The 57,671-nt window shown below is 71.6% G+C and carries 46 protein-coding genes, 2 tRNA genes and 1 pseudogene (1 of these 49 running past the window's edge); 15 read left to right on the plus strand and 34 right to left on the minus strand.

The window, feature by feature from the left end; genetic code table 11:
• Nucleotides 1–333: 333 nt before the first annotated feature.
• From KK097_RS05870 to KK097_RS05895, 6 genes are all read right to left on the minus strand, one after another.
• Nucleotides 334–1,854 (minus strand): inositol monophosphatase family protein, encoded by a 1,521-nt coding sequence (locus KK097_RS05870; protein ID WP_214544028.1) that lies wholly within the window; start codon nucleotides 1,852–1,854, stop codon nucleotides 334–336.
• Nucleotides 1,855–1,955: 101 nt separating this feature from the next.
• A complete protein-coding gene (locus KK097_RS05875) occupies nucleotides 1,956–3,032 on the minus strand; it encodes an ABC transporter ATP-binding protein (protein ID WP_214544029.1) in 1,077 nt (358 codons plus the stop codon).
• A gap of 69 nt (nucleotides 3,033–3,101) precedes the next feature.
• A complete protein-coding gene (locus KK097_RS05880) occupies nucleotides 3,102–3,914 on the minus strand; it encodes an ABC transporter permease (RefSeq protein WP_214544030.1) in 813 nt (270 codons plus the stop codon).
• Nucleotides 3,911–4,945: an ABC transporter permease gene (locus KK097_RS05885; RefSeq protein WP_214544031.1), complete on the minus strand. Its 1,035-nt coding sequence runs from the start codon at nucleotides 4,943–4,945 to the stop codon at nucleotides 3,911–3,913. The genes KK097_RS05880 and KK097_RS05885 overlap by 4 nt, the downstream gene beginning before the upstream one ends.
• Entirely contained in the window at nucleotides 4,942–6,096 is a 1,155-nt protein-coding gene (locus KK097_RS05890; protein ID WP_214544032.1) for an extracellular solute-binding protein, read from the minus strand. The genes KK097_RS05885 and KK097_RS05890 overlap by 4 nt, the downstream gene beginning before the upstream one ends.
• 449 nt (nucleotides 6,097–6,545) lie before the next feature.
• Nucleotides 6,546–7,496 (minus strand): hypothetical protein, encoded by a 951-nt coding sequence (locus tag KK097_RS05895; protein WP_214531729.1) that lies wholly within the window; start codon nucleotides 7,494–7,496, stop codon nucleotides 6,546–6,548.
• A 125-nt stretch (nucleotides 7,497–7,621) separates the two neighbouring features.
• Between KK097_RS05895 and KK097_RS05900 the strand changes: the two genes are divergently transcribed.
• Together KK097_RS05900 and KK097_RS05905 are read left to right on the plus strand one after the other, a co-directional pair.
• Nucleotides 7,622–8,044, plus strand: coding sequence for a DUF3054 domain-containing protein (locus tag KK097_RS05900; RefSeq protein ID WP_307858424.1), 423 nt, complete (start codon nucleotides 7,622–7,624; stop codon nucleotides 8,042–8,044).
• Nucleotides 8,041–9,054 (plus strand): LacI family DNA-binding transcriptional regulator, encoded by a 1,014-nt coding sequence (locus KK097_RS05905; RefSeq protein WP_214544034.1) that lies wholly within the window; start codon nucleotides 8,041–8,043, stop codon nucleotides 9,052–9,054. Before KK097_RS05900 ends, KK097_RS05905 begins: the two co-directional genes overlap by 4 nt.
• Nucleotides 9,055–9,445: 391 nt before the next feature.
• Here the strand turns inward: KK097_RS05905 and KK097_RS05910 are convergent, their stop codons facing one another.
• Nucleotides 9,446–10,099, minus strand: coding sequence for a spermidine/putrescine ABC transporter substrate-binding protein (locus tag KK097_RS05910; RefSeq protein WP_214544035.1), 654 nt, complete (start codon nucleotides 10,097–10,099; stop codon nucleotides 9,446–9,448).
• Nucleotides 10,100–10,169: 70 nt separating this feature from the next.
• Complete coding sequence (locus KK097_RS05915) at nucleotides 10,170–11,144, minus strand: DUF3097 domain-containing protein (RefSeq protein ID WP_214544036.1); 975 nt, start codon at nucleotides 11,142–11,144, stop codon at nucleotides 10,170–10,172.
• Between the two features lie 80 nt (nucleotides 11,145–11,224).
• On the opposite strand from KK097_RS05915, the gene KK097_RS05920 reads away from it, so the two are divergent.
• Nucleotides 11,225–12,274, plus strand: coding sequence for a zinc-dependent alcohol dehydrogenase family protein (locus KK097_RS05920; protein WP_214544037.1), 1,050 nt, complete (start codon nucleotides 11,225–11,227; stop codon nucleotides 12,272–12,274).
• Between the two features lie 199 nt (nucleotides 12,275–12,473).
• Here KK097_RS05920 and KK097_RS05925 read toward each other — a convergent pair whose 3' ends face one another.
• The 9 genes from KK097_RS05925 to mnmA all read right to left on the minus strand — a co-directional run bounded on the left by KK097_RS05925 (nucleotide 12,474) and on the right by mnmA (nucleotide 25,650).
• The gene (locus KK097_RS05925) at nucleotides 12,474–13,196 is read right to left on the minus strand and encodes a methyltransferase domain-containing protein (RefSeq protein ID WP_214544038.1); all 723 of its coding nucleotides are present in this window, start codon (nucleotides 13,194–13,196) and stop codon (nucleotides 12,474–12,476) included.
• Nucleotides 13,193–14,356 carry a type III polyketide synthase gene (locus KK097_RS18625; protein WP_214544039.1) on the minus strand — a complete coding sequence of 388 codons (1,164 nt, stop codon included), beginning with the start codon at nucleotides 14,354–14,356 and terminating at the stop codon, nucleotides 13,193–13,195. Before KK097_RS18625 ends, KK097_RS05925 begins: the two co-directional genes overlap by 4 nt.
• 96 nt (nucleotides 14,357–14,452) lie before the next feature.
• Nucleotides 14,453–15,958, minus strand: coding sequence for an Asp-tRNA(Asn)/Glu-tRNA(Gln) amidotransferase subunit GatB (gene gatB, locus KK097_RS05935; protein WP_214531638.1), 1,506 nt, complete (start codon nucleotides 15,956–15,958; stop codon nucleotides 14,453–14,455).
• Complete coding sequence (gene gatA / locus KK097_RS05940) at nucleotides 15,958–17,505, minus strand: Asp-tRNA(Asn)/Glu-tRNA(Gln) amidotransferase subunit GatA (protein WP_214531639.1); 1,548 nt, start codon at nucleotides 17,503–17,505, stop codon at nucleotides 15,958–15,960. Before gatA ends, gatB begins: the two co-directional genes overlap by 1 nt.
• A gap of 11 nt (nucleotides 17,506–17,516) precedes the next feature.
• On the minus strand, nucleotides 17,517–17,816 hold the full coding sequence (gene gatC, locus KK097_RS05945) for an Asp-tRNA(Asn)/Glu-tRNA(Gln) amidotransferase subunit GatC (RefSeq protein ID WP_214531640.1): 300 nt from the start codon (nucleotides 17,814–17,816) through the stop codon (nucleotides 17,517–17,519).
• A gap of 130 nt (nucleotides 17,817–17,946) precedes the next feature.
• On the minus strand, nucleotides 17,947–20,280 hold the full coding sequence (locus tag KK097_RS05950; protein ID WP_214544040.1) for a transglycosylase domain-containing protein: 2,334 nt from the start codon (nucleotides 20,278–20,280) through the stop codon (nucleotides 17,947–17,949).
• Between the two features lie 294 nt (nucleotides 20,281–20,574).
• Nucleotides 20,575–21,966, minus strand: a complete 1,392-nt coding sequence (locus tag KK097_RS05955) for an alpha/beta hydrolase (protein ID WP_214544041.1) — start codon at nucleotides 21,964–21,966, stop codon at nucleotides 20,575–20,577.
• A gap of 180 nt (nucleotides 21,967–22,146) precedes the next feature.
• A complete protein-coding gene (gene ligA, locus KK097_RS05960; RefSeq protein WP_214544042.1) occupies nucleotides 22,147–24,477 on the minus strand; it encodes an NAD-dependent DNA ligase LigA in 2,331 nt (776 codons plus the stop codon).
• A gap of 66 nt (nucleotides 24,478–24,543) precedes the next feature.
• On the minus strand, nucleotides 24,544–25,650 hold the full coding sequence (gene mnmA / locus KK097_RS05965) for a tRNA 2-thiouridine(34) synthase MnmA (protein WP_214544043.1): 1,107 nt from the start codon (nucleotides 25,648–25,650) through the stop codon (nucleotides 24,544–24,546).
• Between the two features lie 56 nt (nucleotides 25,651–25,706).
• On the opposite strand from mnmA, the gene KK097_RS05970 reads away from it, so the two are divergent.
• From KK097_RS05970 to KK097_RS05980, 3 genes are all read left to right on the plus strand, one after another.
• Nucleotides 25,707–27,014, plus strand: coding sequence for an MFS transporter (locus KK097_RS05970; protein ID WP_214544044.1), 1,308 nt, complete (start codon nucleotides 25,707–25,709; stop codon nucleotides 27,012–27,014).
• A gap of 380 nt (nucleotides 27,015–27,394) precedes the next feature.
• A tRNA-Leu gene (locus KK097_RS05975) sits at nucleotides 27,395–27,475 on the plus strand.
• Between the two features lie 145 nt (nucleotides 27,476–27,620).
• The gene (locus KK097_RS05980) at nucleotides 27,621–28,337 is read left to right on the plus strand and encodes a DedA family protein (protein ID WP_214544045.1); all 717 of its coding nucleotides are present in this window, start codon (nucleotides 27,621–27,623) and stop codon (nucleotides 28,335–28,337) included.
• 132 nt (nucleotides 28,338–28,469) lie between these two features.
• On the opposite strand, the gene rdgB is transcribed toward KK097_RS05980, so the two are convergent.
• The 3 genes from rdgB to murI are packed head-to-tail and all read right to left on the minus strand — an operon-like array spanning nucleotide 28,470 to nucleotide 30,639.
• Nucleotides 28,470–29,063 (minus strand): RdgB/HAM1 family non-canonical purine NTP pyrophosphatase, encoded by a 594-nt coding sequence (gene rdgB / locus KK097_RS05985; RefSeq protein ID WP_214544046.1) that lies wholly within the window; start codon nucleotides 29,061–29,063, stop codon nucleotides 28,470–28,472.
• Entirely contained in the window at nucleotides 29,060–29,797 is a 738-nt protein-coding gene (rph, locus tag KK097_RS05990) for a ribonuclease PH (RefSeq protein ID WP_111223806.1), read from the minus strand. Before rph ends, rdgB begins: the two co-directional genes overlap by 4 nt.
• Complete coding sequence (murI, locus tag KK097_RS05995) at nucleotides 29,794–30,639, minus strand: glutamate racemase (protein ID WP_214531671.1); 846 nt, start codon at nucleotides 30,637–30,639, stop codon at nucleotides 29,794–29,796. The genes rph and murI overlap by 4 nt, the downstream gene beginning before the upstream one ends.
• A 191-nt stretch (nucleotides 30,640–30,830) precedes the next feature.
• Between murI and KK097_RS06000 the strand changes: the two are divergent.
• Nucleotides 30,831–32,123, plus strand: a pseudogene (locus tag KK097_RS06000) (nicotinate phosphoribosyltransferase); the annotation flags it as partial.
• Nucleotides 32,124–32,314: 191 nt separating this feature from the next.
• Here KK097_RS06000 and KK097_RS06005 read toward each other — a convergent pair.
• Genes KK097_RS06005 through KK097_RS06015 form a run of 3 tightly spaced genes read right to left on the minus strand, consistent with a single transcriptional unit; the run spans nucleotide 32,315 to nucleotide 35,416 of the window.
• Complete coding sequence (locus KK097_RS06005; RefSeq protein ID WP_099051947.1) at nucleotides 32,315–32,575, minus strand: DUF3039 domain-containing protein; 261 nt, start codon at nucleotides 32,573–32,575, stop codon at nucleotides 32,315–32,317.
• A gap of 52 nt (nucleotides 32,576–32,627) precedes the next feature.
• Nucleotides 32,628–34,199, minus strand: a complete 1,572-nt coding sequence (locus KK097_RS06010) for an ABC transporter permease (protein WP_214544048.1) — start codon at nucleotides 34,197–34,199, stop codon at nucleotides 32,628–32,630.
• Complete coding sequence (locus KK097_RS06015) at nucleotides 34,175–35,416, minus strand: ABC transporter ATP-binding protein (RefSeq protein ID WP_250896497.1); 1,242 nt, start codon at nucleotides 35,414–35,416, stop codon at nucleotides 34,175–34,177. Before KK097_RS06015 ends, KK097_RS06010 begins: the two co-directional genes overlap by 25 nt.
• A 298-nt stretch (nucleotides 35,417–35,714) precedes the next feature.
• Between KK097_RS06015 and KK097_RS06020 the strand changes: the two genes are divergently transcribed.
• The 4 genes from KK097_RS06020 (at nucleotide 35,715) to KK097_RS06035 (ending at nucleotide 38,468) form a co-directional block, all read left to right on the plus strand.
• Nucleotides 35,715–36,410 carry a phosphocholine cytidylyltransferase family protein gene (locus KK097_RS06020; RefSeq protein ID WP_110862735.1) on the plus strand — a complete coding sequence of 232 codons (696 nt, stop codon included), beginning with the start codon at nucleotides 35,715–35,717 and terminating at the stop codon, nucleotides 36,408–36,410.
• Nucleotides 36,411–36,453: 43 nt separating this feature from the next.
• Nucleotides 36,454–37,278: an ABC transporter permease gene (locus tag KK097_RS06025; RefSeq protein ID WP_214531674.1), complete on the plus strand. Its 825-nt coding sequence runs from the start codon at nucleotides 36,454–36,456 to the stop codon at nucleotides 37,276–37,278.
• Entirely contained in the window at nucleotides 37,278–38,048 is a 771-nt protein-coding gene (locus KK097_RS06030; protein WP_214531675.1) for an ABC transporter ATP-binding protein, read from the plus strand. Before KK097_RS06025 ends, KK097_RS06030 begins: the two co-directional genes overlap by 1 nt.
• A 117-nt stretch (nucleotides 38,049–38,165) precedes the next feature.
• Nucleotides 38,166–38,468, plus strand: coding sequence for a hypothetical protein (locus KK097_RS06035; RefSeq protein WP_214529054.1), 303 nt, complete (start codon nucleotides 38,166–38,168; stop codon nucleotides 38,466–38,468).
• Between the two features lie 47 nt (nucleotides 38,469–38,515).
• Here KK097_RS06035 and KK097_RS06040 read toward each other — a convergent pair whose 3' ends face one another.
• The 5 genes from KK097_RS06040 to KK097_RS06060 all read right to left on the minus strand — a co-directional run bounded on the left by KK097_RS06040 (nucleotide 38,516) and on the right by KK097_RS06060 (nucleotide 44,678).
• Nucleotides 38,516–39,748, minus strand: coding sequence for a CDP-glycerol glycerophosphotransferase family protein (locus tag KK097_RS06040; RefSeq protein ID WP_214544049.1), 1,233 nt, complete (start codon nucleotides 39,746–39,748; stop codon nucleotides 38,516–38,518).
• A 43-nt stretch (nucleotides 39,749–39,791) separates the two neighbouring features.
• Entirely contained in the window at nucleotides 39,792–40,715 is a 924-nt protein-coding gene (locus KK097_RS06045; protein WP_439647646.1) for a glycosyltransferase family 2 protein, read from the minus strand.
• The gene (locus KK097_RS06050) at nucleotides 40,712–41,533 is read right to left on the minus strand and encodes a CDP-alcohol phosphatidyltransferase family protein (RefSeq protein ID WP_214544050.1); all 822 of its coding nucleotides are present in this window, start codon (nucleotides 41,531–41,533) and stop codon (nucleotides 40,712–40,714) included. Before KK097_RS06050 ends, KK097_RS06045 begins: the two co-directional genes overlap by 4 nt.
• Before the next feature lie 4 nt (nucleotides 41,534–41,537).
• Nucleotides 41,538–42,581 (minus strand): glycosyltransferase family 2 protein, encoded by a 1,044-nt coding sequence (locus KK097_RS06055; RefSeq protein ID WP_214544051.1) that lies wholly within the window; start codon nucleotides 42,579–42,581, stop codon nucleotides 41,538–41,540.
• A 183-nt stretch (nucleotides 42,582–42,764) separates the two neighbouring features.
• On the minus strand, nucleotides 42,765–44,678 hold the full coding sequence (locus tag KK097_RS06060; protein WP_250896498.1) for a trypsin-like peptidase domain-containing protein: 1,914 nt from the start codon (nucleotides 44,676–44,678) through the stop codon (nucleotides 42,765–42,767).
• A gap of 193 nt (nucleotides 44,679–44,871) precedes the next feature.
• On the opposite strand from KK097_RS06060, the gene KK097_RS06065 reads away from it, so the two are divergent.
• A complete protein-coding gene (locus KK097_RS06065; protein WP_214544052.1) occupies nucleotides 44,872–46,080 on the plus strand; it encodes an aminotransferase class I/II-fold pyridoxal phosphate-dependent enzyme in 1,209 nt (402 codons plus the stop codon).
• Nucleotides 46,081–46,111: 31 nt separating this feature from the next.
• On the opposite strand, the gene KK097_RS06070 is transcribed toward KK097_RS06065, so the two are convergent.
• From KK097_RS06070 to KK097_RS06085, 4 genes are all read right to left on the minus strand, one after another.
• Nucleotides 46,112–46,951 (minus strand): carbon-nitrogen hydrolase family protein, encoded by an 840-nt coding sequence (locus KK097_RS06070; protein WP_214544053.1) that lies wholly within the window; start codon nucleotides 46,949–46,951, stop codon nucleotides 46,112–46,114.
• Nucleotides 46,952–47,074: 123 nt separating this feature from the next.
• Nucleotides 47,075–47,151: transfer RNA gene (locus tag KK097_RS06075), tRNA-Met, on the minus strand.
• Nucleotides 47,152–47,216: 65 nt separating this feature from the next.
• Nucleotides 47,217–50,204 (minus strand): UPF0182 family membrane protein, encoded by a 2,988-nt coding sequence (locus KK097_RS06080; protein ID WP_214544054.1) that lies wholly within the window; start codon nucleotides 50,202–50,204, stop codon nucleotides 47,217–47,219.
• Between the two features lie 165 nt (nucleotides 50,205–50,369).
• Nucleotides 50,370–51,479 (minus strand): YlbL family protein, encoded by a 1,110-nt coding sequence (locus KK097_RS06085; RefSeq protein ID WP_214565383.1) that lies wholly within the window; start codon nucleotides 51,477–51,479, stop codon nucleotides 50,370–50,372.
• Between the two features lie 152 nt (nucleotides 51,480–51,631).
• On the opposite strand from KK097_RS06085, the gene KK097_RS06090 reads away from it, so the two are divergent.
• Nucleotides 51,632–53,098, plus strand: a complete 1,467-nt coding sequence (locus KK097_RS06090) for a zinc-dependent metalloprotease (RefSeq protein ID WP_250896499.1) — start codon at nucleotides 51,632–51,634, stop codon at nucleotides 53,096–53,098.
• 60 nt (nucleotides 53,099–53,158) lie between these two features.
• The gene (locus tag KK097_RS06095; protein ID WP_214544055.1) at nucleotides 53,159–54,016 is read left to right on the plus strand and encodes a TOMM precursor leader peptide-binding protein; all 858 of its coding nucleotides are present in this window, start codon (nucleotides 53,159–53,161) and stop codon (nucleotides 54,014–54,016) included.
• On the opposite strand, the gene KK097_RS06100 is transcribed toward KK097_RS06095, so the two are convergent.
• Nucleotides 53,907–55,682 carry an ATP-dependent helicase gene (locus KK097_RS06100; RefSeq protein ID WP_214544056.1) on the minus strand — a complete coding sequence of 592 codons (1,776 nt, stop codon included), beginning with the start codon at nucleotides 55,680–55,682 and terminating at the stop codon, nucleotides 53,907–53,909. The two genes, KK097_RS06095 and KK097_RS06100, sit on opposite strands and share 110 nt — an antisense overlap.
• On the minus strand, nucleotides 55,679–56,614 hold the full coding sequence (gene nudC / locus KK097_RS06105; RefSeq protein WP_214544057.1) for an NAD(+) diphosphatase: 936 nt from the start codon (nucleotides 56,612–56,614) through the stop codon (nucleotides 55,679–55,681). The genes KK097_RS06100 and nudC overlap by 4 nt, the downstream gene beginning before the upstream one ends.
• 116 nt (nucleotides 56,615–56,730) lie before the next feature.
• Here nudC and KK097_RS06110 point away from each other — a divergent pair, with 116 nt between their 5' ends.
• A protein-coding gene (locus KK097_RS06110; protein WP_214529043.1) for a phosphotransferase crosses the window boundary here: on the plus strand, nucleotides 56,731–57,671 show its 5' portion. It continues 58 nt past the right edge of the window; 941 of the gene's 999 nt are visible here — the first part of the coding sequence; it begins with the start codon at nucleotides 56,731–56,733; its stop codon lies beyond the right edge, outside the window.

The following is a 57,671-nucleotide window of genomic DNA, read 5'->3' on the forward strand; positions in this document are numbered from 1 at the left end:
CGGCCCCGTGCGCGCTTGCAGCGCCGCACCCAGCAGCCAACCCCGCACCGGATCGCAGACCCCGCACCGTGCGCACCTCCGCAACCCGTGCCCGCTTCGCGGCCCCGTGCCCGCTTGCAGCGCCGCACCCAGCAGCCAACCCCGCACCGGATCGCAGACCCCGCACCGTGCGGACCCCGCACCGGACGGGAGGCGCGTGCCGACCCCGCCCCGCGCCTCCAGTCCGCACCGTGCGCACTTGCGCAACCCGTGGCGGCTTGGCGGCCCCGTGCGCGCTTGCAGCGCCGCACCCGGCAGTCAACCCCGCACCGAATCGCAGAACCCGCACCGTGCTCACCCCGCGGCGAGCGCCGCCGTCCACACCGCGTGCAGCTCGTCCGCGGCCCCCGGGTGCGCCACGAGGAACGGCTCCCCCACGGGTGGGAAGCCCTCGACGGGGCCGGAGCGGGTCAGCACGACACCCCCGGCCTCGTGCACGAGCAGCACCGCGGCCCCGTGGTCGACCGGGTTGAACGCCGAGACGCAGCCGCCGATCCCCCGCCCGGCCGCGACCTGCGCGATCGTCAGCGTCCCCGATCCCTGCACCCGGAGCGTGCAGGACCGGTCGGCCAGTGCGTCGAGGAACGCCCCGAAGCCCGGCCACGGCCGGTGTCCGTCGAGCTCGGTTCCGACGACGGCTCCGGCGAGCGGCCGGGGTGCGTCGTCGAGCCGGAGTTGCCGGTCGCGCAGGGTGGCACCGCGGCCGCGCCGGGCCTCGAGGACCTCGCCGCGCCACGGGTCAGCCACGACGCCGACGAGCGGGCGTCCGCCACGGGTCAGGCAGAGCGACATCGAGGTCCACGGGACCCCGTTGGCCAGGTTCGTGGTGCCGTCGACGGGGTCGAGGAACCAGCGGTGCCGGTCGCCCGGGGCCTCGCCGTACTCCTCGCCGGTGAAGCCGTGCGTCGGGAACACCATCCGCACGCGGGAGCGCACGTGCTGCTCCACCAGGCGGTCGACGTCGGTGACGAGGTCGGCGGGGTTGGCCTTCGTGTGCACCTCGCTGACGGGGTGCTCCCGGGTGTAGGCGATGACCTCGTGGGCGATGCGGTGGGCCAGGGCCTGGGCGCGCGAGGCGACCTCGGTCTCGGTGGGCTCGCGGTCCCGCTCGGGCCAGCCGTCCCGCTCCGCGGCGGACAGCGCGGCGCCGATGGAGCCGACGTCGTTCGTGGTGATCGAGTCGACACCGAGCCGGGCCGCCCAGATCGCGGGGTCGACGTCGTCGATGGTCCAGACCGCGACGCGCAGGCCCAGGGCGTGTGCCACCTCGACGGTGCGCGGGGTGAGGAAGGCGACGTCGAGGTTGAGCGTCGACGGTGCCAGCGCCTCGAGGTCTGCGGGGACCGGTGGGTCGAGGGACTCCCATGCGAGCCAGACGTCGGCGTCGGGCAGCACGGACCGGACGGCCGCCATCGCCGTGGGGGCTCCGCACCAGGCCACCTCGGTGGAGCCGCTGAACCCCGCGACGGTTCGGGCGGCGACCAGGGCGTCCTCGGCGTCGGTCAGGTCGATCAGCAGTGTCGACCGGCAGCCGTCGAGCCGTTCGAGCGCACCGTGGAGCCGCGGGATCCGGTCGAGGCCGTTGCCGAGCCGGGCGACGTCGCACCAGGCGACGTCGGACACCCGGCGGGCGTCGCCCCACATCCGGCCGAGGGTCTCGTCGTGCAGCAGGACGGCGACACCGTCGGCGGTGCGACGGACGTCGACCTCGATCACCTCGGCGCCGAGCGCCTCGGCGACCGCGATGGCGGGCAGGGTGTTCTCACGCCGGACGCGCGGCGCACCGCGGTGGGCGACGAGGCGTGGCGGACGCACGCCGGGCCTCCCGTCCGGGCTGGTGGCGACCACCTGGTCGACCGCAGACGCAGACGCAACCGAAGCCGACACGGCCGCAACCGACGTCGGGACCCCGGCGCTCATCGGGCGACCTCGAGCAGCACGCCGTCGCGGTGCACGAGCACCTCGCCGAGGCGGACCCCGGTCTCGGTGCCGACCGCCGGCGGCGGCCCGGTGACGAACGCGCGGAGTTCCGCGCCGTCCGTGGCGAGCACGACCTCGGCGAAGTGGCCGCGCATGAGCACCCGCGCGACCGTCGCCCGGATCGGCGAGTCGTCGGTGAGTGCGACCTGCTCGGGGCGGATCAGCACGGTGTCGGCGGCGGTCGGGCTGACGGACGTGCCGGCGAGGAACCGACCGGTGACGACGCTCGTCGACCCGATGAAGGACGCCACGAAGCTCGTTCCAGGGCGGGCGTAGAGGTCGGTCGGGGTGGCGATCTGCTCGATGCGCCCGTCGTGCATGACGGCGATCCGGTCGGAGATGCTGAGCGCTTCGTCCTGGTCGTGCGTCACGATCACGGTCGTGATGCCGAGACGCTGCTGGATGCGCCGGATCTCGTCGCGGACGCTCACGCGGAGCTTCGCGTCGAGGTTCGACAGCGGCTCGTCGAGGAGCAGGACGTCCGGCTCCTGCACGATGGCACGGGCCAGGGCGACGCGCTGCTGCTCGCCACCGGAGATCGCGGTCGGCTTCGAACCGGCGTGGTGGCTCAGCCCGACGAGCTCGAGCGCGTCCCGCACCCGCTCGGCGATCCGCTGCTTCGGCACCCGTCGGGTCCGCAGCGGGAACGCGACGTTCTGCGTCACCGTCATGTGCGGCCACAGGGCGTAGTTCTGGAACACCATCGCGCTCGGTCGGCGCTCCGGGCCGAGCGACGTGACGTCGCGGTCCCCCATGGTGACCACGCCGCCGTCGGCGGGCAGGAACCCCGCCACCATGCGGAGCGTCGTGGTCTTGCCGCAGCCGGACGGCCCGAGGAGCGAGACGAGCTCGCCCTTCGCGACGTCGAGGTCGATGCCGGCGACGACGTCGCGTCCGCCGAGCGTCTTGCGCAGTCCGCGGATGGTGAGTCCGCCGGTGCGGGCCCGGTCCGTCGTGCTGCCGTCGGCCTGGAGGCCCTGCGCGCGTTCCGTGACGAGCGTTGCGTCCGTCATGTGGTCGCCTTTCGTGCTGGTGTGGTCATCGGGATCTGCGTCATGTGGGGCTGCGTCATCGGGGCTGCGTCATCGGATCTGGAAGCCGTCCGCCAGTCGGCCGCCCATGATGTGCTTCCGGGCGAGCAGCAGCAGGACCACGGACGGGATGCTCAGCGCGATCGCGAACACCGCCGACACCTGGCGTGGGGAGTTCAGGACGAGCGAGTACATCGCCGTCGGCATCGTCATGTACGTCGGGGCGCCGACCAGGTACGTGCCCTGCGCCTCGTCGAAGGACGCCAGGAACGACATCACCATCGCGACGAGGATCCCGGGCCAGGCGATCGGGAACGTCACCTTCCAGAAGGTGCGCCAGCGGCTGGCCCCGGCGTCGCGGGCGGCCTCTTCGAGGGACCGCGGCACGGCCGAGAACGCGGCGGCCGGCAGCCACGTCATGAACACGACGCACCCCAGGACGTGGACGATCAGGATGCCGGTCACCGTGTTCATGAGGTCCAGCGCGGTGAACATCGCCGACATCGTGACGAAGAGGCCCATCTTCGGGAATGCGTTCGTGGCGAACAGCCCGACCAGGACGAGCCGTCGCCCCGGGAACTCGATGCGGCTGATCGCCCACGCGGCGGGCAAGCAGACCACGGCGGCGATGAGGACCGTGAGCGGGGCGAGGACGAGCGAGTTCTGCACCGCGACGGCCAGGCTGCGGTCCTCGAACACCGTGCCCCACCACTGCAGGGTCCAGCCGTCGGGCAGCAGGTTCGGGTACGTCCACGTCGTGGCGAAGGCCCGCGCAGCCAGCCAGACGAGCGGCCCGAGGATGAAGACGGCCAGCACGATCGCGGTCGCCCAGACGAGGGCGGTGCCGGTCAGACGCTTGATCACTGCTGCTCCTGACGCTTCTTGTCGAGCTCGCCCGCGTTCGAGCGGACCGTCGAGCGGAGGTAGAAGATGCTCGCGGCCGCGGCGAACGCGAACACGATGAACGCCATCGCGGTCGACTGCTGCGGACGGTTGTAGGCCTGGAAGTACTTCGAGATGTCGACGCCGAGCATCGTCGGGGCGTTCGGACCGGTGAAGTACGGCACGGTGAACGAACCGAGGACCCCGATCACCGTGAACGTCGTCGCGATGACGAGCGGGGTGGCCGCCATCGGCAGGAGCACCTGCCAGACGACGCGCCAGGTGCTCGCACCGGCGTCCTTCGCAGCCTCGACCAGGGCGTCCGGGGTGCCCTGCAGCGCCCCGGCGATCATGAGCACCGCGAACGGCAGGCTGGTCCAGACGCTGCCGAACACCACGGCGACGAGGGTGTACCCCCACACCGGGACGTCGAGCCCGAACTGTGCGCCGAGGCTCCGGAGGAAGCCCTGCGCATCCGTGAAGGTCAGGATCGACCAGCTCGCGATGACCACCGGCACGAAGATCGGCACCACGGCGAGGACACTGAGGGTCTTGCCGAGGAAGCCCCCGCGGAGCCGCAGGATCACGGCGACGACGACCGCGAGGCCCACGGTCAGGCCGGTCGACAGCGCGGTGACCCCGAGCGTCGCGACCAGGTCGCGCAGGAACGTGGCGTTGCCGAGCAGGGTGGTGTAGACCGCGAACGAGAAGCCGCGCACGGTGTCGCCGCCGATGTCGGCGAGCGCCTGGTTCAGGCCGCCGGTGAAGCCGAGGCTGAACAGGGCGGCGTTCACCACCGGGACGCCGACGAACAGGACGACCACGAGCACCGGGGCAGCGACGAGGGCGAGGCCCTGCCACCGCCGGCGGCGGGCCAGTCGCTCCTGCGCCGTGCGCCCGCTGGCGGGGTGCGCCGGGCCCTGGGCCTGGGGCGGGACGGGCGGGAGGCCCGTGGCGGAGTCGCCACGGGCCTCCCGGCCGGTTGCCGGGCCGTCCTGGACGGTCTGGGTCACTGCGGGACCTTCGCGTCCCACGCCGCGTTCATGTCGGCGGCGAAGTCGCTCTGGAACCCGAGGCGGAGCTGCGAGGGGTTCGCGTCCGCGAACTGCTCGGCGACGGACTTCGGCAGGCTGTCGAGCGGGATCACCGGGTAGCCGGAGACGGCGCTCGCGACGAGCTGCTGCCCCTTCGAGCTGAGCACGAAGTCGGCGAGCTTCTCGGCTGCCGCCTTCTTGGCCTCCGGCTCGGTCTTGGGGATGCCGAGGAAGCTCGCGCTGCCGGTGAACGACGGGTCCTCGATCTGCACGGCCTTGGTGGTCTTCGGGATGATGCCGGTCTTCTGCGAGGTGATGAACTGGTCGCTCCAGACCGGAGCCATCGCGATCTGACCGCTGCCGAGCAGCTGCACGACCTGGTCGTTGCCGTTCGGGTAGACGCCCTTCTGGTACGTCGACGGGCCGAGGTCCTTGAGCGCGGCGAAGCCCTTGTCCCACTTCGACTCGAGCGACTTGTCGTACTTCGTCTGCATCGTCTCCTGCTCGGCGGGCGTCAGGTACTTCGCGAGCACCGTGGCCACGAACGAGCCGCCCGAACCGCCGGAGGACGGGGAGTTGTAGGCGAACTCGCCCGGGTTGGCCTTGATCCAGGCGAGCAGGTCGTCGAGGGTCTTCGGCGGGTCCGTGACCTTCTTCGCGTCGTACGCCAGCAGCACGCTCGAGGCGCGGTACGGGATGGCGCTGTCGCCACCCTGCTGCTTCGTGGCGTCGGGGACGTCCTTCAGGTTCGGGATCGTGCTGTCGCTGACCGGTGCCATCAACCCGGCCTTGCCGGCGGTGGTGACGAAGCCGGCGTCGACGAGGTCGTACGCGACGGACTTGCCGGCCTTGACCGCGGTGGCGAGGTTCGCCTGGGTCTGGGCGTCGTGCTCGCCGTGCAGGTCGATACTCGTGCTGACGTGGATCTTCGGGTTCGCCTTCTCGAAGGCGGGGATGAGCGACTTGTCCCAGAGGTCCTGGACGTTGGTGTCGCCGCTGATGAACACGGTGAGGTCGGTGGTGCCGTTGCCGTCGGCAGCGTTCGAGGCGTTGGCGCTCTGGACGCAGCCGGACAGTGCGACGGTCGCGGCTGCCGCGATGGCGAGGCCGGCGAGGACTCGGGTCTTCACGTGGGTTCTCCCTGTTCCGTGGTGGTGCGTGGGGTGGGGCGGGGATGGGTGGTTCGAGGTGCTGGTCGTGCGGGGTGCTGGTCGTGCGGGCGGGCGTGTGGGAACGTTCCCGCGCCGGGTTCGAGTGTGGCGCTGCCGGGTGAACTCCGGGTGCCGCGGGCATCGCCGCCGGGTGAACTCCGGGTGCGGGGGTGCGGTGGTGCGGGTGCGATGACGGCGCACGGTGCGAGTTCCGCCGACCCGTGCGAGGTTGACGGCTTCGTGCCCGGCTACAACCCTGCACGGAGCGGGCTACTCGCCCCCGACCGGCGAAGGATGCACGGTGCGCGGCCCCGTTCTCTGCCGACGATCCCGCACACAGCAGCCAGGTCGGCCGTGGGCGACGAACCGCGCACCGTGCGGCCCCGCGACAGGCCGAACGATCCCGCACCGTGCGCTACTGACACCCCTCAGCGCGACATGCGGACTCCGGCCTGGCGAAGCTTCGCGCGGAGCACCCACTCGTTGCGCAGGTCCGACCAGGTGAGCCGCACCACGGTTCGCACCTCGGGGAACGCACGGAGCCGGTCTTCCCGGATCTTCTCGTCGAACAGCGCTTCCTCCGGCGTCCGTCCCCGCAGGTACGCACTGCTCCGGTACTTCACGGCTCCGTCGAACTCGACCACGACCCCGGCATCCGGGAACCAGAAGTCCACGACGATGTCCGGCTCGCCGACGGTCCGGAAGCGGTGCTGGAGGACCGGCGGTGGTGTCCCGAACTGGTCGAACCGCGCCCGTGCGTACGACTCCCCCGGTGAGTCCGACGCGGCATCGGCGAACCCGATCGCCCGGAGGGCGCGACGTCGTCCCTTCTGCCCGCGCCGCTCGATCGCCGATCGGACGTCTTCGCGCTCGACATCGCGACGGAGGAGCGCATCGAGGGACACGACTGCGTCGGTGAACGGCAGTGTGAGTGCGAGGTCGGTCGCCAGCCGATCGAGTCCGCACAACAGCAACCCGTCGGGCGTGGCGACCGGACGCTCGTTCCGCTCGGCGTCGAGGTCGGCGTGCACCACGAAGGTCGCGTTCGTGGTGCGCCGGTCGGCACCGCGTGAGGTCACGTGGATCCGTGTCGGTGGTGGGGTGAGCAGGGGCACACCGAAGACGACGGCGGCGGAGACGTGCGAGATCAGGTCTCCGGCGCGGATGCGGTCGGCGAACGAGCGGATTCGGACGTGGTGCTGCTCACTGGGTCGGAGTGCGGCCCATCCCGCAGACTCCGCGTACAGTCCGCGCGCGACCCGTGTGAGCTCCCCCGCAGCGGCCCGACGCCTGATGGCATCGGACTCGTCGGGGCGCTGTGCGGAGGTTCGGAACGTGAGGACTTCGGGGACCGGTGCGAGCTTGAGGTTCATCGACATACTCGTGATGCTCCGGATGCTCCGCCTTCGGAGCGGCACCGAGTGGGCGTGCTGTGGAGGACCAGCCGCGCCCAGCACCTTGTGGAGGAATGAGCGAGCACCCCGGAGGCTGCGAGAATGAGCGGGTGAACGCACGCACCTGGGGTTGGCTCGCAGCCGTCATCGACGTCGTCCTCATCGTCGTCTTCGCGCTCATCGGGCGCTCGTCCCACGGTGAAGCGAACACGGCGCTGGCACTCTGGACCACGGCCTACCCGTTCCTGGCGGGGTGGGCGATCGGGTACGTGACGAGCGGGGCCTGGGCGCGACCGCTGCGCTTCTGGCCGACCGGCGTCGTGGTCTGGGTCCTCACGGTCTTCGTCGGTCTGGCCGTCCGCGTCGCCACCGGCCAGGGCGACGTCGACGGCAATCCGCTGCCGATCTCGTTCGTCATCGTCGCGACGATCGTGCTCGGGGTGTTCCTGCTCGGCTGGCGCGCGATCACCCGCGGTGTGCTCCGGTTCACCGCATCGCGGTCGCGGCGGGACGCCGCAGCGTCCGACGCGTGAACAGCAGCCGTGGTGCCCAACCGACGATCCTCGACGTCGCCGCACGTGCGGGGGTCTCGAAGTCGGCGGTGAGCCGGGTCCTCTCTGGAACAGGTCGGTTCTCCGACGAGACCCGTGAGCGAGTCGAACGCGCCGCGACCGAGCTCGGGTACGTCGCCAACGCGATGGCCCGCGGGCTGGTCAGCGGCCGGACGAACACGATCGGGATGCTCGTCCGCGATGCATCGTCGATGGTCTACACCGCCCTGCACGCCGTGATGGAGCGCCGTGCATCCGAGCTCGGCTACCGCGTCGTCACCACGACGGGCGTCGGTCGGGTCGAGGACGAGAAGTCCGCCCTCGCAGCACTCGTCTCGATGCGCGTCGACGGCCTGGTCGTGTGCAGCGGCCTGATGCCGTCCGCCGACATCGCCGAGTTCGCGCCCCGCATCGCCACCGTCGTCGCCGGTCGGCCCGAGCTGCACCCGGCGCTCTCGAGTGTCTACTGCGACGAGGCCGACGGTGGTGCCGCGATCGCGGATGCCGTCGCCGACGCCGGCCACTCCACCGCGGTGGTCCTCACCGTCCCGCTCGACAACGCGATCACGCAGCACGCGAGATCGTCGGCCATGGTCGAGCGGCTCCGAGTACGCGGCGTCCGGGTGATCGACATCGACGCGAGCTTCGTGCGGCCGCCGGACGACCTCGCCGCCGATCTGGTGGACGCCGTGCAGGAGTCGGGCGTGACCGCGGTGATGTGCCCGACCGACCGGCTCATGCTCGACGTGTGCGAGGCACTGGCCCGCCGCGGTGTCCAGGTCCCGCGCGACCTCTCCGTGACCGGGTTCGACGGCGTGTACCCGCTGGCGAGCGACTGGATCGGCTTCACGACGCTCGAGCAACCGATCGAGCGCATCGGCCGCGAGGCGATCGACCTCGTCATCGGCCGCATCGACGACCCCGCGCGCCCCGTCGAGCACCGCTCGCTGCGCGGCACCGTGATCCCGGGCCGCACCCTGCTCCCCCGCTGAGCCGCCGACCTCACACCGTGCGAGTCAGCTCAACCCGTGCAGGCCCAGGGCCTCGCGCACGGTGCGGGGTCACTCGAGCCGCGCACGGTTCGCGACGCGGTGCGAGGTTCGAGAAGCGCGCACGGTGCGAGGTTCGCCAAGCGGTGCCGCCGCGGTGGCTCGGTGCGGTGCTACAAGCGCGCACCGAGCGGACAACCTCGCACGGGCCGACAGACACAGCACCGTGCGGCTTCGAACCACGACCGCACCCGCACCGCACGACCGCACCCGCGCACGACCGCACCCACGACCGCACCCGCACCCACGACCGCACCCGCACCCGCACCCACGACCGCACCCGCACCCGCACCCACGACCGCACCCGCACCCGCACCCGCGCCCCCGCGCCCGCCTAGAACAACCCGCTGCGCGGCCCGTCCTCGGGCCCGTCGAACCCGCGGAACATGTCCGACACCAGCGCCTCGATCTGCGGCTCGACCAGCCGCTCGACGGCCTCGGCGATCCGCGGCCGGTGGTCGATGAGCGCCAGGCACACGGCGGTCCCGGTCGACCGCGCGCACTCGTCGGACAGCTCGATCTCGTGCCGGAGTGCTGCCTTCGCCTCGTCGGACAGCGGCTCGCGAGGCGTCTGCTCCCCCGCGCCCGTCCCGGCCATCTCACCGAGGGTGAACAGGAACGGCGACCCCGGCGACGGCTCCGGATCCACGTCGAGCCCCTGGAACTCGGGCGACAACCCCTCGGCCGGCTGGTACCCCGCGTGCCGTTTGCGGGCCGCCGCACGCTCGAGTTCGCGCTGCAGCAACGGCAGGTTCTTCGCCGTGTAGTCGTCGACGGCGTCCTCGACGATGGTCGAGATCCGCCCGATCAGCGCGTGCTGGACAGCGTGCGGAACGTCGGGTCCGAACCCCGCGGCCGCGGCGATCGGGGACCCGGTGCACTTCCGGCAGATGCGGGTGCGCGGACGGGCGGTGCCGATCTGCCAGCGCGGCAGCCAGCGCAGCCACAGGTCGACCGCGCCCCGCACGCGACCGTCGATGCCGTCCATCCCTCAACAGTAGGCCTGGAGGCGCGGATCACCCCCGGCACACCGCGCCGGTCGGGCAATCCGCCGGTTCTCAGGCCTGGGGCTCGGTCACGAAGTCGATGAGCTCCTCGACACGGCCCAGCAGCTGCGGCTCGAGGTCGGCGAACGTCCGCACCTGCCCGAGGATCCGCTGCCACGCCCGGGCGATGTCGGCCTGCTCGGCGTGCGGCCAGCCGAGCGCCTGGCAGATCCCCTTCTTCCACTCGATCGAGCGCGGGATCGTCGGCCACGCCTGCAGTCCGACCCGCGCCGGCTTGACCGACTGCCAGACGTCGACGAACGGGTGCCCGACGACGAGCACGTGCGCACCCCACTTGCCACGCATCACGGCGTCGGCGAAGCGGGACTCCTTCGACCCGGGCACCAGGTGGTCGACGAGCACGCCGACACGACGGTCCCGGTTCGGCTGGAACTCGTCGAGCACGTCGGCCAGGTTGTCGACGCCGGAGAGTTCCTCGACCACGACGCCCTCGACGCGCAGGTCGGCACCCCAGACCTTCTCGACGAGTTCGGCGTCGTGCTTGCCCTCGACCATGATGCGGGAGGGCAGCGCCGCCCGAGCACGCTGCGACTCCACCGCGAACGATCCGGACGCGGTGCGGAGGCGACCACCGTCGGACGCCTGCCGCACGACGGGCGCACCCCCGGGCCTCCAGTCAGCATGCACGGAACCGACGCGACCAGCGGAACCGGCGGAACCGGCAGCACCAGCCCGGCCAGCGGAACCAGCACCAGCCGACCGCCCGACCGGCGCCGACGGCCGTCCCAGCGTCACGAGCTCCCCTTCGAGCAGGAACTGCCCCGTGAAGGGGAAGGAGCGCGTGCGGCCCTTCCAGTCCTCGAGCGCGATGTTGCCCGCTTCGAGCCCCACCACGGCACCCGCCCACCCGGAGTCCGGGTCCTCGAGCACCATGTCCCGTTCGAGCGGCACCTGCCGCACCTTCTTCACCCCGCGCGAGCGCCAGTCCCCCGAGAGCACATCGCCGCCGTACCGGTCGTCGTCCACCCGCACGAGGGTACTGTCGACGACGGCCCGGACGACGTCGACCGCGCCGGTTCCCCATCATCTCGACGGAAGGCCCTCCCGTGCGCGCAGCGATCATCCACGCCCCGAACGACATCCGCGTCGAGGAGCGCGACCGTCCCGGACTGCTCTCCGGCAAGGACGTCGTCGTCAAGGTCACCGCGGCCTGTGTCTGCGGCTCGGACCTCTGGCCCTACCGCGGCGTCACCGAGACGAAGCGGCCCCGGCCGATCGGCCACGAGCTCGTCGGCGAGGTCGTCGCCGTCGGTGACGCCGTCACGACCCTGCACGAGGGCGACTTCGTGATCTCCCCCTTCACCATGAACGACGGCACCTGCCAGGCCTGCCGCCACGGGATGACGACCGGCTGCGACCACCTGTCCGGGTTCGGCAGCACGGACGCGTACGGCGACCCCGTCGGCGGCGCACAGGCCGAGTACGTGCGGATCCCGGACGCCGACGCCACGCTCGTCGTCGTCCCCGGCCCGGTCGACCCGGCCCTGGTGCCGTCACTGCTCACCCTGTCCGACGTCTTCTCGACCGGCCACCACGCCGCCGTGTCGGCAGCGGTCGGCCCCGGCAAGACCGTCGTCGTGGTCGGCGACGGGGCGGTCGGTCTGTCCGCCGTGCTCGCTTCGAAGCGGCTCGGTGCGGACCGCATCATCGCAATGAGCCGGCACGCCGACCGTCAGGCCCTCGCGCGCGAGTTCGGTGCCACCGACATTGTGGCGGAGCGCGGCGACGAGGGCGTCTCTGCGGTCCGCGAGCTGCTCGGCGGCGACCTGGCCGACTGCGCCGTCGAGGCCGTCGGCACCGAGGAGAGCATGGACCAGGCGCTGCACTCGGTGCGCCCCGGCGGCAACGTCGGCTTCGTCGGGGTCCCGCACGGGGTGCCGTCGATCGGCACGCGCTACCTCTTCGACACGAACATCGCGATCGCGGGCGGCATGGCACCGGCCCGGAAGTACATCCCCGAGCTGCTGCCGGACGTGCTGTCCGGCGCGATCGACCCCGGTCGCGTCTTCGACCTGGAGCTGCCGCTCGACGAGGCCGCCGAGGCCTACCGCGCGATGGACGAGCGCCGGGCCATCAAGGTGCTGCTGCGCCCGTAGCGGCGTGCGTCGTGGACGCGACCAGCAGACGGACGGGAGGCCCGTGGCGGCGTCGCCACGGGCCTCCCGTCCGACGTCTGGTCGCGTCGTGGACCGCCAGCCGGTCCTTCGCGCTGGGCGACAGTTCGCGCGCTCGCACGCCCGTGACCTGTCGCTGAGCGCGAAACCCGGTTGCGCGACGCCGACGGCCGGCGCCCGCTCAGGCGTCGCGGATCGCCAGCACCCGGTGCGGCGCAGCCGCCTCGGCCCGCCACCCGGTGGGCAGGACATCGCGGAGCTCGGGCACGGTGAAGCTCCGGCGGATCGACCGCAGCCCGTCCACCCGGATGAACGTCCCCGCCGCCACGATCGGTGACGCCAGCGCGTACGCCCGGTAGGCCGCCGGCGACCGCCGGATGTCGGAGTGCAGGCTGCGTCCGATCGCGAGCTGCTCGGAGTCGGCCAGGAAGCCCCGCCGCTCGTCGTCGCCGAGGTGGTGCAGCACGTGGTTCGACACGACGACGTCGAACCGCTCCCCCGCCGCGACCAGGTCGCCGCTCGACTGCTGCCGGAACGTCACGCCTGCTGGTGTCGACCGCCGTGCCGCGGCGATGGCGCGTTCGTCCGGGTCGACCCCGACGACCTCGAGGTCGAAGCCGTCGCTCGCCGCCCAGCGCACCAGCGACCGGGCCAGGTCGCCGCCACCGCACCCCAGGTCGAGCACCCGGCCGCGGCCCTCGGCGGGCAGGGCCGGCACGACGTGCGATCGCCAGGCCGCGCGCCAGCCGCTCACGAGCGCGTTGACGACGGCGAAGCGCCGGAACGTGCGCGCGAGTGCGCGCGGGTCGCAGTCCGGGTCGTCCATCAGTTCGGTCAGGTCGAGCGCGCGGCTGCGCAGGTCGACGGCCGGGAGGCCCGTGGTGCCGCCGTCCCGACCGCTCACGCCGCGCCCGTGGTCGCGACGGGAACGCGGGCGGGTGCGACAGCGGGTTCCGCCGCGGGCGACGCCGCGGGCGACGCCTCGGTCCGGACCGCGGTCAGCAGGGCGCTCTCCACCGTGAGGCCGGGGCCGAAGGCGAGCGCGACGACCGCGCTGCCGTCGGCCAGACCCGCCTCGACCGCGTCGCGCAGGACGAAGAGCACCGTGGCGCTCGACATGTTGCCGTGTTCCCGCAGCACCCGCCGGCTCGACTCCATCGCGCTGTCGGGCAGGCCGAGCGACTCCTGGGTGCGGTCGAGGATGGCCCGACCGCCGGGGTGCACCGCCCACACCGGCACGTCCGAGGCAGGCCCGCCGGCGAGCAGGGGTTGCACGGCGCTCGGGACGTGCAGCCCGACGAGCTTCGGCACGGCGGTCGACAGGACCATCTCGAAGCCCTCGTCCCCGATGTTCCACGCCATCTCGGACGCGCCCTCGGGCACCACGGCCGTCGTGAAGTCGTCGAAGCGCAGACCGGCTCCGTCGCGGGCGACCACCGCGGCGGCCGCACCGTCCCCGAAGACGCTGTTCGCGACGATCTGGTCCGGGTCGTTCGAGGCGCGCACGTGCAGGGTGCAGAGCTCACCGCAGACCACGAGCACGACGGCGTCGGGGTCCTGGTCGACGAACGCGGCGGCGATCCGGAGCGCGGGGAACGCGGCGCAGCAGCCCATGAAGCCGATGTGGTGCCGGAAGACGCCCGCGGGCAGACCGAGCTGCTCGACGACGTCGATGTCGGGTCCGGGCTGCGTGAACCCGGTGCACGAGACCGTCACCAGGTGCGTCACGGCGTCCGGTGCGATGCCGGCACGCTCGACGGCGTCTCGGGCGGCCGCGACGAACAGCGGCGGGGCGAGTTCGCGGTACCGGTCGTTGCGCGAGCCGGTCGACGGCGACCGCAGCGTGCCGTCGTCGTCGCGGAAGGCGCCCCCGCCACGCGCGGAGTCGAGCTCCTCGAGCACGGTGTGCCGCTGGTCGACCGCCGAACCGTCGAAGGCCGCGGGGACGAGCCGCTGGCCGAGCCGACCAAGGTCGGGTTGGGCGGAGAAGAGGTCACGCACCCGAGGTTGGGCGAGGGTCGTCTCGGGGACGGCGGTTCCGATGGCACGGATGGTTGCGGACACGACTCATCCTGTCACCGGATCGCTGACGTGTCCCCAGGATGCACGGGAGGCACGGTGCCGACCGGCACCGTGCCTCCCGTTCCGAGGTGGAGTCGTCTACGCCTGCTGCGCGCGCTCCAGCACCAGCTCGCGCACGCGGGCGGCGTCGGCCTGGCCCTTCATGGCCTTCATGACCGCGCCGATGATCGCACCGGCGGCCTGGACCTTGCCGTCCTGGATCTTCGCGAGCACGTCGGGCTGCGCCGCGAGCGCTTCGTCCACGGCGGCGGTGAGGGCGGAGTCGTCCGAGACGACCTTGAGCCCGCGGGCCTCGACGACCTGCGCCGGCGAGCCCTCGCCCGCGATGACACCCTCGAGCACCTGGCGCGCCAGACGGTCGGTCAGGTCGCCGGACTCGACGAGCGCGATGACCTCGGCGACGTGCTTCGGCGAAACGAGGTCACCGGGGGCAGCGTCCTGCGCGTTGGCGACGCGGCTGATCTCACCGGTCCACCACTTGCGTGCGGCCTGGGGTGCTGCGCCCGCGGCGACGGTGCCCTCGACCTCGTCGAGCAGGCCGCCGTTGACGACGTCCTGGAACTCGAGGTCCGCGAAGCCCCAGTCGCCCTTCAGACGACGGCGACGAGCGACCGGGGCCTCGGGCAGCGAGGCACGGAGCTCGGCGACGACGGCCGGGTCGGGCACGACGGGGAGCAGGTCGGGCTCCGGGAAGTAGCGGTAGTCGTCGGCGTCCGACTTCGGTCGCCCGGCCGACGTGCGACCGGTGTCCTCGTGCCAGTGCCGGGTCTCCTGCGTGATCGTCCCACCGGCGGCGAGGATCGCGGCCTGTCGCTGGATCTCGTAGCGGATCGCACGCTCGACGGCACGGAACGAGTTGACGTTCTTCGTCTCGGTGCGGGTGCCGAGCTTCTCCTGGCCGCGGGGGCGCAGGGAGATGTTCGCGTCACAGCGCAGGTTCCCGCGCTCCATGCGGGCCTCGGAGACACCGAGTGCCCGGACGAGGTCGCGGATGACCTGCACGTAGGCGGCACCGAGCTCGGGGGCACGGTGCTCGGCACCGAAGATCGGCTTCGTGACGATCTCGACCAGGGGCACACCGGCACGGTTGTAGTCGACGAGCGAGTACTCGGCGCCCTGGATGCGACCGGTGGCACCACCGACGTGCGTCAGCTTGCCGGCGTCCTCTTCCATGTGCGCGCGCTCGATCGGGATGTTGTAGATCGTGCCGTCGGCGAGTTCGACCTCGACCTCGCCCTCGTAGGCGATGGGCTCGTCGTACTGCGAGACCTGGTAGTTCTTCGGGTTGTCCGGGTAGAAGTAGTTCTTCCGGGCGAATCGCGAGGACTCGGCGATCGAGCAGCCGAGCGCGAGCCCGAGCTGGATCGAGTACCGCACGGCCTGTTCGTTGACGACCGGCAGCGACCCGGGCAGCCCGAGGTCGACCGGCGTGACGTTCGTGTTGGGCTCGCCGCCGAAGAAGTTCGGGGCGTCGGAGAACATCTTGGTCTTCGTCGCCAGTTCGACGTGGACCTCGAAGCCGAGCACCGGCTCGTAGCGCTCGAGCGCCTCGTCGAAGTCCATGAGCGCGTCCTTCTGCGCCATCAGATCACACCTTCCTGCGCAGCCGACTGCTGACTCTGGTCGAGGTCCGGGACCGACGCGATGAGCGGCGCCCCCCACTGCTGTTCGAGCAGACGCTCGAGGGCGGCACCGTAACGGTACAGCCGGGCGTCTTCACGCTGGGGCGCCATCAGCTGCACGCCGACGGGCAGGCCGTCCTCGGGCGCGAGACCGTTCGGGATGCTCATGCCGGGGACGCCGGCGAGGTTCGCCGGGATCGTCGTGAGGTCGTTGAGGTACATCGCCAGCGGGTCGTCGATGCGCTCACCGATCGGGAACGCGGTCGTCGGAGCCGACGGGCTGACGAGCAGGTCGACCTGCTCGAACGCGGCCTGGAAGTCGCGCTGGACGAGCGTGCGGACCTTCTGCGCCGAGCCGTAGTAGGCGTCGTAGTAGCCCGCGCTGAGGGCGTAGGTGCCGAGGATGATGCGGCGCTTCACCTCGGGACCGAAGCCGGCTTCACGCGTGGCGGCCATGACGTCCTCGACCGTGGCACCGTTCTCGGGCGTGACCCGGAGACCGAAGCGCACCGAGTCGAACTTGGCGAGGTTGGACGACGCCTCGGCCGGGAGGATCAGGTAGTAGGCGCTGATCGCGTACGCGAACGACGGGGCGTCGATCTCGACGACGACCGCACCGGCCGACTCGAGCAGGGCGACCGTCTCCTGGAAGCGCTGTGTGACGCCGGCCTGGAAGCCGTCGCCGCCGGCGAGCTCCTTGACCACGCCGACGCGGAGCCCCCGGAGCGTGTCCGCCTGCAGGCCTTCACGCGCGGCGGCGGCCATCGAGGGCCACGCGTCCGGGATGGACGTGGAGTCCTTCGGGTCGTGCCCGCCGATGACGTCGTGCAGGAGCGCGGCGTCGAGCACGGTGCGGGACACCGGGCCGATCTGGTCGAGGCTGGACGCGAGTGCGATGGCGCCGTAGCGGCTCACTCCGCCGTACGTCGGCTTCACGCCGACCGTGCCCGTCACGGCGCCCGGCTGACGGATGGACCCACCGGTGTCGGACCCGAGGGCGAGGGGTGCTTCGTGCGCGGCGACCGCGGCTGCCGAGCCACCGCCGGACCCGCCGGGGATCCGGTCGAGGTCCCACGGGTTGCGGGTCGGGCCGTACGCCGAGAACTCGGTGGTCGAGCCCATCGCGAACTCGTCCATGTTGGTCTTGCCGAGCGGCACGAGGCCGGCGGCACGGAGCTTCGCGACGGGGGTGGCGTCGTACGGCGGGACCCAGCCCTCGAGGATCTTGGAGCCCGAGGTCGTCGGCATGTCCTGCGTGCACAGCACGTCCTTGACGGCGATCGGCACGCCTGCGAGGGGGCCGAGGTCGTCGCCGGCGGCGCGGCGCGAGTCGATCGACTTCGCGACGGCGAGGGCGTTCTGGTTCACGTGCAGGAACGCGTGCACGTCGCCGTCGACCGCGGCGATGCGGTCGAGGTGGGCCTGGGTGGCCTCGACGCTGGAGACGTCGCGCGCCACGAGGGCGTCGGCGAGCGCTGCGGCGCTGAGGCGGGTGATGTCGTCGGTCACTGTTCTTCGCCCTACTGTTCTTCGCCGAGGATGGCGGTCACGCGGAACCGTTCGCCGTCGGAGTCGGGCGCTCCGGAGAGCGCCTGCTCCTGCGTCAGCGTCTTGCCGACCACGTCGGGTCGGGTGACGTTGCCGAGCGGCACGGGGTGGCTCGTCGCGGGGACGTCGTCGGTCGCGACCTCGGCGACCTTGGCGACGCTCTCGACGATGTGCGACAGCTCCCCGGTCAGCTTCTCGATCTCGTCGGGCGTGAGTGCGATACGTGCGAGGTTCGCCAGGTGCGCGACCTGCTCGCTCGTGATGTCAGGCATGGTGCTCCGTCGATCGGTTCGTGGAATGCCCAACAGTCTATTGGCTGCGTCGAGCGCGCAGGCGCGGCTGCGGACAACGCGGTGGAGGCCCGGTGCCGGTCCGCCGGACCGGCACCGGGCCTCCAGGCGGTCACTTCCCGTTCTGGTCCCTCGCAGCCGGTGCCACCGGGGCCACCGTCGCGGCGGGCGCCGGCGCAGCCGGAGCAGCGGGTGCAGCCGGAGCAGCAGGCGCAGCAGGCGCAGCCGTCGGCGTCGTCTGGTCGTCCTGCGCCGTCCCCTGTCCGGACGCGGACCCCGACGACGACGACGAAGAAGACGACGACGATTTGCTCGCGTGCCCGATCATCGCCTGGCTCGGCGTCGGCAGCGCTCCCCCGCCGACGGTCTGGTCCAGGTACGCCATCATCGACTTCCCCACCCCGAACTTCGCGCTGTACCCGGTCGTGCCCTGCAGGAACGGCCAGTTCGCCAGGCTCACGCTCCCCTGCACGTTGCCGACCCAGGTGGCGTTCGTGTACTTCGTCGACGACCCGACCAGCCAGTTCTGCACGTCGCCGTCGGTGGTTCCCGTCTTCGCGAACTTCGGCACGCTGTCCCCGGGGTTCGCGCTCGCGGCGGTGCCCGATCCGGACAGCACACCCTGCAGCGCGTAGTCGACCGTGCCGGCGACGTCCGCCGAGACGCCCTGGGTGCAGGACGTCGGCGTCGGGGTGATCTTCGTGCCGTCCGCCTCGGTCACCGAGTCGATGGCCGTGGGCGTGCACACGATGCCGCCGTTGGCGAAGCCCGCGTAGGCCTCGGCCAGGTCGATCGGCGACAGCTCGTTCACGCCGAGGATCGACGACGGCGTCTGCGTCAGGTCGCCGCCGTCGGCGCGGTGGATGCCCATCGACTGCGCCAGCTGGGCGATCTTGCACAGGTCGAGCTGCTTGCCCATCTGCGCGTACGCGGTGTTGATCGACTCGACCGTGGCGTCCTCGACCGACATCGACGCCGGCACGCTCTCGGCGTTGGCGACGTTCCAGGTGCCACCGGCGACGTTCTGGCAGGTGTTGGTGAACTCGGCGTTCTCGAACTGGTGCTCCGACGTGGTGACCGAGTCGGACAGGGTGTGCCCGCTGGCGAGCCACTCGGCCAGGGTGAACACCTTGTACGTCGACCCGGTCTGGAACCCCCCGGAGTTGCCGTACCCGGAGTCGGCGCTGTAGTTCACCGCCGTCGCCCCGGCCGCGGCGTTGTCGCCCTGCGTGTAGGTGGTGTTCTGCACCATCGACATGATCCGTCCGGTGCCGGGTTCGACCGTGACGTTCGACCCGCCGACGTCGACGCCCGCCATCGTGGCCGGCACGTAGGTCGACAGGGCGTTCTGCGCCTGCCCCTGCAGGTCGAGGTCGAGCGAGGTGTGGATCTGCAGGCCCTTGGTGTCGAGCGTGGCGATGCGTGCCGCCGCGGTCTTGCCGAACGCGGGGTCCTGCAGCACCTGGTCGCGGACGTAGTCGCAGAAGTAGCCTGCGTCGTGGTTCGTCGCGGCGGTCGAGCACCCGTTGGCGGTCTCGGTGATCTTCGGCGTGACCGGCGTCGCGATCGCCTTCGTCATCTGTGCCTTCGTGATCGACCCGTGTGCCTGCATCCGGTGGAGCACGTAGTCGCGGCGCTCCTTCGTCAGCGTGTACCCGTTGGCCTTGCCGTTGTCCTTGTCGCTCGGTACGTCGATGCGCAGGTTCGACGGGTTGTTGAGGATCGCGACGAGCGTGGCCGACTGCACGAGCGACAGGTCCTTCGCGTGCACGCCGAAGTAGTGCTCGGCACCGGCTTCGGCGCCGTACACCCGGCCGCCGAGCCCGACGATGTTGAGGTACCCGGTCAGGATCTCGTCCTTCGAGTACTTCTTGTTGACGGCGATGGCGTACCGCATCTCCTGCAGCTTGCGCTGCGGTGTGACGCCGGCGGCGTCCTCGTAGCAGGCCTCGACCTTCTTCTCCGTGGCGGCCTGGTCCGTGCCGGTGAGCTCCTCGCACTGCTGCACCAGGACGTTCTTGACGTACTGCTGCGTGATGCTCGAGCCGCCCTGCACGTCGCCGCCGACGACGGTCGCGGCGACGCCACGGAGCGTCCCGAGCACGTCGATGCCGCCCTCGGCGTAGTAGCGGGGGTCCTCGGTGTCGATCGCCGCCTGCTTGAGCGAGTCCGCCATCTGGTCGGCGGTCACGTTGGTGCGGTTCTCGGCGTAGAACGACGCGATCTTCACCTGCTGGCCGCCCTCGGTCGCGTACACGGACGACACCTGCTGCGGGGTCTGCACGTCGAGGTAGCTCGGCAGGTCCTCGAAGAACGACACCGCCCCGGACGTCCCCTCACCCGCGACGGCGACCGCCGGGGTCACGGCGACGGCGACGAGCATGCCGGCGAGCACGGACATCACCACGAACATCAGGAGAGCACCAGGCCATCGCACCACACGCATGACGGCACCGTAGGCAGGGGGGCTGTACTGGTTCTGCCCTGGAACGAGTGCAGGCTGCGGTCGCGTTCAGGTTGCCACCCAGCCGGTCCCGAGGCGGCGTCACGATCCGCGCGTGCGCGCTGATCCGGCCGGGAGGCCCGTGGCGGCGCCGGCACGTCGGCCGACGGTCACGATCGGGTCACGCCCACCGCGCCGTCACGCTGCCCCGCCCGGTCATGTCCGCCCGCTCGTCCGGGCGGGTCACGTCCGCCCGCTCGTCCGGGCCGGTCACGTCCGCCCGCTCGTCCGGGCCGGTCAGTCGCGTGGCTGCAGGTCCTGCGGTCGCACGAGGTACATGTCCGGCGAGGCGCTGACGATGTCGTCGTCGCCGGTGCTGCCCCTGCGGACCTGCTCGCGCACCAGGTCGCCGCGGCCGATGCCGATCAGGGCGACGTCGTGCAGCGATGCGGTGCCGGGCTTGAGGTAGTCGTTGTGGCCCACCGGACGCCGGAACACGTCACCGGCGGACAACGCGTCGGCGCCGCCGGCGAGGTCGAGCACGGTGGAGCCGAAGGACGCCCCACCCGGATCGGTGCCGAAGTACCCGGAGCCCGCGATGGGATCGCTGTGCGCACCGCCGACGAACACCTGCCCGGAGGCGACGGCGAGGTCCGACGCAGACCGGACGTCGCTGCCCGGCGACCCGAGGACCGTCAGGGTGTCCGCGGTCATCCGGCCCGTCGCCAGCGCCATCATCGCCGTCGTCGATCCGTACGAGTGCGCGACGATGTTCACCCGCGGTTGGTCCCCCGCGCGGATCTGTCGCAGTCCGTCGACGGTGCGTCCGAGCCGCTCCGCCCCGGTCCGTGCCAGCGCGAGCGACAGGATGTTCGACAGGTCCGGCGTGCGGTACCCCATCCAGGCGACGACGGCGGCCCCCGAACCGTTGCCCGTCGCGGCGAGCGGCGCGAGGGTGGCCTCCTCGCGGGACAGGTCGTTCGCGGTGTTCGTGAAGTCGGTCATCTGGCCGGTGACGGTGAAGAACATGCCCGGCACCACGACGGTGACGTCGGCTGCGGTGTCGAGGTCCCCGATGCTGATCGCCGCGCGTCCGGAGCCCCGGGTGTCGAGCGCCACCAGGAACCGCCGCGGGTCACCCGGTTCGTGCACGAGCGAGTCCCGGACCTGCCCGAGCATCGCGGCACGCGCGGCACCCACGTGGGCGTCGGCCAGGCCCGCGGCGAGCATCGCCCGGTTCGCACGGTCGCGCACCACGTAGGGAACGCCCTCGAGGTTCCCGACCAGGGCCGGTGCGTGGATGCGGAGCCGGTCCTGTTCGTCGGCGTCGAGGTGCGACCACCACTGCGCGACGGTCTGCGCCGGTGGTGGGTCGTCCTGCACCGTCGCGACGACGCGCCGGTCGACGGCCGCACGGCGGAGGTCCGCGGCACCGAGCGCGTCGAGGTCCTCGACGAACATCCTTCCGCGGGCGGTCGCGAGGTCGTCCACCCCCACCCGCGTCACCGCCTCGGCCGAGGGTGCGGTCGCGTTCGTCGTCAGCCCGTCGACGGCCGGGTCGTCGACCGGCACGATGTGCGTCGTCGCGGTGGCGACCGTGACCGGGTGTGCCGGGGGCATGCCTGGGGCCTCGATCACTCCGAGCGAGTGCATCGAGGCGGTGAGCAGAGCCGCAGCGATGAGCAGCAATCGGGTCTCCCCCTGGAAGGCCGTCCCGACGTCCCCCTGCAGACGACGGGTGATGCTCAGCCGAGTCTATGGAGATGTGCCCGGATCAGCCATGCGCGATGCAACTTGCCCCCCCGAACTGGGCACGTCGCGCGGCGCGGCGCGGTTCGCGGACATGCGGCGGTGTGCCCAGCGGCCCGCTCAGTCCTCGGTCGCGGGCGCTTCCGGCTCGGCGAGCGCCGCCGGACCCTCGGTCACGAGCAGGTGGAACTGTTCGGCGTCGATGATCCGGACCCCGAGCTGCTCGGCCTTGGTGAGCTTCGATCCGGCACCCGGACCGGCCGCGACGAAGTCGGTCTTCTTGCTCACACTCGAGGCCGCCTTGCCACCCGCGGTGATGATCGCCTCTTGTGCACCTTCGCGTGTGTAGCCCTCGAGCGACCCGGTCGCCACCACCGTGACGCCGCTCAGCACGCCGCCCTCGACGTCGGCGCTGCCCGGGCCGGGGTGGCCCGGGGTGGTGAACTGCACGCCGGCCGCGGTCCAGCGGTCGATGATCTCGCGGTGCCAGTCGACGTCGAACCAGGCGAGCAGGGCGTCGGCGATGATCCCGCCGACCCCGTCGACGGCGGCGAGGTCCTCGCGCGACGCCGAACGGATCGCGTCGAGGGAGCCGAAGTGGTTCGCCAGGGCACGGGCGGCGACGGGACCGACGTGGCGGATGCTCAGGCCGACCAGGATCCGCCACAGGGGCTTCGTCTTCGCGGCGTCGATGTTCGCGAGCATCTCGAAGGCGTTCTTCGACGGGTAGCGGCTCGGCTCCCCGGTGTAGTCGGCACCGCGCGCCTCGGGGTCGAACGGCGGGTCGGTCCTCTTGCGTGCCCGGCTGAACGGCGTGACGCGCTTCGGGGTGCCGTCGTCGTCGACCTTCTCCATGCCGGTCTCGGCGTCGCGGACGATGACCTCGATCGGGACGATGTCCTCCATCGTCAGGTCGAACAGGCCCGCCTCGGTCACCAGCGGCGGGGTCTCCGGGCGGAGCGGCTGGGTGAGCGCCGCGGCAGCGACCTCGCCGAGGCCCTCGATGTCGAGCGACCCCCGTGATGCGATGTGCTCGACCCGGCCACGCACCTGGGCTGGGCAGCTCTTCGCGTTCGGGCAGCGGAGGTCGATGTCGCCTTCCTTCGCGGGGGCGAGCTCGGTGCCGCACTCGGGGCAGTTGGTCGGCATCACGAACTCGCGCTCGGAGCCGTCGCGGAGCTCGACCACCGGGCCGAGCACCTCGGGGATGACGTCACCGGCCTTCCGGAGCACCACGGTGTCGCCGATCAGCACGCCCTTCGCCTTGACGACCTGCTGGTTGTGCAGGGTGGCCTGCCGGACGACCGACCCGGCGACCTCGGCCGGGGCCATCACCGCGAACGGGGTCGCACGGCCGGTGCGGCCGACGCTGACCACGATGTCGGTGAGCGTCGTGTGCACTTCTTCCGGCGGGTACTTGTAGGCGATCGCCCACCGGGGTGCCCGCGAGGTCGACCCGAGTTCTTCGTGCAGGGCGAGGTCGTCGACCTTCACGACGACGCCGTCGATCTGGTGCTCGACGGACGACCGGCGCTCCCCCGTGGTCCGGACGAAACCGTTGACCTCGTCGATGGTGTCGAACACCCGGTAGTGACTGCTCGTCGGCAGGCCCCAGGTCTGCAGGAGCTCGTACACCTCGGACTGGCTGCGGACGTCGGTGCCCTGCTCGAGCTCGCGGACGGGCCAGGCGCCGATGCCGTGCACGAGCATCCGCAGGCGCCGCAGCCGGTCGACCATCAGGGCGCGCTTCGCCTCGGACTTGCCCTCTTCCTTCTGGCGGAGGGACCCGGCGGCGGCGTTGCGCGGGTTGGCGAACACGCGCTCCCCCGCCTCGCGCTGGTTCGCGTTGAGTTCGTCGAACTCGGCGACCGGGAAGAAGATCTCGCCCCGCACCTCGACCAGGGGCGGGTGCCCGCTGCCCGACAGCCGGTCCGGGATCGTGCCCATGGTGCGCACGTTGCCGGTGACGTCCTCGCCGACCACGCCGTCGCCGCGGGTGGCGGCCGAGACGAGCCGGCCGTGCTCGTACCGCAGGTTGATCGCGAGGCCGTCGATCTTCAGCTCGGTCAGGAACCGCACCCGCTCGGCACCGGCGTCACGCTGCACCTTGACGGCCCACTCGGTGAGTTCCTCGGGGCTGAACACGTTGTCGAGCGAGAGCATCCGTTCGGCGTGCTCGACGGGCGCGAACTGCGTCGTCTGCGCCTGTCCCCCGACGGTCTGTGTCGGGCTGTCCGGGGTCAGGAGTTCCGGGAACCGGCGCTCGATCGCGTCGAGGCGGTGCACCAGGGCGTCGTAGTCGGCGTCGGACAGGGGGGACGCGTTGCCCTCGTAGTAGTCGTGACGCAGCTCGTTGACGCGGGCGCGCAACCGGTCGACCTCGCGCGCGGCCTGGGCGGCGTCGAGCCCGTCGGGGTCGATGGTCTCGAACGTCGCGTCGGTCTCGCTCATGGCATCAGTTCTACCGTGCACCACCGACGCGGCGTGCAGCGAGCGTGTGCCCCGGGAGCGGCGGGCTCAGGCGTCGACGGGGACGGCGCTGACCGTGCTGTCGATCGTGCACTGGCCGAGCACCCGGGTGCCGACGTAGACCACGGCGGTCTGCCCGGGAGCGACCCCGTGCAGCGGCTCGTCGACGTCGATGACGAGCACGTCGTCCTCCACCCGGGCGGTCGCGGGCACCGGGTCGGCGTGCGCGCGGATCTGCACGTCGCAGGCGAACGGAGTCTCGGGGTCGGCCGGGGCCGTGCCCGCCCAGGTGAACCGCGAGCCCGACATCGAGGTGACGGCGAGCGCCTCCTTCGGGCCGACGACCACGGTGTTGTCCTTCGGGCGGATCTCGAGCACGAAGCGCGGCTTGCCGTCCGGCGCGGGCCGTCCGAGGGCCAGGCCGCGGCGCTGACCGACGGTGTACCCGGTGGCCCCCTCGTGCGAGCCGACGACCGTGCCGTCGCGCTCGACGACGTCACCGGGGGCGGTCCCGACGCGGTCGGCGAGCCAGCCGCGGGTGTCGCCGTCCGGGATGAAGCAGATGTCGTACGAGTCGGGCTTCTGCGCGACCGTCAGCCCGCGCTCGGCGGCCTCGGCCCGGACCTCGTCCTTCGACGGGGTGGCGCCGAGCGGGAACATCGCGTGCTGGAGCTGCTCGGCGGTCAGGACCCCGAGCACGTAGGACTGGTCCTTCGCCCATGCGGCCGACCGGTGCAGTTCACGGGAGCCGTCCGGGCCGGTGACGATCGAGGCGTAGTGCCCGGTCGCGACGGCGTCGAACCCCAGGGCGAGTGCCTTCTCGAGCAGCGCCGCGAACTTGATCCGCTCGTTGCAGCGCATGCAGGGGTTCGGGGTGCGGCCGGCCTGGTACTCGGCCACGAAGTCGTCGACGACGTCCTCCTTGAACCGGGCGGAGAAGTCCCACACGTAGTACGGGATCCCGAGGGCCGACGCGGCGCGCTGGGCGTCCATCGAGTCCTCGATCGTGCAGCACCCGCGACTGCCGGTGCGCAGGGTGCCGGGCATCCGGCTCAGGGCCAGGTGGACGCCCACCACGTCGTGGCCGGCATCGACCGCCCGGGCTGCGGCCACCGCCGAGTCGACACCACCGCTCATCGCCGCAAGAACACGCATGTCTCCAGGGTAACCCGCCGACGAAGCGGTACCGCTGGCGTACCGTTGGTCGGGCGATGGCCACGACGGGGAACGACTCATTCGACTTCCGGTCCGTCCTGCTGTCCGGGTTCCTGCCCGCCGCGCTCTTCGCGATCGGGGAGGGCGCGATCATCCCGATCATCCCGATCGCCGCCGACTCCCTCGGCGCGAGCCTGGCGTTCGCGGGCTTCGTCGCCTCGCTCATCCTGGTCGGCGAACTCATCGGCGATGTGCCCTCCGGCATCGTCGTCGCCCGCATCGGCGAGCGGAACGCGATGATCGGCGCCGCACTCGTGTCGGTCGTCGGACTGGTCGTCGCCACCACCGCCGCGAACGCCTGGGTCCTGGCGCTCGGCGTGTTCCTGGTCGGCGTCTCCACCGCGGTGTTCGCCCTGGCCCGGCACGCCTACATGACCACCGCGATCCCCCTGCGGATCCGGGCCCGGGCGCTGTCGAGCCTGGGCGGCGTCTTCCGCTTCGGCTACTTCGTCGGCCCGTTCATCGCCGCCGGTGTCGTCCACCTGACCGGCACCACCAGCAGCGCCTTCTGGATCCACGTCGTCTGCTGCCTGGCGGCGGCGACCGTGCTCCTGGTTCTGCGCGACCCGGTGACGGGCGCACGGGGTCTGCGGTTGCCACGGGCCTCCCGGCCGGCGACCGACCACGCGACGGACGCGAGCCGTGAGAACGCGACGGAACCACCCGCCGACACCGGCGCGCAGCTCGTCCAGCAGGAGGCGCAGGGCCTGTTCCGCACGATCCGCGCGAACCGGGCGGTCCTGCTCCGGCTCGGCAGCGGCGCCGGGCTGATCGGCGCGATGCGTGCCGGGAGGCAGGTGATCCTGCCGCTCTGGGCGGTGAGCGTCGGCCTCGACGACTCGACCGCGGCGCTCGTGATCGGCATCGCCGGAGCCGTCGACTTCGCGCTGTTCTACACGAGCGGCCAGATCATGGACCGCTGGGGACGGCTCGCGAGCGCCCTGCCCTGCATGCTCGGCCTGAGCATCAGCTACTTCCTGCTCGCCTGGAGCGGCCACCTGGACGCCCGGGTCGGCTGGTTCGTCGCGATCGCGATGGGCATGTCCCTGGCGAACGGTGTCGGCTCCGGCATCCTCATGACGCTCGGCGCGGACCTCGCACCGCGCAACGCCCCGGCACCGTTCCTGGGGGCCTGGCGGTTCACGGGCGACTTCGGGTCCGCCGCGGCGCCGCTCGTGATCTCGGGCGTGACGGCTGTGGCGTCGATCGCGGTCGCGAGCGGGGTGATGGGTGTGCTCGGCCTGGTCGGCGCGGGCATCCTGCTCCGGTACGTGCCCCGGTACCTGCCGCGACCGCTGCGCTGACGCGGAGCGCGCGGGCGTGTGTGCGGGCGTGTGTGCGGGCGTGCGTGCGTGCGTGCGCTTCGGGGCGTACCGTGCGGAGTCCGTCACCCCGTGCGCCGTTGACCGCTCCGTGCACGCCTACAGCGCCGCACCCAGCCACCAACCCGGCACCACATCGCGGCCCGCGCACCGTGCGTGCGCGTCCGCCGCGCACCGCACCGGCACCGCACCGTGCGGAGTCCGTCAACCCGTGCGCCGTTGACCGCTCCGTGCACACCTACCGCGCCGCACCCAGCCACCAACCTCGCACCGGGTCGCGTCCGGCGCACGGTGCGTCCCACGGCCTGGAGGCTCGGCGCACGTCCGCCCCGCACCGCGCGCTCGGTAGACTGCCGCTGCTCGCGGGAGTGGTGGAATCGGTAGACACGCAGGATTTAGGTTCCTGTGCCCCAGGCGTGAGGGTTCGAGTCCCTCCTTCCGCACCCAGTCCCTCCTTCCGCACCGTTGCGGTCATCCGCACGCCTCGGGCGGGTCAGCCCAGCGGGGGATGGCCGCGTCACCTCCGGGCGGTACCCTCATCCCGCGGGAGTCCTCCCCGTGACTCCCGCCTCCACGACCGGAAGAACCATGCACTCCGTCGCACTCGCCCTGATCCCGTGGCTCGATCCGCAGTACATCCTCGACCACTTCGGGGCCATCGCCGTGCTCGTGGTGTGCGCGATCGTGTTCGCCGAGACCGGGCTGCTCATCGGCTTCATCTTCCCCGGCGACAGCCTGCTGGTCATCACCGGCCTGTTCGCCTTCGACCGCGGCGGCGAGATCGGCGGCATCCCGATCTGGATCGCGGCGCTGATGATCGGGGTCGCGGCGTTCCTCGGCGGCGAGCTCGGCTACTACATCGGCAAGAAGGCCGGGCCACCGATCTTCGAGCGGAAGGACAGCGGTCTGTTCTCGAAGGAGAACGTCGACCGCACCAACGCGTTCTTCCACCGATTCGGTCCCGCCGCGGTCATCCTGGCCCGCTTCGTGCCGGTCGTCCGCACCTTCGCCCCGATCGCCGCGGGCGTCGGTCGGATGAACTACAAGAAGTACTCGCTCTACAACGCGATCGGCGCCGTCGTCTGGGGTGTCGGCGTGACGTTCCTCGGGTACTTCATCGGGCACATCCCGTTCGTGGCGCACATCGTCCGCGAGTACATCGACATCATCCTGCTGGCCGCGGTCGTCGTGACCGTCGTGCCGATGGCGCTGACGTACCTGCGCAACGCCCGCAAGGCGAAGCACGCGCACGACGCCGAGGCCACCACGGCCCCGACCGCTCCGACGGTCGACCCGACACTCTGACCGCGCCGCGCCTCCACGGGTCGCTGGCACCCGTCCGCTGGCGCTCGTCGGGCCCGCGCACAACCGAAGTGGCCCCGAACCACGGACTTCCGTGGTTCGGGGCGACTGTGGTTGTGCAGATCGGAAAGCGCGTCAGACGCCGAAGTGTTCCCGCACGATCGGCGCGATGCCTCGGAACGCCTTGCTGCGGTGCGAGAGCGCGTTCTTCTCGTCGCGGCTGAGCTCCGCCGACGAGCGATCGGCGTCGTCCGGCCGGAACACCGGGTCGTAGCCGTGCCCGCCGTCACCGACGGGCTCGGTCAGGACCTCGCCGTTCCAGACGGCCTCGACCACGTGCTCCTGGCCGTCGGGCGTGACGAACGCGGCGGCGCAGACGAAGGCGGCGGTGCGCTCGACGACGCCCTCCATGTTCGCGAGCAGCAGCGCGATGTTGTCGGCGTCCGACCGGGTCCCGGCGTACCGGGCCGAGTGGATGCCCGGTGCCCCGCCGAGGGCGTCGACGGCGATCCCGGAGTCGTCGGCGAGCGCCGGCAGCCCCGTGTGGGCGACCGCGGCGCGGGCCTTGATCAGGGCGTTCGCGGCGTAGCTGCCGCCGTCCTCGACCGGCTCCGGGCCGTCGTAGCCGACGAGTTCGACGCCCTCGCCCAACGCCGACCCGAGGATCTCACGCAGCTCGACGACCTTGCCCTGGTTGTGGGTGGCCAGCACCACCTCGCGGGACGTCACGCCAGACCCAGGACCGAACGCTGGATCGCCGCGAGCGACTGGTTGCCGGCCAGGCCGAGGTCGAGCAGGACGTTCAGCTCGTCACGGTCGAACGGGGCGTGCTCGGCCGTGCCCTGCACCTCGATGAACTTGCCCGACCCGGTCGTGACGATGTTCATGTCGGTGTCGGCGGCGGAGTCCTCGGTGTAGGCGAGGTCGAGCATCGGCTCGCCCTTGACGATGCCGACCGAGATCGCCTGCACGCTGTCGGTGAGCGGGGTGGCCTTCTTCGCGATGAAGCCCTTCGCGCGGCCCCACTCGATCGCGTCCGCCATCGCGACGTACGCGCCGGTGATCGACGCCGTGCGGGTGCCGCCGTCGGCCTGCAGCACGTCGCAGTCGATGACGAGGGTGTTCTCGCCGAGCGCCTTGGTGTCGACCACGGCACGGAGCGAGCGGCCGATCAGCCGGGAGATCTCGTGCGTGCGCCCGCCGACCTTGCCCTTGATGGACTCACGCTGCATGCGCTCGTTCGTCGACCGCGGCAGCATCGAGTACTCGGCGGTGACCCAGCCGGTGCCCTTGCCGGCGAGCCAGCGCGGCACGCCGTTCGTGAAGGAGGCGGTGCAGAGCACCTTCGTGTTGCCGAACGAGATGAGCGCGCTTCCCTCGGCCTGCGTGCTCCACCCCCGCTCGATGGTGACGGGACGGTGGTCGGTGGCGGTGCGGCCGTCGACGCGGAGTGTGTCGGTCATGGGGTCCTTTCGGTGCGGGGCAGCGTGATGGCCCCCGTCTGGAGGTGGCCGACGCTCGAGACCTCGGGACCGAGGAAGCGCCGGGCGAGCCGGATGAAACCGTTCTTGTCGTCGCCCGTCGCCTCGAACGAGTACGTCGGGGCGGTGGTCGCGGTGCGCTCGAGCCCGTGCTCCACGAGCCGTCGGTAGACGTCGTTCGCGGTCTCCTCGGCGCTGGAGACGAGCGTGACCTCCGGGCCCATGACGAACTGGATCGCGGCGGACATGAGCGGGTAGTGGGTGCAGCCGAGCACGAGGGTGTCGACGTCGGCGGCACGGATCGGGTCGAGGTACCCGGCCGCGATCTCGCGCAGCGACGGCGACGAGGTGTCCCCGGCCTCGACGAACTCGACGAACCGTGGGCACGCGGCGGTGGTGAGCCTGACGTCGGCGGCGACCGCGAAGGCGTCCTCGTAGGCGCGCGACGCGATGGTGCCGACGGTACCGATGACCCCGATGCGGCCCGTGCGGGTCTGCTTGACGGCGGCGCGGGCGGCGGGCTGGATGACCTCGACCACCGGGATGCCGTACGCCTGCTCGTACCGTTCGCGAGCGTCGCGGAGCACAGCGGACGAGGCGGTGTTGCAGGCGATCACCAGGGCTTTCACGCCCTGCTCGACCAGGTCGTCCATGACCTCGAGCGCGTAGCGGCGGACGTCGGCGATGGGCTTCGGGCCGTACGGCGAGTGCACGGTGTCCCCGACGTACCGGATGCTCTCGCGCGGGAGCTGGTCGATGATGGCGCGGGCCACGGTGAGGCCGCCGACCCCGCTGTCGAAGACTCCGATCGGTGCATCCGTCACGGCACCAGCGTACCGACGCTCGCCCCGGACCCTCGCACCGTGCGAGGTCCGCCCACGCGCCGTGCGAGGTTCCGGACTCGGTGCGACCCTCGGCGGGTACCACCGAGTACGGAACCTCGCACGGACCGAACCGTGACACCGGGCGGCCGAGGTGATCCGGGCCTCCCCACCGTCACGTCACTAGTGTCGGAGACGTGACCAGCGCGCTCCTCACCGACCAGTACGAACTCACCATGGTGGACGCCGCCCTGAAAGACGGGACCGCGAACCGCCGATGCGTCTTCGAGGTCTTCGCCCGGCGGCTGCCCGACGGGCGCCGGTACGGCGTCGCAGCCGGGCTCGGACGCTTCCTCACCGCCCTCGGTGACTTCCGCTTCGGCGACGAGGAGATCGGCTTCCTGCGCGACCGCGGCGTCATCGACTCCGGCACCGCCGCGTGGCTCGCCGACTACCGGTTCCGCGGCGACGTCCGCGCCTACCGCGAGGGCGAGGTGTACTTCCCGAACTCACCCATCCTGCAGATCGAGGGCACCTTCGCCGAGGCCGTCGTGCTCGAGACGCTCGCGCTGAGCATCTTCAACGCCGACTCCGCGATCGCCTCGGCCGCCGCCCGCATGGTCTCCGCCGCCGACGGCCGCCCCCTCGCCGAGATGGGCTCCCGCCGCACGGGCGAGTGGAACGCCGTCGCCGCGGCCCGAGCCGCGTACATCGCCGGGTTCGGTGCGACGAGCAACCTCGAGGCGGGGCGCACCTGGGGCATCCCGACGATGGGCACCGCCGCACACGCCTTCACGCTGCTGCACGACTCCGAGGAGCAGGCGTTCCGCTCGCAACTCGACGCGCTCGGCAGCGGGACGACCCTGCTCGTCGACACCTACGACATCGAGGCCGCGGTCGAGACGGCCGTCCGGCTCACCGACGGCAAGCTCGGCGGCGTCCGGATCGACAGCGGCGACCTGCCGTCCGTCGTCGCGGCTGTGCGCGCGCAGCTCGACCGCCTGGGGGCGACGGGCACGAAGATCACGGTGACGAACGACCTCGACGAGTACACGATCGCCGCGCTCCGAGCCGCCCCGGTCGACTCGTACGGCGTCGGCACGTCGGTCGTCTCGGGCTCCGGCCACCCGGCCGCCGGCATGGTGTTCAAGCTCGTCGCGCACCGGGACGCCGACGGCGGCGACTGGGTCCCCGTCGCCAAGAAGTCGGCCGACAAGGCGTCGATCGGCGGCCGGAAGGAGGCGGGCCGACGACTCCGCAACGGCGTCGCCACCGCCGAGATCGTGCTCACGGGTGCGCAGGTCGGCCCGGACGAGCGGCCGCTGCTGGTCCCCGTCGTCACCGGCGGCGAGGTCGACCCGGCGTTCCTCGGCACGCAGGGCGTCGAGGCGGCGCGGGCGCACCACAAGCGCGCAAAGGCGGAGCTACCCGCCGACGCATCCCGCATCGGGCGCGGCGACCCCGCCATCCCGACCCTGGTGATCTAGGGCACGCACGCACACGTGCGCGTCGCGTCGCGTCGCATCGCGGCGCATCGCCGCTTCGTGACCAGAAATGGTCGGGTATCCCAGGGCGACCCGACCTTTTCTGCTCACGATGTGCGACCAGCAGCGCAGACGACGGACGGGAGGCCCGTGGCGGCGTCGCCACGGGCCTCCCGTCCGTCGTCTGGTCGCGTCTACTCGGCCTTCATCTTCTCGTAGATCGCCTTGCAGTCCGGGCAGACCGGGAACTTCTCCGGGTCGCGACCCGGGATCCACTTCTTGCCGCACAGGGCCTTCACCGGCTTGCCGGACAGGGCCGACTGCAGGATCTTGTCCTTCTTGACGTAGTGCGAGAACCGCTCGTGGTCACCGGGTTCGATCGCTTCGTCTTCGAGGAGCTTCTCGAGCTCCCGGTCCATCACGTCGAGGCCGCCGCCTGGTTCCGTCATGCTCATGCAACCAGGGTACGACGGTCTGCCCTCGGGCGCGTTGCTCCTGGTCGGGTTGCTAGTTGCGCTGCGCCGCCGCGAGCAGGTCGGGGCCGCGACGGTCGAACAGGCGACCGCCGGCGGCGACGCCGATCACCAGCACGACGGCACCGACCCCGATGCCCACCAGGAGCGTCAGCACCGACCAGGGTTCCGGACCCTGCACGGCGGCGAGCACCGCGAGCCAGGCAGCGGGGACCGTGCAGAGCACGATGCCGATCACCATGGACGCCTGCGCCACGGTGGCGGTGACGCCTGCGGCCTGCGGCTGCTGGAAGGGGTGGTCGCCCGGTCGGACGGTCGGGTACGGCATGAGCACGGACAGCACGCTCGACAGCCCGAGGCCGGACAGCAGGGCGCTCGCACTCACCCCGATGAGGAGCGGGAACGCCGCCCAGTCACCGAACAGCCGAGCGGACAGCGCGGCTCCGGCCACGATCGCCGGTGCGCCCACGACGAGCACGGGCACGACCCGACCGAGCCGGTCGCTCCACCCCGGTGCTCCCGAGGCCACGTGCAACCAGACGGCGGTGTTGTCATAGGAGACGTCGTTGTGCGGCAGGAACCCGGCGATCAGGGCCATCAGCGGCAGCGGCACGAGGGCCGTCCACTGCCACGGCACCCCGGCGACGCCGAGCGGGATGACGACGATCGGCACCAGCAGGATGATCAGGTAGGACGCGCGGTAGCGCGGGTCCCGCACCCAGTACGTGAGCGCCCGGGCCGCGACGGCGGACACCGGGGCCGACCCGAACCGGTCGAACCAGCCGAGGCCCTGGTAGCGGCGGGTCCGGGCCCGGTCGTCGACGGTCTCGAGGGCACGGCCGACGAGCGACCACCACGCCCAGGCGAGGAGGGCGACGACGGCGACCGCGACGAGCAGCTTGAGGACCCCGGTGCCGACGTGGCCGCTCGCGACCTCGGCGGGCACGGCCCAGGCGGCGCCCCACGGCGTCCACCCGGCGACGTCCGCGACGCGCTGCATCTCGGTGCCCTGCGGGTCGAGCCAGTCGACGCGCAGCAGCAGCGCCACCGTCGGGATCGAGAGCGCGATGATGACGAGTGCGACGAGCCACCCGGCGTCGCGGGAGCGGTCCGGGCCGATCAGCCGCGAACCGACGGTGCAGCAGACGCGGACCAGGAGCGCGCAGGTCGCGACGGCGAGCAGCCCGCCGACGACCGCGAGCAGTGCGAGCCCTGGGTCGCGGGCCCAGGCGACGACCTGGCCGACCGCGACGACGACCACCCCGATGACCGGGATGCCGACGAGACCGGCCACGACGAGCCCGACCGCGAGTCGACGTCGTTCGATGCCGAACACGGTGAAGCGACGCGGGTCGAGCTGGTCGCTCCGGCCGACGACGAGCGGCACGACCGTGAACCCGAACGTGATCAGGGTGCCGACGGGCACGACGACGGCACGGGCGACGTCCGGGTCGGCGCTGCCGAGCGCGATGGTCTGCGCAGCGACGAACACGGCGGCGAGGAGTCCGGCGAGGCTGCCGAGCACGACGGCGACGGACCGGCGGGCGGTGCCGCGGACCTCCCCCGCGAGCAGGTCCGCCCTCAGCCGGAGAAGCTGTGCAACCATTCCATGCTCTCTGCGACGACACGTCCGCCGGCGAGTTCGACGAACTTGTCCTCGAGGCTCTTGCGCCCTCGGACCTGGGCCATGGTGCCGGAGGCGAGGACCTTGCCGCCGACGATGATGGCGACCGAGTCGCAGGTGCGCTGGACCAGCTCCATCGAGTGGCTCGACAGCACGACGGTGCCGCCGCCCCGGGTGTACCGGCGGAGGATGTCCGTGATCGTCGCCGCGCTGACGGGGTCGACCGACTCGAACGGCTCGTCGAGCACGAGCACCCGCGGTGAGTGGATGAGGGTGGCGGCCAGGGCGATCTTCTTCGCCATGCCGACGGAGTAGTCGGCCACCTGGCGGCCCAGTGCCTCGCCCAACCCGAAGGCCTCGGCGAGGTCGTCGCTGCGCTGGCGGGCGGTGGCCCCGTCGAGCCCGCGGAGCGTGGCCGAGTAGTAGAGGAGCTGCGCGCCGGTCAGCCGGTCGAACAGGCGGAGCCGGTCGGGCAGGACACCGAGACTGCGCTTCGCCGCGGTCGGGTCGGCCCAGACGTCGTGGTCGAGCACGGTCACCGATCCGGCGTCGGGGCGGAGCAGTCCGGTGATCATCGACAGGGTCGTCGTCTTGCCGGCGCCGTTCGGTCCGACGACGCCGAAGATCGAACCCTGCCGGATCTCGAGGTCGACCTCGTCGACGGCCAGGGTCTGCCCGTACCGCTTGACGAGTCCGCTCGCCGCGAGCACGACGGGCTGGAGCTTCTGCGGCTGCTTGGGCGCGGCGGTGCGCGGTGCGCGCTTCTTCGCCGGGGCCGCGGATGCCGTGGCGGCGGTGTCGACGTCGATCGCACTTCCGGCGTCCGTCACGTCGTCGTCCGCAACCGGGACGGGAGGCACGGCGCCAGTCGGAGCGTCGGCCTTCGCCGGGCGCTTGGTGCGTCCCTTGCCGGCACGCGCCTTCGCGGGGCGCGGCACAGTGGGCGTCGCGTCGCCGCCGAGCGTGGCCGTCGTGTCGTCGGTGCGGGTGGCCGTCGTGTCGTCGGTGCGGGTGGCCGTCGTGTCGTCGGTCATCGCGTGATCAGTGGCGGTGTCGTCCGCATCCGTGTCCCCCGTGTCGTCGTCGGCTGCGTCGTCCTGCGCAGCCGCGGCATCCGCCTCGTCGGCGTCCCCCGCTTCGGTCATCCAGGCAGCGTCGGCCGTGGCGTACACGTCCTCGTTCTCCGCGCGGGCTGGCATCGACCCACCGTACCAACGCTCTCCGCGCGGCGGGAACCGTGCTGCCCAGGGTCACGAATTGAGTACGAAGCGCGCAGACCCGTACCCCACGAGGGGGTGTTTCCGTATCATTCACCAGGGCACGAAGGAGTGTTCACCACTTGGAAACCTGCTCCAGCAGGCGATCCCGGCGGCCTCCTCGCACCGACGTCCCACGTCGACGCGATCGGTTCTCGGGCAACTCGGACGTTGGAAGCGCAGACTCGACGAGGCCCGCCCGTACCCCAGGGTGCGCGGGCGGACACCAGAAGGGACCAGCATGACCACGCAGATCGTGATCCTCGCAGCGGGGATGGGCAGCCGCCTCGGCCGCAGCCTGCCGAAGCCGCTCACGGAGCTCAGCGACGGCCGCACCATCATGCAGCAGCAGTTCGACAACATCCGCGCCGCGTTCGGCTCGAGCGCCCGCGTGACGATCGTCGTCGGCTACAAGTCGGAGCACATCGTCGAGGCATTCCCCGACGCGAACTTCGTCTACAACGAGTCCTACGACTCCACCAACACCTCGAAGAGCCTGCTGCGCGCCCTCAAGGCGACGGGCAAGAGCGGTGTCCTCTGGATGAACGGCGACGTGGTCTTCGACCCGATGGCGCTCGTCCGCGCGGCCGACATGATCGACGAGGGCCGTTCCTTCGTCAGCGTCAACACCGACAAGGTCTCCGACGAAGAGGTCAAGTACACGGTCGACGCCGAAGGCTTCATCCACAAGCTCTCCAAGCAGGTCGTCGGTGGCCTCGGCGAAGCCGTCGGGATCAACTACGTCTCCGCTGCCGACAAGCAGGCCCTCATCCGCCAGCTCGGGCGCGTCGACGACCAGGAGTACTTCGAGGGCGGCATCGAAGCTGCCATCGCCGAGGACGGGCTACGCTGGACGCCGATCGACATCTCCGACCTGTACGCGGTCGAGATCGACTTCGCCGAGGACCTCGAGCGCGCGAACAACCTGTTCGCCTGAACCACCGTCAGGACCCCTCGGCGGTTCCGCCCGAAGGGAAACCGTGACCACAGCGAGTGCGCCGACCGCGCCCGCGGCTGCCGCACCCGCGACGCCCCGGAGCGCCGGTCGGCGTTATCGTCAGGCCCTCTGGCTGCTGACCGTCCGCGACCTCCGGGTCCGGTACTCGACGTCGGCGCTCGGCTACGTCTGGTCGATCCTCGACCCGCTCGTGATGTCGGGGATCTACTGGTTCGTCTTCACGCAGGTGTTCCACCGCGGGTCGGTCGGTGAAGATCCGTACATCGTGTTCCTGCTGTCCGCGCTGCTGCCGTGGATGTGGTTCACCGGGGGTGTCTCGGACTCCACCCGGGCGTTCATCAAGGAATCGAAGCTGATCCGCTCGACGACGATCCCCCGCACCATCTGGGTGGCCCGGATCGTCGCGTCGAAGGGCATCGAGTTCCTGCTGAGCCTGCCGGTCCTGGCGGCCTTCGCGATCGCGACCGGAGCACACCTGCACTGGCAGGTCGTGTTCTTCCCGCTGGCGATCGTGCTGCAGTGTGCGCTGGTCTACGGGCTGGGTCTCATCGTCGCCCCGCTCGTCGTCTTCTTCCGCGACCTGGAGCGTGCGACCAAGCTCGTGCTGCGCTTCCTGTTCTACGCGTCGCCGATCATCTACGGCACGCACGCGCTCCCCTCCGCCCTGCGCGACATCGCCGCGATCAACCCGCTCACCGGCATCTTCGGCATGTACCGCGCGGCCTTCTTCCCCGGCCAGCTCGACTGGCTCGAGGTCGGGGCCTCGGTGGTCGTGACCGGCATCGTCCTCGTCATCGGCTTCGCGGTGTTCCGTCGCAGCGAGCACCGCGTGCTGAAGGAGCTGTGATGACCGCGACCGACCAGACCCGCCGCACCGAGACCGTCGCCCCGGTCATCTCCGTGCGCGACGCCGGCATCTGCTTCAAGCGCAACCGCCGGGCGAGCCGGAACTTCAAGGACCTGTTCGCCGGACGTGGCCGCCGCAAGCGCGCAGACGAGTTCTGGGCGCTCCGCAACGTGTCCTTCGACGTCCGCCCGGGCGAGGCGATCGGTGTCGTGGGCCGCAACGGGCAGGGCAAGTCGACCCTCCTGAAGCTCGTGGCCCAGGTCATGCTGCCGGACGAGGGCCGCATCGACGTGGGTGCCGGCGTCGCACCGCTCATCGAGATCACCGGTGGCTTCGTCGGCGACCTGACGGTACGCGACAACGTCTACCTGACGGCCGGCCTGCACGGGATGTCACGCGCCGAGATCCGCGACGCCTTCGACGAGATCATCGACTTCGCCGAGATCGCCGACTTCGTCGACACCCCCTACAAGCACCTGTCGAGCGGCATGAAGGTCCGCATCGCGTTCGCGGTGATCTCCCGGCTGGACGAGCCGGTGATCCTCGTCGACGAGGTGCTGGCCGTGGGCGACAAGGCCTTCCGCGAGAAGTGCTACAAGCGCATCGAGGAGCTCCTGGCCGGCGGCCGGACGCTGTTCTTCGTGTCGCACAACGACAAGGACCTCCGTCGCTTCTGCGACCGCGGCCTGTACCTCGACAAGGGCCGGCTGCAGCTCGACGACACCATCGACGCCGCGCTGGCCCGGTACGCGGCGGACTACGGCTCCTGATCGGCCGGGGTACTCCCCCTGCACGAACACGGGTGCCGCGGGCTCCCTCCACAACCCCGGCCCCTCGTGGTCGCCCCCGGGGGCCCACCGTCGGACCCTCCCCCTAGCGTTCCCCCCATGCACCACCCACCAACCGCGTACGCCGTCCCGTTCGCCGTCGACCGATCGCACGCCCCGCGTCGGTACGACCTCGTCAACACCGGCCCCGAGCCGGTCGACGGACTCTCCCTCACCCACCTCGGCAACGGCTACTGCCCACCGCTCGCGGTGCGCCGGCTCGAACCGGGCCGGTCGCTGTCCCTCGCGGTCTTCGGCGCGGACCCCGAGGACACCGGGGTCGTCATCGTGCGGTGGCGACGACCGGACCGGTCCGAGTACCTCTGGCGGATGTCACTCGTCGGGCCCGGTCTGCAGCCATAACGCCGTTCCGGGCGCCGGCGGCGACGGGCCGGCTTGCCGACCGACCGTCAGCGCCCGTCGCGCTCGGCGGCGACGGTCAGCCACCGCTCCAGCAGCCACTCGACAGCCGCGTGGAACCGCCTCGTCGCGACCCCCGGGGTCGTGTCGCCGAAGTACCGGACGACCCAGTGCTGCAGGCGCGCGAGCTCCTCGGCGTCGCTCGCAGCGGCGTCCACACGGGCGAGCACCGACGGCGCATCGGCCGCGGTCAGCCAGTTGGCGTCGCTCAGGTACCCGCGCTCGTCGACGTCGGCCTCGGGCGACACCGGACGCGTGACGATGAGCGGCTTGCCGACCGCCAGCCGGTCGTAGATCATCGCGCTGATGTCGGTGATCGCCACGTCCGCGTCCGCCAGCTGCCAGCCCAGGTCGCCGCCGTCGTCGTGCAGGTGGTGCGCCGCCGGGTCAGCGGCGTTCGCGGCCGTGATCGCCGCGACGATCCGCTCGTGCGCGGCGCGGTACGCCGGGTCGAGCACTCCGCTCCGTGGGTGCGGGCGGTACACCAGACGGTGCCGGGGCGATGCGAGCACCTGCTCCGCGATGGTCGTGCCGTGGGACGCGATCGACCCGTACGCCGCGGCGCCCCGGTCGCCCTCCCACGTCGGCGCGTACAGCACCACGGTCCGGTCGTCGTCCGGGTACGGTGCCGCCCCTGCGAAGTGATCCGCCTGCGGACGACCGATCGCGATGGTCCGCGCGTCGAGGTCGTAGTCCCACAGCGCCTCGGCCAGACGATCGCGGGCGGCGTCCCCGGCGATCAGGGCGTAGTCGTACGCCTTGAACTGGTTGGTGGTCATGTACATCTTGTCGCTCTCGCCGTGGTTGACGAAGACGTGCCACATCCGCCCGTACCGCATCATCTGGAAGTTGCGGGCGTTCTGGTTGACGTACAGCACCACCTTCGGCGCCTGGGTGTCGACGAAGTGCTCGAGGTCGACCACCTGCCGAGCGTAGACCGCGGGCACGGGCGACTCGTCGAGCAGGGTCAGCATGGTGCCCGGGCTCCGCGAGACGATCGCCACCGGGTGCGTCTTCGCGAGCTCGGCCAGCGGCGCGTACCACTGGCGCACCTGGTACATGTTGACCGGGCCGTCGGCGAAGTACACCGCGATCTCGATCGATCCGGGTGCAGGCCGGGCGGCGGACGGCAGTCGTCGTGCGAGCTGCCGACGGCTCCGGCGCGACGTCAGGAGTCGCTCGACGAGCCGCAGCGCGGTCCGCAGGTCGCTGATGATCGACATGGTCCTTCTCCGGGTCTGCTCTGGTGTGACTGGGGCGGGCGGGTCAGACGACCGGCGGCCGCCCTGCGATGGTCATCCGTGCGACTGTGAGCCAGCCCATCGGGCGCACCGGCCCGCAGTCGGTCGTCCATCCTTCACGGATCCCGGCGAACCAGGTGGCCAGGCGTCGCGGGTGACGCCACCAGCGCGCGATCTGGATCGCGGCCCACGAACCCACGTAGAGCGGCCGCAGCACCGCCGGCAGGTTGCGGCGGGCGAGCCACACGCGGTTCCGGGCGTTCAGCCGGTAGTACTCGGTGTGCCGTGCCGGGTCGATCGCGGGGTGGTGCGCGACGAGGTCTCCGGCGTACCAGGTGCGACGACCGGCATCCCACACGCGCCAGGCGAGCTCGATGCCCTCGTGGGCGTAGAAGTACTCGGCGCCCCAGCCGCCGACGGCCCGGTACACGTCCATGGGCAGGACGACCGCGCCTTCCCACACCGAGAACACCGGCGACGAGTGGTCCGGCTCGCCCTTCCGGATGCGCGGCACCCAGCGGCGGGGGTTCGCGGCACCAGCAGGGTCGACGACGCGGGGCTGCACGAGCCCGAGCGACGGGTCGTGCTCGAACAGTGCGACGGCGTCCCGCAGGAACGTCGGCGACGGCACCGAGGCATCGTCGTCGAGGAAGAACACGTAGTCACCGTCGACGGTCTCGGCTCCGGCGTTCCGCCCGGCTGGGATCCCGACGTTCTCGGGCAGGGCCAGCGCCCGGACACCGTCGGGCAGGCCCGTCGGCACCCAGCCGTTGCCGACGCAGACGACGTCGAGCTCGACGCCCTGCTGCGCGAGCACGCTCTCGAGGCCACGACGCAGGTCCTCGGGCCGGGTGCCCTGCGACAGGCTCACCACGGCGACGCGGGGTCGTTCGCGGTGCACCACCGCGTGGCGCCGGACGGTGCCGGGCACGGTCGGGGACTCGGTCACGCCTTGACCCGCTTCGAGGCGATGATCGCCAGGAAGTGCCCGACCGTCGCCAGCACGGCCAACGGCAGCAGGGCGCCCACCAGGATCCGGCTGGCCAGCGGATCGCCGATCACCAGGGCGAGCAGGGCGAAGACGAACGCGAGCATGCTCAGTTCGACCGAGTGGTACAGGCGGTGGAACGGCAGGAACCGTGCCAGGCGGCGGAGCGAGGCGAGCTTGCGGCCCGACGGTGCGGTCGAGGCGTCCCGACGGTCGACCAGCTTGTCGAGGCCGGCGTTGGCGCGAGCGACGTGCACCATGTCGTTGAGCGCCTTGTTCAGCACGATGACCAGGCCGAGTGCGCAGCCGATCGTGGTCCACATCCAGTCGGCGTCGTGGATCGGCCAGGTGGCGGCCCGGATGCCGAGCGCGATCGGGATGAGCCCCTCGGTCGTGTAGTGCCCGACCTTGTCCAGGAACACCCCGGCCGGCGACTTCGTGCCGCGCCACCGGGCGACCTCGCCGTCGGAGCAGTCGACGAGCATCTGCAGCTGGCCCAGCACGAGCGCCAGCGCGGCACCCCAGATCCCGGGGATCAGCAGGGCGGCCGCGACGCTCCAGCCGACCAGGATCATGAGGGCGGTGACCTGGTTCGCGCTGACGCGGGTCTTCAGGAGCACCCAGGTCAGGTAGGGCGAGACGTCTCGCAGGTACAGCGAGGCCGTCCAGTGCTCGGCGTTGGCGCGGGCACGGACCTCGTCCGGCTGGGCGACGGCCCGGAGCTCGGCGATCGAGGTCGGCCGTGCGGATCCGCGGCCGGTCGTGGGCTGGTCGGTCATTCGGTCACCGTCCCGTGTGGGTGGTCAGCTCGGACGTGCGGGTCAGGAACCCGATGATGAACCCGAGCCCCCAGCCCACGTGGATGCAGGGCAGCACGACGAGCAGCCAGAGGAGCGTCGGCAGCCCGGAGCGGCGCGCCACCACGACCGACCCGAGCACGACGAAGAGCAGGTAGACGGCGGGCACGACGAACCCGAGCAGCGCCCACGCGAGCGGGGTGCCGAGGACGGCGCCGACGATCCCGACGAGCCCGGCGACGATGCCCAGGGCCATCGCCGCGACCATCGCCGGCGGTACGAAGTAGCGCAGGCCGTTGTTGGCCGGGAACCGGCGGGCGAGCTCACCGCGCCAGAGTCCGGTGGCGACGAACTGCCGCACCAGGCGCTTCAGGCTCGGCCGCGGCCGGTAGGTCACGACGAGCTCGGGCGTGAACCAGACGGTCCCACCGGTCTGCCGCAGCCGCCGGTTGAGCTCCCAGTCCTGCCCGCGCTTGATGCCCTCGTCGAAGAGCCCGACGTCGAAGAGCCGTTCCCGGCGGAAGACGCCGAGGTAGGCGGTCTCGGCCGGCCCGGCGGTGCCGCCGACGTGGTGCGGCGTGCCCCCCAGCCCGACACGGCTGCCGTAGGCCAGGGCGACGGATCGCTCGAAGGGGGTGCGGCCCTCGGCGCGCATGATTCCGCCGACGTTGTCCGCGCCGGAGTCGAGGAGCGTGCGCACCGCGATGCGCGTGTAGTCGGTGGGCAGCACCGAGTGCGCGTCCACGCGGATGACGACGGGGTGGACGGACGCCCGGATCGCGACGTTCAGACCGGCCGGCGTCGATCCGACCGGGTTGTTGATCGCGCGGATCCGCGGGTCGGCGGCGCTCATCTCGGCGACGAGTTCGTTCGTGCCGTCGATCGACGGCCCGAGCGCGAGGATGACCTCGAAGGGGCCCGTGTAGTCCTGGTCGAGCAGGCTGCCGACAGCGGCCCGGACCTCGGTGACCTCGTTGAGCACGGGCATCACGTACGAGACGCCCGGCAGGGGCTGTCCGTCTGACTGCATGCGTACCTCGGGGTGCTGGCTGGCGGCACGGGACGCACCGGGGACGGTGCCGCCCCGCAGAGCGACCATGAGCCTATCAAGAGGCCGAACCCGTCACCTGCGCGGGCGCGCGACGCACCACGGGACGGACTGGAGGCCCGGCGCACGTCGTGCCCCGGGCATCCTGTCCGTCTGGTGGTGGCGTCAGCCCTTGCTGTCGAACGTCCCGAGCTTCACGTCGGCCTGCCGGGTCTGACCGTCGCGGACGTAGCTGATCGTCGTCGAGGCACCGCCGGCGAAGTACCGCACCTGCGCGGTCAGGTCGGTGGCGTCGGAGACCGTCGCCGAACCGATCTTGGTGACCACGTCGCCCTTCTGCAGGCCGGCCTTCGCCGCTGCGCCGCCGGAGGAGACGGACTTGATGAGCGCGCCCGTCTGGGTGGCCGTGGCGTCCTCGGAGGCGTCGCCGACCGAGGCACCGAGCAGGCCGTGCGTGGCCGAGCCGTTGTCCTTGATCTCGTTCGCGACGCGCTTGACCAGGTTCGACGGGATCGAGAAGCCGACGCCGATGCTGCCGGCCGCCGACTCGGACGACGACGAGCTGCCGGCCGAGGCGATGGCGACGTTGATGCCGATCAGGCGGCCCTTCGAGTCGAGCAGCGCGCCACCGGAGTTGCCCGGGTTGATCGAGGCGTCGGTCTGGATGACCGGGAGCGAGACGGTGGTGTTCGCCGACGAGCTGCTGCCGTTGTCGCCGTTGCCCCAGAAGTCGAACGGGCCGGAGCCGCCGTTGCCGCCCTCGTTCGAGTCGCCGCCTTCGCTCGGCGCGCTCGAGGTGACCTGGATGCTGCGGTTCAGCGTCGACACGATGCCGTCCGTGACGGTGTTCGACAGACCGAGCGGCGCACCGATCGCGACGGCCGTGTCACCGACGTTGAGCTTGGAGGAGTCCGCGAACTCCATCGGCTTGAGGTCGGTCGCCTCGATCTTGATGACCGCGAGGTCCACGGTCGGGTCGGTGCCGATGAGCTTGCCCGCGTAGATCTTGCCGTTCGAGGTCGTCACCCGGATCGAGCCGTTCGAGCTGTCGCCGTCGAGGGTCACCACGTGGGTGTTCGTGACGATGTAGCCGTCCTTGCTCATCACCACGCCGGAACCGGTGCCGGCCTCGTTGCTCGAGGACACGTTGATGGTGACGACGGACGGGGTCGCCTGTGCGGCCACCGCGGTGACGACCGTCGCCGAGTCGTAGTCGTTGACCGTCAGGTTGCCGCCCTGCGAGGAGCCGGAGGACACGACGGTGCCCCCGTCGTTGCTGGAGGAGACGGCCCAGCCGGCGCCTCCGCCCACCAGACCGCCCGCGATCACGGCAGCGATGATGGGCAGGAGGAGCCTGTTCCGGCCGGAACGGTCCTTGGTGGTCGTGGTCGCCGCGCCGGAGGCGTCGTCGCTGAAGTAGTGGCCGTTCCGCTGGTTCGCGCCGTCGACGTCGCCGAAGGCGCTCGTGGCGGACTGCGGGGCGTGCGCCGAGGCGGTGGCGTACTCGGACGACGAGGTCGGAGCGGCCGATGACGTCGGCTGGGCGTACTCGCCGTAGCGGGGGCGTTCGCCGCCGGGCTGGCCGTACTGCGACTGCTGACCGTACGGGTTCTGGGCCTGCTGGGCCTGCTGGCCGTAGGGGTTCTGGGCCTGCTGACCGTACGGGTTCTGGCTCGGCTGACCGTACGGGTTCTGGCTCTGCTGACCGTACGGGTTCTGGCTCTGCTGACCGTACGGGTTCTGGGCCTGCTGGCCGTACTGGGACTGCTGGCCGTACGGCGACGTCTGCTGGCCGTAGCCGCCCTGTTGCGCGCTCGAGGCGTCGCCGGAGACGGCGGGGTACGGCGCGGTGTAGCGGTCGGTGGGGTGGTCCGTCGACGACGGGATCGCGTCCGTGTGGTCGGCGTTCGCCGCGTCGTTCTGCTGCGGGCGAGGCGTGTCGCCCTGCTGGTCGGAGTCGTTCGGCATCGACGTGTTCCCTCTCGTGGCCGCTGCTGCGGCGTCCTCACTGGCGGCAGGCGGAGCCGCATCGTCCGGACGGCGGTCGTCGCCCTGCCCGTCGGGCGTGGTGTCGGTCATGCTGGACGTGCTCCTTTCAAGCTCGTGCAGTCTGTCGCAGGCACCTGAGCGGTCCTTCTGGCGAGGCTGCGAGCCACCCCTGGCGATCTTATGCGTGCCCTGTACGCCGGTGTCCCGGTTCGCCGCTGGACGGACAGCTAGGTTGGGGTCCGTTCAGCGCGACACGTCGTCGCCGGCACGGGAGGGGAACCACATGCGTCAGGCAGGACCGTGGCTGCGAGCCGCCGACGGAGCGATGCTGCTCGGACCGGACGGGGTCCCCGCACCGACGGTGTTCGCCGAGATGAGTGCCCTCGCCGCCAGCACCGGCGCGGTCAACCTGGGACAGGGGTTCCCCGACGAGGACGGCCCGGCCGAGGTGCTCGAGGCCGCGGTGCAGGCGATCCGCGACGGCGTGAACCAGTACCCGCCCGGCCGGGGCACCCCGGACCTGCGAGCGGCCGTTTCGGAACACCAGCAGCGGTGGTACGGACTCGAGGTGGATCCCGACCGTGAGGTCCTCGTCACGGCCGGTGCCACCGAGGCGTTGGCCGCGACGCTCCTCGCCCTGGTCGAGCCCGGTGACGAGGTGGTCACCTTCGAACCGTTCTACGACGCCTACGGGGCGCTCATCCGGCTGGCCGGCGGCGTGCACGTCACGGTCCCGCTCAGCGCGCCCGACTTCCTGCCCGACGAGCGCACGCTCCGTGCGGCCTTCACCGACCGCACCCGCGCCGTGCTCGTGAACACCCCGCACAACCCGACCGGTCGAGTCCTGCCCACCGAGGTCCTGCAGGCCGTCGTCGACCTCGCCACCGAGCGCGACGCGGTGATCATCACGGACGAGGTCTACGAACACCTGACGTTCGACGTCCAGCACACGCCCATCGCGACCCTGCCCGGCGCCGCAGAGCGGACCGTGTCGGTGTCGAGCGCCGGCAAGACGTTCAACACGACCGGCTGGAAGATCGGCTGGCTCACCGCTCCCCCGGCGCTCGTCGACGCGATCACCACGGTCAAGCAGTACCTGACGTTCGTGAACGGCGCTCCCTTCCAGCCGGCCGTCGCCGTGGGCCTGCGCCTTCCGGACGCGGTCTTCACCGGCATCGCGGCCGACCTGCGCGCGAAGCACGAGCTGCTCGCCGACGGACTGCGGACAGCGGGCTTCGACGTGATGCGACCCGACGGCGGCTACTTCGTGCTCGCCGACGCGGCGCCGCTCGGGTACGACGACGCCCGTGCACTCTGTCTCGAACTGCCCGCGATGGCGGGGGTCGCCGGCGTCCCGGTCTCGGCGTTCGTGCGACCGGACCGCGTCGCCGGGTACCGGTCCCTCGTGCGCTTCGCGTTCTGCAAGCGGCGGAGCGTCCTCGAGGACGCCGCCACCCGCCTGGCGACCCTGGGAGCGCGGCCCCGCGCCTGAGACGCGACCGCGCCGGGACGCCACGTACGCGTCAGAGCTGCTCCGGGCCTCCCGGCTGGGCGCGCAGCGTGACGTCGTACCGCCGGAGCGACAGCGACGGGTTGACCCGCCGGACCGCGTCGGTGACGGCGGTGTCGACCGTCGCGGTGAGCGTGCCCGGCGTGGCGCCGGCCGAGGCGACCGCGACGCCGGACGGGTCGAGGACGACGGAGCCGCCGACGCCGATCGGCGGCGTCTGTCCGACCCCGACCACCCAGACGGTGTTCTCGATGGCACGGGCCGTGAGCAGGGTGCGCCAGTGGTGCTCCTTGCCAGGGCCGCGTACCCACTCCGCGGGGAGCACGACGACGTCGACCGCACCGAGCTCCGGGGCCGCGAGCCTCCGGGTGACCTCGGGAAAGCGCAGGTCGTAGCAGGTCTCGAGGCCGATGCGGAGCCCGCCGAGCTCGAAGACCGGCAGCTGCTCGGGATCGCCCGACTCGATGCGGTCCGACTCCCGCGAGCCGAAGGCGTCGTAGAGGTGGACCTTCCGGTACGTCGCGGCGAGCTCACCGGTGGGGAGCACGGCGACCAGGGTGTTCCGGAAGCGCTCCGGAGTGTCCGCGGACTCGGCGACCCCGACCACCAGCGCGATGCCGGTCTCGCGGGCGACGTCGCGGAGGCCGGAGACGAACGGCCCGTCCAGGGGCTGCGCGGCGGCCACGAAGCGGTCGTCGATGTCCGCGGTGAAGTACGACGTGTACTCGGGCGTGACGAGGAGGTCCGCGCCGCGCGCTGCCGCATCCACGGCGGCGGCGCGCACGGTGTCGAGGTTGGCGACGGGATCGTCCGCGGGGGCGAACTGCGCCGCCGCGATGGTGAGGGTGGCCATGCCGCGAGCGTACCCGGGGGGCTGTGTCCGGCGGATGTCCGGGGACGGGGCGCGGGACGCTGCGGCGCTCTCGGGTACGAAGAAGGCCCCGGTCCTGTTGGACCGGGGCCTTCATGTGACGCTTGGTTGCGGGGGCAGGATTTGAACCTACGACCTCTGGGTTATGAGCCCAGCGAGCTACCGAACTGCTCCACCCCGCGGCACGTTTAGAAGCCTACACGGGGCCGTGGCGGGACACAAATCGAGTGTCCCGCCACGGTGTGTCTCAGTTCCCGTTCTCGGCTGCGGTGGCTGCCTCGATCGCGTCCTGGAGGCGCTGATCGGCTTCCGCCGCCGCCACCAGGTCGTTGTCGGCGTACGCCTCCTGGCGGTCCTGCAGCGCGTCCTTCGCGTCGGCCAGGGCTTCCTGCAGGGCGTCGTTGTCGACCGTGCCGGTGCCCGTACCCGTCGACCCACCGGTCGAACCCGAGTCCGTGTCCGAGCCGGAGCCCGTGTCGGTGTCCGTGTCCGAGCCGGATCCGCTTCCGGAACCTGAACCGGAGCCGCTGCCGCTCGCGCCGGAGTCGCCGGCCGCGGCACCCGAGTCGCCGCCGAACAGCGAGTTCAGCGCCTCGTCGAGGGTGTCCTCGAACGCGATCTTGTCACCGAAGGCCACGAGGACCTTCTGCAGCAGCGGGTAGGACCCACTCGAGGTCGACTGGACGTAGACCGGCTGCACGTAGAGGAACCCACCGCCGACCGGGAGCGTGAGCAGGTTGCCCTGCTTCACGGTCGAGTTGCCGCGCTTCAGGATGTTGAGCTCCTGCGACACCGTCGAGTCACCGTTGAAGAGGCTCTGCACCTGTCCGGGACCTGGGATGTTGTCGGTCTTCGGCATCGTCAACAGCGTGAGCTTGCCGTAGCCCGACGCCTTCTCGCCCTTGCCGGCACCACCCGCGTCGGAGTTCACCGCCAGGTAGCCGGTCAGCACGTTGCGGTTGTTCGCCCCGGCCGACTGCTGCGGGATGTAGGTCGTGTACAGCGAGTACGCGGTCCCCTGCCCCGGCACCTTCATCGTCAGGTAGTACGGATCCTGCAGGTTCGCCCTGCTGGCCGTCGTCGTCGTCTGCGCGCCGAGCGCGTTGGTCGACGTCGCCGCGGTGTCGGCATCGCTGTCCGACGTCGCCGTGCTCGTCGGTTCCTGCGGGGTGTTCCACGCGTCGTCACCCGAGTAGAACGAGTTCGCGTTCGTCACGTGGTACGTGCCGAGGATGGAGCGCTGCACCTTGAACAGGTCGGTCGGGTAGCGCACGTGGTCGAGGAGTTCGGCGCTCATGCTCGACACCGGCTTCATCGACGTCGGGAAGATCTTCTGCCAGGTCTTGAGGACCGGGTCCTTCGTGTCCCAGGTGTACAGCGTCACCTTGCCCGTGTACGCGTCGACCGTGGCCTTGACCGAGTTCCGGATGTAGTTCACCTGGTCGGTGCGGTAGGTCGAGGACTCGGCGCCGGCGATGCTGTCCGACAGGCTCTGGCTCTGCGAGTACGGGTACGCGTCGCTCGTGGTGTAGCCGTCCACCACCCACTGGATGCGGTGGTCGACGATCGCCGGGTAGGCGTCGCTGTCCACGGTCAGGTACGGCGCGACCTTCTGCACGCGCGTGATCGGGTCGCGGTCGTAGAGGATCTGCGAGTCCTTGTTCACCGCGTTCGAGAGCAGGACCTGCTCCGACTGGAACTTCGCGGCGTAGACGAGCCGGTTGAAGAAGTTGCCGAGGCTCGGACCGCCGTCGCCGGCGTACGTCGTGGTCGCGTTGCCGCCGTTGGCGTCGTCGGACCCGGCCGGGTAGTCGAGCTCGACGTCCTTCGTGCCCTTCGGGGCACCGACGATCGAGTACGGCGGCGAGGTCTCGCCGAAGTACACGCGCTGCTGGAAGTCGCCCAGTGCGCCGTTCGAGGGGATGCCCGACTCGAGGAACACCGGCTTGCCGTCGCTCGCGCGCTGGTTGCCGTACGCCGCGGTGACGCCGTAGCCGTGGGTGTAGACGAACGCCCGGTTGTACTGGGTGTTCGCGGCCGAGCTGAGGCCCTCGAGGTCGATGTCACGCACCGCGATCACGGTGTCCTCGGTCTCGCCCTTGACGTCGTAGCGGTCGACGTCGAGCTCGTCCGGGAACTGGTAGTACTGCCGGTACTGCTGCAGCTGGCTGAACGTGTCGGAGACGATCTTCGGGTCGATGAGGCGGATGTTCGCCGTCGTCTGGGCGTCCTGCGCCAGGGCGCCGGAGCTCGCCTCGGTCGTGGCGTCGTAGTTCTGCTCCTCGACACCGGCGACGCCGTACGCGTCACGGGTGGCCTTGATGTTCCGCTCGATGTAGGCGGATTCGAAGGTGCGCTCCGAGGGCTTCACCTGCAGACGCTGGACGATCCACGGGTAGATGCCGCCGATCACGATCGCCGCGACGAGCAGCAGACCGGTGCCGACGATCGAGATGCGCCAGCGGCCGATCACCGCGGTGACGATGAAGAGCAGGGCGACGATCGCCGCGATGCCCGCCATGATCTCGCGCCCCGGGATGACCGCGTTCACGTCGGTGTACTGGGCACCGGTGATGAGCGAGTTCGACTTCGTCAGCGCTGCGTACTGGTCGAGCCAGAGACTGACCGCCTGCAGTGCGACGTAGAGCGCTGCCGTGACGGCGAGCTGGATCCGAGCGGCACGGGAGATCCGGACCTCACGACCGCCGAAGCGGAGCGCACCGTAGAGGTAGCTCGCAGCGAGGGCGGCGAGACCGGCGATGAGGACGACGGCGGACGAGTAGGCCACGATCGAGCGCCAGAACGGCAGCTCGAAGACGTAGAACCCGATGTCGAGGCCGAACTGCGGGTCCGTCTTGCCGAACGGCGTGCGGTTGAAGTACTCGAGGACCATGCTCCAGCGCCCCGCGGTCGAGAGCCCGGCGAAGATGCCGAGCACGACCGGGATGCCGATCATGACGGCGCGCCGCAGCGGTTCGATGACCTGCTGGTAGCGGTCGAGCTGCGAGTTGAGCTTCGCGTAGACCGGCCGGAACCGGAACGCGAGCGCGATGCTCACGAAGACCGGGACGGCCATGCCGAGGAAGCCCGCCAGGAACATCAGCGCCCCGGCGATCCACCGGGTCGTGAGGACCTGCTGGAACCCGAGCTGCGCGAACCACGCGTAGTCGGTGTACAGGCTGGCGAAGATGAAGAAGGCGATCACCAGTGCGGCCAGCACGATGATCGTGACCACGATGGGGACCCGCGGCGAACGCCGCCCCGAGGTGGACGAGGTTGTCGTCACTTGATGTGCTCCAGACGTGTCGGACCGGCGGGCCCGGCTCGCGGCGGGCCGTCAGTGACACTGATCCTATGGGACCGGACCGGACGTGAACCTGTACGGGGGCTCAGGACCGGGTCAGGAACCGCAGCGGGCGAGCTTCGCGGTGCTCTTGCCGTCGGCGATCGTCTGCAGGTCGGTGACGGCCTGGTCGAGCGTGGAGACGCTGTAGACGTCGAGTCCGTCCGGCACGTGCCCGACGACCTCGTCGCAGTTGTCCGCGGGGGCGAGGAAGACCGTGGCTCCCGCGTCCTTCGCCCCGTACAGCTTCTGCCGGATCCCGCCGATGGGGCCGACCTCGCCGTCCGCCGTGATCGTGCCCGTGCCGGCGACGTGCTTGCCGCCGTTGAGCTTGCCCGGCGTGATCTCGTCGATGATCCCGAGCGCGAACATCATGCCGGCGGACGGTCCGCCGACGTCCTGCAGGCGGATCGACACCTTGAAGGGGAACTCGTAGCGCTCGGTGACGCCGACCCCGAGCAGCGCCGTGCCCTGCTCGCTGCGCGGCGTCACCCGGACGTCCTTCGTCGCGCCGTCCCGTTCGACGGTGACGGTCGCGGGGCGCGAGGTGCCGTGCTGCGCGACGGCTTCGCGCAGGCTCGCTGCGTCGGCGTTGGTCGTGAGCGACTTGCCGTCGAACGCCGTGATGACGTCGCCCTCCTCGATCGCGCCGTCGGCCGCTGAGCCCTCCTGCACGGCGCTGACCTCGAGTTCCGTGGGCAGGTCGTTCCCCTGCTGGATGAGCGCGGCGGCGACCGCCGACTGCTGCGACGCCTGCATGTCGGCGGAGTCCCGCTCGTTCACCTGCTCGGTCGTGGTGCCGCTCGGGTAGATCGCCTCGACCGGGATGACCGCCTGCGACCTGGTGAAGATCGCGCGGATCACGCTGGTCCACGACGGGCGGTTCGTGGCGTCGCCCTGGATGCCGACGGTGAGCATGTCGAGGGCGCCGGCCGTCGGGTACGTCTCGTGGCCGGACACCTGGATGAGCTTGACGTCCTTCGCGTCCTTGCCCGTCCCCTGCTTCTGCGTGCCGATGGTGTTGTAGACCGGCCCCGGGACCTCGATGAGGTAGGGGCTGGGCAGCAGACTCGCCAGCAGGCCCAGCACGACCGCGCCGATCAGGAACGCCCACCCGACCGTGCGGGCACGCGAGCGACGACGGGGCGCGGGGGCGAAGAGGGTCACGCGGGGTCCTTCCAGGGTGGGCACCCGCGCCTGGCGGCAGGGTGGTCGCCCACGTCTCGCGACGGGGCTGTTCGCCCTGGGCGCAGCGCTTCGGGCGTTCCCACGGGGGCATCCCAGGTGCGGCCCCGTGAGCAGCGATTAGCGTAGTCGGCATGCCTGATGAACCACAGCCGGGGCCGGACGACGACTTCCAGGAGATGCTGCGCAAGCTGCTCTCGGGCGAGGGGCAGATCGACCCGTCGCAGCTCGCCGGTGCCGCCGGTCTGCCGAACGACCCGGCCTCCGTGGCGAACCTCATGAGCCAGCTCCAGCGCGCCGCGCAGTCCGGTGGTGACGGCATCGACTTCTCGGCCACCGCGGAGCGCGCGACCGCGATCGCCCGTGACGGCGGGCACCCGGTCGACCCGGCGACCTCGCAGGCCGCCGACCAGGCGTTCCAGGTCGCCGCGCTCTGGCTCGACGAAGTCACGACGGTCGCCGAACTGACCGCGACGCCGAGCCTCTACACGCGGGAGCAGTGGGCGAAGGCGACCACCCCGGTGTGGACGCAGATCGCCGAGCCGGTGGCCTTCAGCATCGCCGACGCCCTGACCGAGGCGATCGACCAGCGTGCGCCCGAGCAGCTCAAGGCCATGCTCGGCGACGTCTCGAAGGCGATGCGGGGGATCGGCGGCGCGCTGTTCGCGATCCAGCTCGGCCAGGTCGTCGGCCAGCTGTCGAAGGAGGTCGTGTCCGGCGGTGACGTCGGTGTGCCGCTCCTCGACGAGCAGGTCGCCGCGCTCCTGCCGCAGAACGTCGCCGAGTTCGCCGAGGGCCTCGACGTCTCCGAGGACGAGGTGCGCATCTACCTCGCGGTCCGCGAGCTCGCACACGCCCGGCTGTTCCGGTCGGCACGCTGGCTCCGGCTGCACATCATCTCGTCGATCACGGACTACGCGCGGGGCATCCACATCCCGTTCGACCGCGTCGAGGAGCTCGCGGCCGACATCGACCCGACGAACCAGGAGCAGCTGCGCGACGCGCTGGCCTCCGGTGCGCTCATCCCGCCGCGCACCCCCGAGCAGGACGCCGCGCTCGCCCGCCTCGAGACGATGCTCGCCCTGGTCGAGGGCTGGGTGGACACGGTCACCGCGGCAGCCACGGTGCGCCTCCCGAAGGCCGGGGCGATCGCCGAGATGGTGCGCCGTCGCCGTGCCGCCGGCGGCCCGGCCGAGTCGGCGTTCGCCACGCTCGTCGGTCTCGAGCTGCGCCCGCGTCGTCTGCGCGAGGCCGCGGCGATGTGGCAGCGGGTGACCGACGAGCTCGGTGCGGAGCAGCGCGACGCCCTCTGGTCGCACTTCGACCTCGTGCCGACCTCGGACGACGTCGACGCACCCGACGGCCTCGTCGCACGACTGCGGAACCCCTCCCAGACCGACGAGGACGACGCCTTCGACAAGGCGCTCGAAGACCTGCTGAACGACTCGACCGGTGCGCGTCCCCACGAGGACGAGTCGGGCGGCGTGGCCGAGGACACGGGCACCGACCCCGACGGGCCAGCCCGGTCCGACGGGTCCGACGGCGACGAGCCGGGGAACGACACCGGCGGCCAGCCCGGCACGGACCCCCGGCTCCGCTGAGTTCTCCACAGATCCGCCCCGTGACCCCACGCCTGCCGCACACTCCGGCACCGTGGGGTCATGGGCATCCGCATCGATCCGACGCTCGAGTTCGTCTGGCGTGACCCCGCCACGGTGCAGCTCGGGGTCGATCCCCCGCGTGCCGTCGTCGCGGTCCCCACGACGGGTGAGGAGCGGTTCCTCAGTGGGCTCCGGCGCGAGACCGGGCACGACGTGCTGTCGGGCCTCGCCGTCGCGTCAGGGTGTTCGCCGGAGCGCGCCGCCGGGGTGCTCGGAGCGGCGTCGCCCGCGGTGGTCGAGGTCCTGCCCGAGCCACTCGAACGGGTCGAGGTGCACGGCGACGGGATCCTCGCCGACACGGTGGCGACGTTCCTCTCCGGAGAAGGTGTGACGGTCAGCCGCACCTCCGCCCCGGCCGGGGGCCCGGTCGTCCTGCCCGACCCGGAGCCCCGGCTCGCCGTGGTGGTTGCCGACCACGTCGTCGACCCGGCACTCCGCGCCGCGTGGACCCGCCGGGGCGTCCCGCACCTGGCGGTCGTCGTCGGCGACGGACGCATCCGTCTCGGACCGTTCGTCGTCCCGGGAGCCGGGCCGTGCCTCCAGTGCGCGGAGTACGCGCGCGTCGACCACGACCCCGCCTGGCCGGCCATCGCGGCGCAGGTGTGGGGACGGCACCCCGCACCGCTGTCACCGTGGCGCTCGGCGGCGGTGGCCGCCGCGACGACGCGCATGCTGGTGGAACGCCTGCCGCTCCGGACCCAGCGTGCAGCACCCGACCAACTCGTCTTCGAGCGCGACGACCTGTCGGTCAGCCGTTCGACGGTGCTGCCCCATCCGCGGTGTGCGTGCCGAGCGCTGCCAGGAAGCGACTCGGAGCCCGGGCTCCCCCACGCCTGGAGCCCTGTTGCGACCACGTGATCGTCACCGACCGGCGGGCACGGGTGAGCCCGACGTAGAACAGACGCCGTTCCTCGTCCACCTCGGTGTCAGTGGTCGCGTGCGAGATCGGCAGGAGCCCCTCGGCAGCGCCGGCGATGACCACGTGCGGCCACTCCAGACCCTTCGACGAGTGCAGGGTCGCGAGGGTCACGGCGTCGACCTCGGGTTCGTGGTGCGTCGCCGCCCGGTCCACCAGGTCCTGCGTGAACTGCTGCATGGTCGTGCCGGCCGGCGCGTCCTCGGCGAGGCCCATGATCGCCTGCAGGGCCTCCCACTGCTCGCGGACGGCCCCCGTGCCCTCCGGCGGCGTCTCCGACCAGCCGCTGACCTGGAGCACCAGCCGGACCCGTCGGGTCAGCTCGTCGTCCGTCTGCCGGATCGCCTCGCCGCGCATGTGGTGGACGGCCAGCTTGACCTCCGGGCGGTTGAAGAACCGGGTCCCGCCCTGCACGCGGTACGGGATGCCGTTCCGGCCGAGTGCGGACTCGAGCGCGGCCGACTGCGCGCCGACGCGGAAGAGCACGGCGCATTCCCCGTAGGACGCCCCGGCACCGACGAGCTCGGCGATGCGGCGTGCGATCGTCTGTGCCTCGTCACCGTCGTGGACGCAGGACAGCACGATCGGTTCGGGGCCCGGCTCCTGGCTCTGGGCGATCAGGTCGAGCGCACCAGGCTGACCGCGCATCAGGGTGTTCGCCGCGTGCACGACCTCACGGGTGGAGCGGTAGTTCCGCTCGAGGCGCAGGACCGAACCACGCGGGAACTCCGACCCGAACCCCAGCAGGTAGTCGCTCGACGCCCCGGCGAACGAGTAGATGGTCTGGCTGGCGTCGCCGACGACGCACAGGTCGTCGCGGCCGCCGAGCCAGGCCCGCAGCAGGTCGTGCTGCACCGGCGAGACGTCCTGGTACTCGTCGACGACGAAGAAGCGGTACTGCTGCCGTACGTACGACGCCACCCGCGGCTCGGACTCGACCATGCCGAGGGTCGCGAGCAGGACGTCCTCGAAGTCGAGCTGCCGACGGTCGTCCTTCAGCCGCTCGTACGCCTTCATCAGGTCGATGACGCGGCGCGGTGTGGTGTCTCGCGGCATCACCCGGTCAGCCGCGGCGGCCTCGTACTCGTCGAGGGAGAGCATCTGCACCTTGCGCCACTCGACCTCGGCGGCCAGGTCGCGGAGCACCGGGGTGTCGACCTGCATGCCGACGGTGTCGGCCGCGTGCGCGATCATCCGCCCCTTGGACTCGACGATCTTCGGCGCGTGCCCGCCGACGGTGTCCGGCCAGAAGTAGCTGAGCTGCGCCATCGCGGCGGCGTGGAAGGTGCGCGCCTGGACGGTCCCGGCACCGAGCGCCCGCAGTCGGGAGCGCAGCTCACCGGCGGCTCGGGTCGTGAAGGTCAGCGCGAGGACGTGGTTGGGCGCGTAGGTGCCCGTCGCGACCCCGTAGGCGATGCGGTGCGTGATGGCGCGGGTCTTGCCCGTCCCCGCACCGGCCAGCACGGCGACCGGACCGAGCAGGGTGCGGGCGACCGTGCGCTGTTCGGCGTCGAGCGCGGCGAGCAGTTCGTCGGGCGACGGCGGCCGGGGCTCGACGGCCCCTGCACCGCCCGCAGCGGCTGCGCCACGTGGACCGGCGACGCTCACGGCAGGTCCAGCGGCCCGCCGTACCACTCCTCGATGATGGCGCGGGCGATCGAGGTGCGTCCCGGCAGCAAGAGGGTGTCCCCGGCACGCTGGCGGATCTCGTCGCGCGAGAACCACCGCACGTCGAGGATCTCCACCCCGTCGGGACGGGCGGTGGTCGGGTCGCCGCCGGCTGCACGTGCGCGGAAGCCCACCATCAGCGACGCGGGGAACGGCCACGGCTGCGAGCCGAGGTACTCGGGCTCCTCGACACGGACCCCGGACTCCTCCCAGACCTCGCGGCGGACGGCGTCCTCGAGCGACTCCCCCGGCTCGACGAACCCGGCGAGCAGCGAGTACCGGTTCGCGTCCCACGCGGCGTTCGAGCCGAGCAGGATCCGGTCGTCGGCGTCGACGACCCCGACGATGATCGCCGCGTCGGTACGCGGGAAGTGGTCGTGCCCCTCGGGGTCACGACGGACCCATCCACCGCTCACGACGGCGGTGGCCGACCCGGTACGCGGGGAGAACCCGTGCACGGCGTGCCAGTTGGCCATCGCCACGGCCTCGACCGCCAGGCCCTGGTCACGCGGCGACAGCTCGGTGCCGAACATCCGGAGGCTCTGCCACGCGTCGTCCGACGGTTCGATGGCGGTCGCCGTCCCGCCGTCGATGAAGGCGGCGACGAACCGGGTGCCCGCGGCGGCGTCCGGTGCGTCGGAGACGGCGCGACCGAGGTACAGGGTCACGGTGTCGACGGGGATCTCCGCCGCGGTCACGAAGCGCAGGGTGCCGTCGGGGTTCCGGAGCATCTCGGCTCCGCGCACCGGCAGGTACCGGGTGCGCTCGTCCTCGCGCAGGACACGCTCGAGTTCGTCGGTCGTGCGGAACTCGGCGTCGCGGTCGAGTTCGTTGCGGGAGAGCGGGAGCCGGGCGGCGAACTCGACGGTCACGGCGGGAGAGCTCCTCGGATCGGGTGCGGACGTGCAGGAGACGTGCGGTGGGTATGGAGGCCGCCGAACAGCGTGGCGTGCAGCCGTGCACGCGTCACGCGCCTACCCTGAGGGGCATGGCGGGATCCCAGTTCACTCTAGCCGCGTTGGCGACGACGGCCGTTCCAGGTCTCCTCGTCACGGGCACGCGCACGCTCGGCTCGGCCGCGGCCGGCGACTACGAGTCGGCGCTCCTCCGCGACGCCGACGGCACCGAGATCGTCATCCGCCGTCCCCGGAACCAGCGCGCCGAGGCCCGGCAGTCGGCCGACCTCGTCGCCATCCGTGCGTTGAGCGCGGGGATCCGCACACGCCTGCCGTTCGGTGTGGCCGAGTACCGCGGACAGGCACCGATCGGTTCGACGCGCGCCATCGTCACGACCCGCCTGGCCGGGACCCACCCGACCCTCGCGTCGCTCGTCGAGCGCCCGGACCTCGCCACCAGCGTCGGCCGTGCCGTCGCCGCGATCCACCAGCTGCCGACGAGCTTCGTCTCCGACGCCGGACTGCCCTCGCTGACGCCGTTCGAGGTGCTCCGCTCCGCCGTCTCGGTGATGGACCGCGCGGTGGCGACGAAACTCGTCCCCGCCGCGCTCGTCGAACGCTGGGAAGGTGCGGCGCGCGACCAGCAGCTCTGGCAGTTCACGCCGACCGTCGTGCACGGTTCGCTCGGCACCGGGGCGCTGCTCGTCGACGGCGATGCGGTCAGCGGGATCCTCGACTGGGGTGAGCTCCGGCTCGGCGACCCCGCCAAGGACCTCGCCTGGGTGCTCGCCGGCCGCCGTGACGCCTTCGACACCGTCCTCAGCGCCTACGAGGCGAACGGCGGCGGGCGTGACCGTCAGCTCGCACAGCGTGCGCGGGTGCACCACGAGCTCGAGACGGCGCACTGGCTGCTGCACGGCGTGCAGGCGAAGAGCACCGAGGTCGTCGACGACGCCGTCGCGATGATGCACCGCCTGGTCGACGCGGTCCACGCACCGAGTGCGGAGCCGCTGCAGTCCGTCTCACCGGAGAC

This window comes from Curtobacterium flaccumfaciens, assembly GCF_018598405.1.
Taxonomy (GTDB): Bacteria; Actinomycetota; Actinomycetes; order Actinomycetales; family Microbacteriaceae; genus Curtobacterium; species Curtobacterium aurantiacum.

Coding starts and splice junctions, on each gene's coding strand:
- KK097_RS06005 (WP_099051947.1), bottom strand. CDS start 32,575: ATGAGCATGACGGAACCAGGCGGCGGCCTCGACGTGATGGACCGGGAG.
- gatB (WP_214531638.1), bottom strand. CDS start 15,958: ATGGCGCAGAAGGACGCGCTCATGGACTTCGACGAGGCGCTCGAGCGC.
- KK097_RS06015 (WP_250896497.1), bottom strand. CDS start 35,416: ATGCCAGCCCGCGCGGAGAACGAGGACGTGTACGCCACGGCCGACGCT.
- KK097_RS06065 (WP_214544052.1), top strand. CDS start 44,872: ATGCGTCAGGCAGGACCGTGGCTGCGAGCCGCCGACGGAGCGATGCTG.
- ligA (WP_214544042.1), bottom strand. CDS start 24,477: ATGAGCGAGACCGACGCGACGTTCGAGACCATCGACCCCGACGGGCTC.
- gatC (WP_214531640.1), bottom strand. CDS start 17,816: ATGCCTGACATCACGAGCGAGCAGGTCGCGCACCTGGCGAACCTCGCA.
- KK097_RS06010 (WP_214544048.1), bottom strand. CDS start 34,199: ATGGTTGCACAGCTTCTCCGGCTGAGGGCGGACCTGCTCGCGGGGGAG.
- KK097_RS06050 (WP_214544050.1), bottom strand. CDS start 41,533: ATGACCGACCAGCCCACGACCGGCCGCGGATCCGCACGGCCGACCTCG.
- KK097_RS05980 (WP_214544045.1), top strand. CDS start 27,621: ATGCACTCCGTCGCACTCGCCCTGATCCCGTGGCTCGATCCGCAGTAC.
- KK097_RS06035 (WP_214529054.1), top strand. CDS start 38,166: ATGCACCACCCACCAACCGCGTACGCCGTCCCGTTCGCCGTCGACCGA.
- KK097_RS06090 (WP_250896499.1), top strand. CDS start 51,632: ATGCCTGATGAACCACAGCCGGGGCCGGACGACGACTTCCAGGAGATG.
- KK097_RS06040 (WP_214544049.1), bottom strand. CDS start 39,748: ATGTCGATCATCAGCGACCTGCGGACCGCGCTGCGGCTCGTCGAGCGA.
- KK097_RS06055 (WP_214544051.1), bottom strand. CDS start 42,581: ATGCAGTCAGACGGACAGCCCCTGCCGGGCGTCTCGTACGTGATGCCC.
- rph (WP_111223806.1), bottom strand. CDS start 29,797: ATGACCGACACACTCCGCGTCGACGGCCGCACCGCCACCGACCACCGT.
- KK097_RS05950 (WP_214544040.1), bottom strand. CDS start 20,280: ATGCGTGTGGTGCGATGGCCTGGTGCTCTCCTGATGTTCGTGGTGATG.
- KK097_RS06020 (WP_110862735.1), top strand. CDS start 35,715: ATGACCACGCAGATCGTGATCCTCGCAGCGGGGATGGGCAGCCGCCTC.
- KK097_RS06060 (WP_250896498.1), bottom strand. CDS start 44,678: ATGACCGACACCACGCCCGACGGGCAGGGCGACGACCGCCGTCCGGAC.
- KK097_RS06095 (WP_214544055.1), top strand. CDS start 53,159: ATGGGCATCCGCATCGATCCGACGCTCGAGTTCGTCTGGCGTGACCCC.
- KK097_RS05970 (WP_214544044.1), top strand. CDS start 25,707: ATGGCCACGACGGGGAACGACTCATTCGACTTCCGGTCCGTCCTGCTG.
- KK097_RS06030 (WP_214531675.1), top strand. CDS start 37,278: ATGACCGCGACCGACCAGACCCGCCGCACCGAGACCGTCGCCCCGGTC.
- mnmA (WP_214544043.1), bottom strand. CDS start 25,650: ATGCGTGTTCTTGCGGCGATGAGCGGTGGTGTCGACTCGGCGGTGGCC.
- KK097_RS05910 (WP_214544035.1), bottom strand. CDS start 10,099: ATGGACGGCATCGACGGTCGCGTGCGGGGCGCGGTCGACCTGTGGCTG.
- KK097_RS06070 (WP_214544053.1), bottom strand. CDS start 46,951: ATGGCCACCCTCACCATCGCGGCGGCGCAGTTCGCCCCCGCGGACGAT.
- KK097_RS05895 (WP_214531729.1), bottom strand. CDS start 7,496: ATGTCGATGAACCTCAAGCTCGCACCGGTCCCCGAAGTCCTCACGTTC.
- KK097_RS05875 (WP_214544029.1), bottom strand. CDS start 3,032: ATGACGGACGCAACGCTCGTCACGGAACGCGCGCAGGGCCTCCAGGCC.